Annotated in this window: 40 protein-coding genes, 4 tRNA genes and 2 pseudogenes; 39 read left to right on the top strand and 7 right to left on the bottom strand. The window is 54.3% G+C overall.

The window, feature by feature from the left end:
- The first annotated feature begins 735 nt into the window (after positions 1 to 735).
- From IDH45_RS05605 to IDH45_RS05585, 5 genes are all read left to right on the top strand, one after another.
- Positions 736 to 5,283, top strand: a complete 4,548-nt coding sequence (locus IDH45_RS05605) for an S-layer homology domain-containing protein (protein ID WP_190925518.1) — start codon at positions 736 to 738, stop codon at positions 5,281 to 5,283.
- Positions 5,284 to 5,638: 355 nt separating this feature from the next.
- Entirely contained in the window at positions 5,639 to 6,628 is a 990-nt protein-coding gene (locus tag IDH45_RS05600; protein ID WP_190925516.1) for a hydroxyacid dehydrogenase, read from the top strand.
- Between the two features lie 63 nt (positions 6,629 to 6,691).
- Complete coding sequence (locus IDH45_RS05595; RefSeq protein ID WP_190925514.1) at positions 6,692 to 7,480, top strand: creatininase family protein; 789 nt, start codon at positions 6,692 to 6,694, stop codon at positions 7,478 to 7,480.
- Between the two features lie 59 nt (positions 7,481 to 7,539).
- Complete coding sequence (locus tag IDH45_RS05590) at positions 7,540 to 8,325, top strand: arylamine N-acetyltransferase family protein (RefSeq protein WP_190925512.1); 786 nt, start codon at positions 7,540 to 7,542, stop codon at positions 8,323 to 8,325.
- A 33-nt stretch (positions 8,326 to 8,358) separates the two neighbouring features.
- Positions 8,359 to 9,252: a Gfo/Idh/MocA family protein gene (locus tag IDH45_RS05585; protein ID WP_190925510.1), complete on the top strand. Its 894-nt coding sequence runs from the start codon at positions 8,359 to 8,361 to the stop codon at positions 9,250 to 9,252.
- 7 nt (positions 9,253 to 9,259) lie between these two features.
- Here the strand turns inward: IDH45_RS05585 and IDH45_RS05580 are convergent, their stop codons facing one another.
- Complete coding sequence (locus tag IDH45_RS05580; protein WP_190925509.1) at positions 9,260 to 10,570, bottom strand: helix-turn-helix domain-containing protein; 1,311 nt, start codon at positions 10,568 to 10,570, stop codon at positions 9,260 to 9,262.
- Positions 10,571 to 10,786: 216 nt separating this feature from the next.
- On the opposite strand from IDH45_RS05580, the gene IDH45_RS05575 reads away from it, so the two are divergent.
- The 10 genes from IDH45_RS05575 to IDH45_RS05530 all read left to right on the top strand — a co-directional run bounded on the left by IDH45_RS05575 (position 10,787) and on the right by IDH45_RS05530 (position 21,667).
- Positions 10,787 to 12,118, top strand: coding sequence for an ABC transporter substrate-binding protein (locus IDH45_RS05575; RefSeq protein WP_190925507.1), 1,332 nt, complete (start codon positions 10,787 to 10,789; stop codon positions 12,116 to 12,118).
- 24 nt (positions 12,119 to 12,142) lie between these two features.
- Positions 12,143 to 13,666 carry a glycoside hydrolase family protein gene (locus IDH45_RS05570; protein ID WP_190925505.1) on the top strand — a complete coding sequence of 508 codons (1,524 nt, stop codon included), beginning with the start codon at positions 12,143 to 12,145 and terminating at the stop codon, positions 13,664 to 13,666.
- Positions 13,667 to 13,690: 24 nt separating this feature from the next.
- Positions 13,691 to 14,815: a mandelate racemase/muconate lactonizing enzyme family protein gene (locus IDH45_RS05565; RefSeq protein ID WP_190925503.1), complete on the top strand. Its 1,125-nt coding sequence runs from the start codon at positions 13,691 to 13,693 to the stop codon at positions 14,813 to 14,815.
- A 406-nt stretch (positions 14,816 to 15,221) separates the two neighbouring features.
- Positions 15,222 to 16,283: a Gfo/Idh/MocA family protein gene (locus tag IDH45_RS05560; protein ID WP_190925501.1), complete on the top strand. Its 1,062-nt coding sequence runs from the start codon at positions 15,222 to 15,224 to the stop codon at positions 16,281 to 16,283.
- A gap of 209 nt (positions 16,284 to 16,492) precedes the next feature.
- On the top strand, positions 16,493 to 18,379 hold the full coding sequence (gene asnB / locus IDH45_RS05555; protein WP_190925499.1) for an asparagine synthase (glutamine-hydrolyzing): 1,887 nt from the start codon (positions 16,493 to 16,495) through the stop codon (positions 18,377 to 18,379).
- A 46-nt stretch (positions 18,380 to 18,425) separates the two neighbouring features.
- The gene (locus IDH45_RS05550; RefSeq protein ID WP_223836412.1) at positions 18,426 to 19,172 is read left to right on the top strand and encodes a Cof-type HAD-IIB family hydrolase; all 747 of its coding nucleotides are present in this window, start codon (positions 18,426 to 18,428) and stop codon (positions 19,170 to 19,172) included.
- Positions 19,173 to 19,208: 36 nt separating this feature from the next.
- Positions 19,209 to 19,694 carry a DUF456 domain-containing protein gene (locus IDH45_RS05545; protein ID WP_190925497.1) on the top strand — a complete coding sequence of 162 codons (486 nt, stop codon included), beginning with the start codon at positions 19,209 to 19,211 and terminating at the stop codon, positions 19,692 to 19,694.
- 25 nt (positions 19,695 to 19,719) lie between these two features.
- On the top strand, positions 19,720 to 20,445 hold the full coding sequence (locus IDH45_RS05540; protein ID WP_190925495.1) for a ThuA domain-containing protein: 726 nt from the start codon (positions 19,720 to 19,722) through the stop codon (positions 20,443 to 20,445).
- An 80-nt stretch (positions 20,446 to 20,525) separates the two neighbouring features.
- Positions 20,526 to 21,362 (top strand): sugar phosphate isomerase/epimerase family protein, encoded by an 837-nt coding sequence (locus tag IDH45_RS05535; protein ID WP_190925493.1) that lies wholly within the window; start codon positions 20,526 to 20,528, stop codon positions 21,360 to 21,362.
- A gap of 41 nt (positions 21,363 to 21,403) precedes the next feature.
- Positions 21,404 to 21,667, top strand: coding sequence for a sialate O-acetylesterase (locus IDH45_RS05530; protein WP_190925951.1), 264 nt, complete (start codon positions 21,404 to 21,406; stop codon positions 21,665 to 21,667).
- A gap of 47 nt (positions 21,668 to 21,714) precedes the next feature.
- Here IDH45_RS05530 and IDH45_RS05525 read toward each other — a convergent pair whose 3' ends face one another.
- Complete coding sequence (locus IDH45_RS05525) at positions 21,715 to 22,704, bottom strand: RNA polymerase sigma factor (RefSeq protein ID WP_190925491.1); 990 nt, start codon at positions 22,702 to 22,704, stop codon at positions 21,715 to 21,717.
- A 204-nt stretch (positions 22,705 to 22,908) separates the two neighbouring features.
- Here IDH45_RS05525 and IDH45_RS05520 point away from each other — a divergent pair, with 204 nt between their 5' ends.
- A complete protein-coding gene (locus IDH45_RS05520; protein ID WP_190925489.1) occupies positions 22,909 to 24,297 on the top strand; it encodes a N,N-dimethylformamidase beta subunit family domain-containing protein in 1,389 nt (462 codons plus the stop codon).
- Positions 24,298 to 24,462: 165 nt separating this feature from the next.
- Here the strand turns inward: IDH45_RS05520 and IDH45_RS05515 are convergent, their stop codons facing one another.
- The gene (locus IDH45_RS05515; RefSeq protein WP_190925486.1) at positions 24,463 to 25,710 is read right to left on the bottom strand and encodes a DUF6183 family protein; all 1,248 of its coding nucleotides are present in this window, start codon (positions 25,708 to 25,710) and stop codon (positions 24,463 to 24,465) included.
- A gap of 197 nt (positions 25,711 to 25,907) precedes the next feature.
- On the opposite strand from IDH45_RS05515, the pseudogene IDH45_RS05510 reads away from it, so the two are divergent.
- The 14 genes and pseudogenes from IDH45_RS05510 to IDH45_RS05450 all read left to right on the top strand — a co-directional run bounded on the left by IDH45_RS05510 (position 25,908) and on the right by IDH45_RS05450 (position 41,102).
- A pseudogene (locus IDH45_RS05510) lies at positions 25,908 to 26,227 on the top strand (hypothetical protein).
- A 216-nt stretch (positions 26,228 to 26,443) separates the two neighbouring features.
- Positions 26,444 to 26,737, top strand: a pseudogene (locus IDH45_RS33845) (AraC family ligand binding domain-containing protein); the annotation flags it as partial.
- Complete coding sequence (locus tag IDH45_RS05505) at positions 26,732 to 27,211, top strand: helix-turn-helix transcriptional regulator (protein ID WP_317891157.1); 480 nt, start codon at positions 26,732 to 26,734, stop codon at positions 27,209 to 27,211. The pseudogene IDH45_RS33845 and the gene IDH45_RS05505, both read left to right, overlap by 6 nt.
- A gap of 155 nt (positions 27,212 to 27,366) precedes the next feature.
- Entirely contained in the window at positions 27,367 to 27,708 is a 342-nt protein-coding gene (locus IDH45_RS05500; RefSeq protein ID WP_190925483.1) for a hypothetical protein, read from the top strand.
- The gene (locus IDH45_RS05495; protein WP_190925988.1) at positions 27,603 to 28,739 is read left to right on the top strand and encodes a right-handed parallel beta-helix repeat-containing protein; all 1,137 of its coding nucleotides are present in this window, start codon (positions 27,603 to 27,605) and stop codon (positions 28,737 to 28,739) included. The genes IDH45_RS05500 and IDH45_RS05495 overlap by 106 nt, the downstream gene beginning before the upstream one ends.
- 32 nt (positions 28,740 to 28,771) lie before the next feature.
- Positions 28,772 to 30,085: an ABC transporter substrate-binding protein gene (locus tag IDH45_RS05490; protein WP_190925481.1), complete on the top strand. Its 1,314-nt coding sequence runs from the start codon at positions 28,772 to 28,774 to the stop codon at positions 30,083 to 30,085.
- A 658-nt stretch (positions 30,086 to 30,743) separates the two neighbouring features.
- Complete coding sequence (locus tag IDH45_RS05485; protein WP_190925479.1) at positions 30,744 to 34,664, top strand: heparinase II/III domain-containing protein; 3,921 nt, start codon at positions 30,744 to 30,746, stop codon at positions 34,662 to 34,664.
- A gap of 367 nt (positions 34,665 to 35,031) precedes the next feature.
- Positions 35,032 to 36,324, top strand: a complete 1,293-nt coding sequence (locus tag IDH45_RS05480) for an ABC transporter substrate-binding protein (RefSeq protein ID WP_190925477.1) — start codon at positions 35,032 to 35,034, stop codon at positions 36,322 to 36,324.
- 955 nt (positions 36,325 to 37,279) lie between these two features.
- Positions 37,280 to 38,236, top strand: a complete 957-nt coding sequence (locus IDH45_RS05475) for an AraC family transcriptional regulator (protein WP_190925476.1) — start codon at positions 37,280 to 37,282, stop codon at positions 38,234 to 38,236.
- 176 nt (positions 38,237 to 38,412) lie between these two features.
- A complete protein-coding gene (locus IDH45_RS05470) occupies positions 38,413 to 39,288 on the top strand; it encodes a sugar phosphate isomerase/epimerase family protein (RefSeq protein ID WP_317891149.1) in 876 nt (291 codons plus the stop codon).
- A gap of 202 nt (positions 39,289 to 39,490) precedes the next feature.
- Positions 39,491 to 39,565: transfer RNA gene (locus tag IDH45_RS05465), tRNA-Glu, on the top strand.
- A gap of 65 nt (positions 39,566 to 39,630) precedes the next feature.
- Positions 39,631 to 39,703, top strand: a tRNA-Val gene (locus IDH45_RS05460).
- Between the two features lie 1,233 nt (positions 39,704 to 40,936).
- Positions 40,937 to 41,010: transfer RNA gene (locus IDH45_RS05455), tRNA-Met, on the top strand.
- Between the two features lie 15 nt (positions 41,011 to 41,025).
- A tRNA-Asp gene (locus IDH45_RS05450) sits at positions 41,026 to 41,102 on the top strand.
- A 184-nt stretch (positions 41,103 to 41,286) separates the two neighbouring features.
- Here IDH45_RS05450 and IDH45_RS05445 read toward each other — a convergent pair.
- From IDH45_RS05445 to IDH45_RS05435, 3 genes are all read right to left on the bottom strand, one after another.
- Entirely contained in the window at positions 41,287 to 43,083 is a 1,797-nt protein-coding gene (locus IDH45_RS05445) for a glycoside hydrolase family 2 protein (RefSeq protein ID WP_190925472.1), read from the bottom strand.
- A gap of 157 nt (positions 43,084 to 43,240) precedes the next feature.
- On the bottom strand, positions 43,241 to 44,179 hold the full coding sequence (locus tag IDH45_RS05440; protein ID WP_190925470.1) for an ArsR/SmtB family transcription factor: 939 nt from the start codon (positions 44,177 to 44,179) through the stop codon (positions 43,241 to 43,243).
- A gap of 186 nt (positions 44,180 to 44,365) precedes the next feature.
- On the bottom strand, positions 44,366 to 45,025 hold the full coding sequence (locus IDH45_RS05435; protein ID WP_190925468.1) for a FadR/GntR family transcriptional regulator: 660 nt from the start codon (positions 45,023 to 45,025) through the stop codon (positions 44,366 to 44,368).
- Between the two features lie 344 nt (positions 45,026 to 45,369).
- On the opposite strand from IDH45_RS05435, the gene IDH45_RS05430 reads away from it, so the two are divergent.
- The 8 genes from IDH45_RS05430 to IDH45_RS05395 all read left to right on the top strand — a co-directional run bounded on the left by IDH45_RS05430 (position 45,370) and on the right by IDH45_RS05395 (position 54,060).
- Positions 45,370 to 46,578: a threonine synthase gene (locus IDH45_RS05430; protein ID WP_190925466.1), complete on the top strand. Its 1,209-nt coding sequence runs from the start codon at positions 45,370 to 45,372 to the stop codon at positions 46,576 to 46,578.
- A gap of 153 nt (positions 46,579 to 46,731) precedes the next feature.
- Complete coding sequence (locus IDH45_RS05425; protein WP_190925464.1) at positions 46,732 to 47,745, top strand: Gfo/Idh/MocA family protein; 1,014 nt, start codon at positions 46,732 to 46,734, stop codon at positions 47,743 to 47,745.
- Entirely contained in the window at positions 47,742 to 48,479 is a 738-nt protein-coding gene (locus tag IDH45_RS05420) for an MBL fold metallo-hydrolase (RefSeq protein WP_190925462.1), read from the top strand. Before IDH45_RS05425 ends, IDH45_RS05420 begins: the two co-directional genes overlap by 4 nt.
- Before the next feature lie 119 nt (positions 48,480 to 48,598).
- Entirely contained in the window at positions 48,599 to 49,702 is a 1,104-nt protein-coding gene (locus IDH45_RS05415) for a succinylglutamate desuccinylase/aspartoacylase family protein (RefSeq protein ID WP_190925460.1), read from the top strand.
- Between the two features lie 43 nt (positions 49,703 to 49,745).
- The gene (locus tag IDH45_RS05410) at positions 49,746 to 50,675 is read left to right on the top strand and encodes a dihydrodipicolinate synthase family protein (protein WP_190925459.1); all 930 of its coding nucleotides are present in this window, start codon (positions 49,746 to 49,748) and stop codon (positions 50,673 to 50,675) included.
- Between the two features lie 39 nt (positions 50,676 to 50,714).
- Positions 50,715 to 51,515: an SDR family NAD(P)-dependent oxidoreductase gene (locus tag IDH45_RS05405; RefSeq protein ID WP_223836411.1), complete on the top strand. Its 801-nt coding sequence runs from the start codon at positions 50,715 to 50,717 to the stop codon at positions 51,513 to 51,515.
- Between the two features lie 270 nt (positions 51,516 to 51,785).
- Entirely contained in the window at positions 51,786 to 52,577 is a 792-nt protein-coding gene (locus IDH45_RS05400) for a phytanoyl-CoA dioxygenase family protein (protein ID WP_190925457.1), read from the top strand.
- A 34-nt stretch (positions 52,578 to 52,611) separates the two neighbouring features.
- Positions 52,612 to 54,060: a Sapep family Mn(2+)-dependent dipeptidase gene (locus IDH45_RS05395; protein ID WP_190925455.1), complete on the top strand. Its 1,449-nt coding sequence runs from the start codon at positions 52,612 to 52,614 to the stop codon at positions 54,058 to 54,060.
- A gap of 539 nt (positions 54,061 to 54,599) precedes the next feature.
- On the opposite strand, the gene IDH45_RS05390 is transcribed toward IDH45_RS05395, so the two are convergent.
- Positions 54,600 to 55,673 carry a M42 family metallopeptidase gene (locus IDH45_RS05390; protein ID WP_190925453.1) on the bottom strand — a complete coding sequence of 358 codons (1,074 nt, stop codon included), beginning with the start codon at positions 55,671 to 55,673 and terminating at the stop codon, positions 54,600 to 54,602.
- A 180-nt stretch (positions 55,674 to 55,853) separates the two neighbouring features.
- On the opposite strand from IDH45_RS05390, the gene IDH45_RS05385 reads away from it, so the two are divergent.
- Entirely contained in the window at positions 55,854 to 57,575 is a 1,722-nt protein-coding gene (locus IDH45_RS05385; protein ID WP_190925452.1) for a putative polysaccharide biosynthesis protein, read from the top strand.
- The last annotated feature ends 96 nt before the right edge of the window (positions 57,576 to 57,671 follow it).

Below are 57,671 nucleotides of genomic sequence, written 5' to 3'. Positions count from 1 at the left end.
TAAGCTAGATATAACCATCGGTGGTTGTCGCCAGAGTGTTCGCTTGACAGGGATGGAAACTTCCTAATTTTATATGAAGGACCTCAAATTCCACAGGAGAGTGGAGGCTGAGGTTCTTTTAGTTGATTGCGGAAAACCGGTTCCTCAATGGGCCCAAAAATAGTAGCAAGATAACTTTTGAGAGCGCCCCTTTGCTTGGAGCTTTCTGGGGTGTTCGAGCGAATTGTGAGTTTTGACTGGCCGGTTGAGGGAAGGGAAGGGCGTCGAGTTTGGCGTTCGTTGTTAGCGGAAGAAACAGTTCCGCTATTCGTCTAACAGGGCGATGAAACGGTGTTTACCGGAAGTTTTACTGCCGTTATTCATGTAAAATGGGACTTTGGCAGAGGATTTTCTGGCAATAGCGGAAATAATGCTTCCGGTATCTTGCTCCGGGAGCGGGTGAGGCTGGATTAGAGGAAGTGAAACTTCCGGATAGAAAAAAGGGACGTAAGGAAATTCGGAATATAGAAGCCGTGGGTAGGTCAAGGGACTGATATTCGTCGGTTTTTATCCAATATTTGATACTTTTTTCTTAGGAACAGATATTAATCTACTAAATTCGACATTATTTGCGAAAAGCATGAGTTATACTAATTGAGGTAAATATATCCATAAATAAAGATAGGAGGACATAGTGTAAGTGCTATCACTTTAAATACACTTTATGCCATTACCTGATAAAGTTTGGAGGATAACATGAGAACACATTCGTACTTTGAACGATCCGTTAAGCGAAAATGCTCTGTGCTGCTTGTTATTTGCTATCTATTGTCTGTTTTTACAGTCCCACTGTGGAGTACGGCTGTATATGCCGACGGTTCTACGGGCGGATCGTCAACCGGGACAAGCCTTGATTTTCAGGATGAAATTACAGGATGGCTTCCCAGCGCGGACGGGAAATATATTTATGCGATTTCCAAGCCGAATAATCGTTTCTACTCCATCGACACGACTGTTTTATCCGTAGTGTACTCATTTGATATCGGCTTGGCGCCGAGCGATATAAGTTACGATAATGGAAAAGTATACGTGGCTCTGGAGGGCTCGAACATAATCGCAGCTGTCGATACGAACGCCGGAACGGTTACCGGAGAGGTATACGAATATAATCTGTCCCACTCTCCGGCTGCATTAGAAACCGTGAACGGCAAAATCTATTATGCGAGTCCGGACACGCCGGAGCTGCGAGTTGTCGACATGGTAACCGCTCATGACGAGGCATTTGCGATCAGCGGATGGACGGGGCCTGCCGTTGACCTGGCTTTAGATAAGACTGGTAAGACACTTTATATTGGGACGTCGAGTGATATTACGAAGGTGGACTTAGAGAGAAGTGAAACTACTGCTACTGGGGCTTGGAACCTCGGTAATTCAAATTCGAAACTGATTATTGATGATCTTTTGGTTTATTTTGGACAACTTAAATTTGCCGAATCCGATCTTCTTGTGTATGGCGGTTTTGATAGTAACGTTGTTCACGCGAATTCGGCACATGTATTTTCCAATAATTTTATCTATAATACCTTTAGTGGAAAGATAGCAGCTACATTCCCTTCAATAGCGGGGCAAGTTTGCATCATCCAAGGGAGCGTATTCATTTATTACACAGATGAGCAAAAATTGATAAAATACACATCTGTTGATTTCCTATTGCAGGAAGTAGTAGCCGACCAGGTTCCGCAACATCCAGTACCGAACTTGAAATTTTACGATGTTGACAGCCGGGAAGGATTTATCATGGGGTCGGTAAGCTGGGTATTTCCCGAAGATATTTATTATGTAACTAATTACGTCATTTATTATACGGATGATCAAGGTGTAAAAATCGGCAAGGCGCTGGCTGAACTAGACAAGTACACGGCGATGTATAATATTATCAATCGTACTGTTATTCCCGATGGGGCTACGAGAATCGCGGTATATACTAAAAATGCATTAGGTGAAAGCGCAGTTGCGGCGAGTGTACCGATTAACGATAGTGCGCTTTCCAGTCAACTTTATATTATGGGTATTTCACTCACTGACACAAATCCAATGAGAGGGAAAACAGACTTTGTATTGTCTTGGCATGAGAATGAACCGAACCCTGCACACTCGGTTATGGAGCTTTATCCCGCTGATATACACGGAATTGTAATTGGCAGCAAAATTGCAGATGTACCGCTCAATAAGTCGATGGAAGTGCAAAAATTTTCATTAGGTGAACTGCCAGAAGGTGCCGCACTTCTTCAAATTAAATATAAGAGGAAGAACGGCGCATATGACGAAGATGTGTCTTGGGGCAAGCCGAGATACCTTCTTGTCGCTGATAACATCCTATCAGAGAATGTGTCTGGTCAGATTGGAGGAAGTGGAACACCAGAGCGTATCCCCCTCAATGGACCAATTACTTTTGTGGATGAAGATTTGGATTCGTCCGAAATCGGGGGAAGGCTTCAATGGTTTGAACTTTGGGTAAATAGTAACGCCTCCAAATATGTCGTGTACTTCCTTAATGAAAATGATGAACGTATCAAACCGATTCTCGAAGTAAATCGAATATATCCGGGAGGACTTACTGACTTCACAGCCAGCATCAACTACGATACACCGGTGCCTGATGGAGCCATTAAGTTGGGAATATTTGCTAAAAACGATCAAGGGGAAAGCGCGACCGGGGAAGTCAAGCCGTTGTGGGATTCTCCTTTCGCAAAAGCAGATCGAATCTGGTTTACCGATACGAATCCGACAGGGGGGCTTATATCTCCAAAGCTTTCTTGGGTCCCGAGTTACGATGAAACGTCCATAGCCGGTTATGAAGTGTTGTTTCTCGATATGAATATGGAGAAGATCGAATCCACTAAGAAGTTCTATAAAAGCAAAGAATATAAGTACTTCTATGAGATGGCAATTCCATATGGGGACATTCCGTCATTAACACGATTTATGACTATCGTGTCTGTAAATTTGTATGAAGAGCAATCATGGATCGACATGAACGGTAATTTTATGGCTCCTATTTCGGATAATAATTCAGCTGATTCGATACGGAGCAACGACACCAACCGAAATATAACTACACCATATGTTACCTTTCTTGATTTAGACGGCGATCTTGGAGAAATCGGAGGACGTCTATACGTTAGTCCGGGAACAAATAATTATTCGCATAATGCTTACTTTTTAGATGAGAATTATAATAAGATACAGAATATAGTGACCGCAAAGTCGTTTGGACGGTATTATACGCCGGTCGCCCATATACCGATGGATACCCAAATCCCTGCAAATGCAAAGTATATTGGGGTTTATACATGGGACGGTACTTTTGAAAGCGAGCCATATACAATGCCCATAACGGGTACGGATCGAGCTTATTCAGCCATGCTGAACGATTCACAAATAACGGTAATCAACAATCCGCAAGGAACCGAGGATACGATAACGATTACAGGACTGATTCCAGGCGATGAGATTAAAGTATATTGCGACAGAACCGTTCCCTATCCGATAGCTTCGGTTTTAGCTTTCCAGAATGCAGTAACGATTCCTGTAAAACAGCTCGGAGTCACTGAAGGATCTATTTTCTTTACGGTGAGTAACCAGTTGTATGTCGAAAGCGACCGTTTGGAGAAAACGTACGCCGCCGAGCCGGTTAACCTAATCAGAACTCCGGCCCTGACGGCCGATCAAATCTCGGTGGTCAACAACCGGGCGGGTACGGATGACGAAGTAACGGTGACCGGAGTCGTTTACGATGACATCGTGAAAGTGTATCGGGATGGAACAGTCTCTGAACCGATCGCTTCCAAGTCTGCCGAAGGGACGAGCGTCGAGTTAACCATACCACAACTGGGAACCGGCTCCGGCAGCGTATTCGTTACCGTTACAAGATCCGGGCACCTCGAAAGCTTGCGCACCGAGAAAGCATATGCAGCCGAGCAAAGCGGCAGCAGTCCTGGAGGTGGTAGCCCCGGCGGTCCGATGGGCAGTCCAGCAACCGCTGACAATAGCAAAGTAGACAAAGGCAGCTACACGCCGCAAACGAAAACCGAAACCATTGGCGGAAAAGTGTATACGGTCGCCGAGTTGGATGGAGCCAAGCTTGCGGAGGTGTTCAAGCAAGCCCAAAGCGGCCATTCGAACAAGGCGGTTATCGACTTGAAACAGTCTGCCGATGCGAAGGTAGTTGTACCTGTCGATGCACTGGCGAGCGCTGCGAGTGGTGCGGAAAACGCCGTTTTATCGATTGCCTACAAAAATGTGAGCTATGATTTGCCGGTTCAATTGTTTGACGTACAGGCACTAGCCAAGCAGTTGGGCGTCGACCCGAAAGACGTCCGCTTGACGATTACCGTCGAGAATGTAGGCGAACTGCTGGCTAAAGAGCTGGAGACAAAAGCGAAGCAAGCGGGGGTAACGCTGCTTACGCCTCCCGTGGAATTCTCCATTGCCATCTCAACGAAGGACGGCAGTAAACAGCAGACGATCGACGATTTTGGCAGTACGTTCGTATCACGAACCTTCACTCTCGGGCAGCCGGTGAACGGTTCTGAAGCGACCGCGGTTCGGATCGATCCGGTGACGAATGAGTTTCACTTTGTTCCGGCGGTATTTACAGTGACCAACGGGCAAACCGAGGTGCGGATGATGCGGCAGGGCAACAGCCTGTACTCCGTCGTGCAGACGCCTAAGATGACGTTTGCCGATCTGGAAGGACACTGGGCTCAAACGGATATCGAGCTGCTCGCTTCCAAGCTGATCGTTAAAGGTGCGGCAGCGGGCCAGTATGTTCCGGATCAGCAAATTACACGTGCGGAATTCGCAGCCCTGCTCGTACGTTCGCTGGGCATCACGGAGCCGTTACGCGGGGAGTCGACCTTCGAGGACGTTCAGCGTAGCGATTGGTTCTCGGGAGCCGTGGCGGCAGCAGTAAATAAAGGACTGGTAACGGGTGTGGAACCTGATCGATTCGCTCCCAACGAGCCGGTTACACGCGAACAGATGGCGCTCATGATCTCCCGTGCCTTGAAGATGACGGGGCAACCGGAAAGCGTCAGCGCTAACACTGATCCGATATCGCCATTCTCGGACCGCGAGAAGGTATCCTCTTGGGCACAAGCGGCTGTCACCGACGTGCTTCGTGCGGGTCTCATGAACGGAGTAGGCGAAAATACATTCGCACCGGCCGATTCTGCCTCGCGGGCTCAGGTGGCGGTTATGGTTAAACGGATGCTGCAGTATGTTGGATTTATGAATAAGTAGGTTGAAGTAAGGAGCTGTCTTCTTCCGTCTGCTAGACAGGAGGGCAGCTTTATTTCATACCAACGGCTCATATAATGTTAAGAGAACTATGCTGAAATCTGTTGAAAGCTAATTCCCCCGGAATTCGGGGTTCCTTATTTCCGATAAACCGAAATTTTCGAGGCTGCCGGCCTGGACCGGCAGCCTTGCTGCGTCTGTTGTATGTTTTCATGCCCTATATCAGGGATCGCGAGCAAAAAGCAGGGATTGACAGTCAGTTGGAGGCATGTTAGTCTCTATTCAGGAAGTATTAAAGAATAATACCTTTATTGTTTTGGCGTTATCAACCAATCTTATTGCAGGGGGAAAACAGCAAATGAAAATCGTTCGTTTGGCAGGCAGTCCGCTCGATTTTAATCAGAATCATCTGGATGAACTCGAAAGACTAGGGACCGTAATCACGATACCGCAGGGGGCGGAAATGTCGCAAGTGCTCCAACAGATGAATGATGCAGACGTTTTGATGACGTATTGGGGACTGCGCTCGATAAAGCGGGAGATCGTGGAGCATGCGCCAAATCTGAAATATATTTTGCATGCGGGCGGCAGTATTAAATCGTTGGTTTCGGAAGTTCTGCCCGATTTGCTGAAGCGAGGAATTCGTGTCAGCGGATGCAACGATGCCGTTGCCCAAGGGGTGGCGGCTACGGCGCTCGGCTTGACGATTGTGTCTTTGAAAAACATTTGGGTACTGTCGCAGTATACGCGCCAAGGCCATTTTAAAGGAGGAGAGCATCGAATCCATATTAAAGACGTGCATGATATTACCGTTGGGGTTGTCGGAGCGGGCAAAGCGGGCAGGCATTATATGCGTCATATGAGAAATTTCGACGTACGGATTCTCGTGTACGATCCGGTGGCAACGGATGAGCAGGTAAGAGAGCTTGGGGCGGAGCGTGTCGGCTTGGAGCAGTTGATGAGCGAAGCGGATGTCGTATCGATCCATGCGCCATCGATCCCGGCTACGTACCGCATGATTAATGCCGAACGGTTGCAATTAATGAAAGATCGCGCCATCCTGATCAATACGGCCAGAGGGAGCATCATTGATGAGGCGGCATTGATTGCCGAATTGCAGAAAGGGAGGTTATGGGCTTGCATCGACGTGACAGACCCGGAACCGCCTGCACCGGATCATCCGTTCCGTACTCTGCCCAACGTAATTCTTACGCCGCATTTGGCCGGATTGTCGCAAAACGGGCGAACGCTGGTCGGAAAAGTGGCTGTTGGTGAACTGCGACGTTATGTGTCGGGTGAGGCTTTACAGGAGGAAGCCGACCTGCGCGCTTTGGATGTATTGGCATGACGGAGGCATAGGGCTGACAATCATTTCGAAATCCGGAACTGGAACGAGTAGAGCCGTATTTGTATGATCAAGTTTAAGAACAGCGAGGTTTTTGCGTTTATGTTGACGATTTTCAATAACAAATGCGATTTCCAGCGGGCGGATTGCCGCGTTGCGGTGCTGCCGATCGGCGCGGTGGAGCAGCACGGCAGTCATTTGCCGGTCGGGACGGATACTTTCATTTCGAGTGAGTTAGCCAGACGGATCGCAGGGGAGTTGGATGCTTATCTGCTTCCCGCCATCCCGATCGCGTGCTCCATCGAACATCGGCTAACGAAGGGAACGGTTTACATGAAGGCGGCAACATTGGCCGCGCTCATCAAGGATATCGCGGAGTCGCTGCAATTTTCCGGCTTCAGGAAGCTTTATTTGGTCAATGGACACGGAGGTAACTGGATCATCAAGCCGACCATAAGAGAGCTGAACCGTGAATTACAGGAGCTCGATGTTATTCTGGTCAGTACCCAGTTGGCGCGTTCGCGAATTCAGGAGGTGATGGAATATGGCGTTCCCCCGGATATTCATGCCGGAGAAACGGAAACTTCTCTGATGCTGCATCTGCACCGTGAATCTGTCGGCGCGATTCAAGTTCCGCCTGACCGGACTTTTTATCCGCAAGATTATATGGATTATTTCGATGCCGCACAACTGAGCGAGGATGGCTACTGGGGATACCCGGAACGGGCAACGGCCGAAAAAGGCAAGAAATGGCTTGACATACTGGTTGAAGTGGCCTTGGAGTACATCCGGCATATTGAGGAAACGAGACAAAAACTGAATCATTGTACAGATGCCGAACCGGAAGATCATTGAGAAAGGGAAGCATCGGGTCAACCGCGACGGTCTAGCGGACGGGAAGGAGCGATATGGTCATGCATGAATCTTGCGGCGTAATCAAGCTCGAGATTCGGACATATTTGGATCGCCTCGGTTACAGTGGGCCTTTGGACGGCAGCGCGAAAGCGCTGGCTGATTTGCAGGAATGTCATTTGTATGCGGTTCCATACGAGAATCTGGACATTTTACGCCGCATACCGATATCTTTGGAAGTGGAGAAACTGTATGACAAAATCGTTGTTCGACGACGCGGCGGATATTGCTTCGAACTTAACGCTTTATTCGGCTGGCTGCTGCGGGAGCTGGGATATACGGTAACCGATTATTTTTCACGGTTTTGGCGGGATGAGCCGAATTTGCCTCCGAAGCGCCGTCATCACGTCTTGAGAGTCGAGGCCGAGGAGGACAGCTTTTTGTGCGACGTTGGCGTCGGGGGAATTGTGCCGCGCCGGCCTCTCCAAATGGTGGCACATACGGAACAACGGCAGGCCCCTGAGTTGTACCGGCTCGAACGCCACGATGTATTCGGTTGGGTGCTATGCGAATGGAAGCGAAGTAAATGGAACTGGATTTATTCTTTCTCCGAAGAGCCGCAGTTGCCTCATGATTACGCGATGGCCAATTACTGGTGCGAGCATGCGCCGGATTCGATCTTTACTAAGGGGGCGATGGCGGCGATTCGGACAAAAGAAGGGCGCAAAACGCTCGCCGGCAACGAATTCCGCATATTTACACCTGAAGGTGTAAGCGCATTCACCCCGCAGACGAAAGAAGCGTATGCACTGGCGCTTAAGGATTGTTTCGGCATCGTGCTTGACTAATACCGGATGCGAGCCTGATTTGGAGGAGACAAATTGAAAATAGGTATAATCGGAACGGATACTTCGCATGCCTGCACGTTTACCAAATATTTAAACGATAGTAACGATCCGTTTCACGTGCCAGGGGGGAGGGTAGTTGCAGCCTACCCCGGCGGTTCAAGTGATTTCCCGTTGAGCATCTCCAGAGTGGCAGGATATGCAGAACAATTGCGAAACCAATACGGCGTGCGTCTTGCAGATCGTCTCGAATCGGTAGCGGCGGAATGCGACGCCATCATGATTCTTTCCGGGGACGGGCGTATCCACTTGGAGCAGTTTCGCAAAATTGTCCCTTACCGCAAACCGGTATTCATTGATAAGCCGCTTGCTACGACATCGGCGGATGCTGCGGAGATGTTTGGCTTGGCGCAACAGTATGACATTCCGCTTATGAGTTCTTCCGCAGGGCGTTTTGGAGAAGCACTCGCTTCTGCACTCCATAAACAGGAACACGGCGCCATTATCGGTGCGGATGTATTCGGTCCGATGCCGATCGAGCCGACACAGAAAGGTTTTTTCTGGTACGGCATACACGCCATTGAAATGCTGTACACGGTTATGGGCGGCGGATGCAGCGAAGTGAACACGCAAACGACGATGAATCACGATCTCATCGTCGGGCGCTGGAAAGATGGACGCATCGGATCAGCGAGAGGGAACCGGGCGGGCAACAATAAATTCGGCGTTGTTCTTCACCAGGCGAAGGGCAGCCAATTCGTCGATGTTTCCGCTCAATCGAAACCGAATCAAGCGGCCATCCTCACCGTCATCTTAGAAATGTTTCAATCCGGAATCGTTAAGCATGATCCGGAGATCACATTGGAGGTCATCCGGTTTATCGAGGCGGCCAATGAAAGCCGGGAAACGGGCCGGAGTGTGGAGTTATAACCGTCGATCAAGGCTGATTGCAAGTATTATCATGAGCTGTTATTCGATACAATTTACGGGGTCTTCCTACGGAAGTCGGAGCTTCTTGCCCGCTAACCTGTACGAGACCGCTTCGCTCCAATCCAAGCAAAATCCGATTTGCGTTCCGGTAGGTCATGTTCAACGATTCTGCAACATTGGATGCGCTAAGAGCTATGCCCAAAGTGTCCTGCATGGCAACCAATTTGTTATAGGTGGAGATAGTCACGCCTTCTTTTTTAAGCCGTTCAATCAATTCGGTATTTTCAGTCCGATAACTGAAAGCCCAATTTTCTTTATTGCGGGGAGAACTCGTAATAGTGCTTCTTTCATCGACTATAATAGCGCTGTTTCCTTGTGTTTTTGCAGCGTGATATAAGGCAAGAGAAGCATGCTGAACGGCATTACGTCCATTGGTCCCATACCCGATACCGCAGTGAACTTCGGAATCCGTCAACAGTTTGATCTGGTTCAACAACAAATGGGGGGGATGGTCTTCACTTTGTTCAACGGCACCGCGAGCCGTTGTAATCATAAATTTGTGGTTATCCACAGTGATCAACGTACCCGATACTTGCTGTGCATAATGTAGAATGTGCTCTTCGATCTTTAACTTGAGTTGATAGGATTCATAATAATGCGGATTTTCATCATGCATATTTTTCACCGTAATGATCACAACTGCAATTTGAGATTTGCGGAAAAAATTTGTCTCCCCTTGTTGACAAGCCAAATGAAGCGCTTGGCGGATCGACATTCGGGTCGGCAAAAGCCTGTAAGAGGGGATACCTTGTTTGCAGAGCTCGTTGAACACATGAATATGATGCGTGATACAGGCATCCACCTTTTTGTCTGTATAAAGTGAAAGATGGAAATTTACGCAATCTGGCATCGACATGGCCCCATTTGCCGGGAACGTATACAATTCGTCCGCAGAAAGTCCCATCTCGAGGAACGTTTCGCGGCAATCGTTATCCGGCAATGTGTCGATGCTGACCCTCTCCGGGTTCAGGTTATCACGGGAGATCTGGAACAACTGCTTCATTAATGATGAGCCGCCGGACTGGATCAGCAGCTTTCCTCTCGAAAAACTGCTATTGGTAGCCATATGAAAAGCCGTTATGCCCGTAAACACCCAAATGTCGGTCATATCGTTGTTCGCTTCAACAATATTGGAAAGTTCCTCAAAGTTATTGTATACAAAAGGATGAAGATGGATGCGATCTTGAAACTCCCGGGCAACCTCCTGAACGGATTGAAGCGCGTCATAAGGTCCGACTAATCCGATATGGGTTTTCATGATGAACCTCCGATTCACGAATAACGGTTTACTTACCATTATGCACAGGATGAAAAAGGTTGTAAACATGAAAGAAGGAGATGCTACGGGAGAGCTGCGAAAGGAATCCAGCACGACAGGTTTGATTTAGGTTGGAATAAAGAAAAATACTATTATTGTCGTGTAGTCGATCGCGAGGGCGCTTCGATAGTAGAAATTAAAACGGAGGACATGACAATGAGAAAAAAAAGCATGGTATTCGCGGCAATTACGACGTGTTTGGCCTTCAGTATGGCAGCTTGCGGAAAAGAGGAATCGTCGAGTGAAAATGCGGTGCGGCCCTTAGCGGAAAAGGCACCCGTCGAGCTTACGATTTACACGACGAACACGGTCTGGACCCCGGATGAATTTCGAGAACATTTTCTTGACCCGGTAGAGAAGAAATATCCTTATATCAAAACGAAGCTGATCCCGTATGAAAATAGCAAGCAGCTTGAAATGTTGATAACCGCCGGCACGACGCCGGACATTATTTTCACCTCGACTGGGGCAACTTCCAGATATATTATGGATTATAATTTGCAATTTGATATGTCCGAGCTGATTAAACGATTCAACTACAATCTCGATTTGATCGATCCCAACGTTGTGGATCTGATCCGGGAAATGTCCGATGGGGGCATCTATAGTTTGCCGTTATATTTATCGCCGAATACCATCTACTATAACAAGCTCATCTTTGACAAGTTTGGCGTGTCGTATCCGGATCGGGCGATGACCTGGGATGAACTCGATGCTTTATCTCGCAGACTTACCCGAAACGATGGTGGCGTGCAGTATCGCGGCTTTTTACTGTCTCACAACCATCTAATCCTGTTGAATCAGGTATCGCAGCGTATGCTGGACGATTCATTGGAAAAGGTCGCATTCGATACAGACAAGTTCAAAAATTACTTAAAAAATCTGGTGCAGATCTATACCCAGCCGGGGTATGAGATGTCCAGCGTGCCCATGGCGAACGGCAAACAAAATGACATGTTCATTAAAGAGCAAACCGTAGCTATGATCGAGCCCGGTGCCGCTTTATATGCGAAGGCAAGAATTGAGCCTTTGGGCCAGGATAACTGGGACTTTACTTATTTTCCCACGTTGAAGGGGCAGCCAGGAGTCGGGTATCAGCCTTATTCGTTCCTGACGATGGCGATTACAAGCACGAGCAAGCATAAAGATGCGGCATTTGAGATGATTTCGCATTTGACGTCAACGGAATATCAGGCGGAAAAGTCGAAGCAAGGCGTATTGCTTCCGATTATGAAAAACAAAGCTCATATTGCCTCATTCGGTCAACAGTCGGCCTTGTTTAAAGGAAAAAAGGTGGAGGCCATTTTTCCGAAACAATTTGCAGCAGTGCCGGAAGGGATCTACTCTACCTACTATGACATCGCGACTAAGCATGCCAGAATCGCTTTGGAAAACACGTTCAAAGGGAATACGGATATCAATACCGCATTTCGTATGGCTACAGAAGCGGCCAATAAAGAGATCGAAACAAAAAAATCCGGTAAATGATACCATGCAAAGGAGTTCAAGCCAATGCTTAAGCGAAAGGGTATTGACGAGACATCCGTCGAAAACGGCAAGACATTCAAAAGCAAGTCATTGACCCGAAGAGCGGTGCTGACTATGGCCGGAGCGGCAGGAACTGTGCTGATCTCGCAAGGGCTATTCAGGAAAGTTAACGGCGTGTCCGGCGTTTCATCAGATGTATACGGGAGGGAGAACGCGGTTGCCGACTCGTATCGGAACGAGATTGGTGCCCCTGGTCGAATGGTCAGCATGAAACTGTGCGAATCGATTCATGTGAAAGACTTCGGCGCAATCGGGGATGGCCTTACCGATGATACGGATGCGATTCTCAACGCGATTGCAGCTTGTCCTGCAGGCGGAACCATTATGATTCCTTCTGCTCATATATTCAGAGTTCGCGGTTTGGTTATCAACAAGCCGATAAAGATTTCAGGCGGCGGAACTTTAAAATTTGTCGATCATCCCGAATTGCCTGCCGTACTGCAAGCAATGGAAACCATAGAAGTGGAAAACATTATAATTGACGGAAATAGTCAAGCCTTATCTTCAAGTTATACCGGAACGGGTTTCGGGCTTCACAATAAAGGAAATCGTTCTTACTTTATGAACGTTCAATTCAATAATACGAAATTTCACGGGTTCTGGAATGATGGAGCCCATCACGTTACGCTCAATAAATGCTACTCGGAAAATGCCGGATATTCGGGGTTTAGAAATTCACATGGGGATTTCTTTCAACTTTTGAACAGTGAAGCGCTCCATTTCAAATTCAAAGGTTTTTCTCATAACGGCAATTCGAAGCTGATCACGGTTGAAAATTTTGTGGCCATAACCGATTCATTGGAAAATGGCGTAGATCCCGTACTGATCGATCCGAACAACTATTTTGTCGAGCATTTGCTGCTGCGCAATATTTATATCAAGGGTGCCAATCGCTCGAACTCGATCAAAATTATAGATGTTGGCACGGCCGTGTTCGATACTATAAAAGCGCTTTCACCCAATACCTTATACGCTATTCACTGCTACACAAGAGTCGATAGGTTGACGTTAAGAAATGTCGAGTGCGTAGGACGTACCAGCTTGAAAGATGTCAAGCAGCTCGTAATCGAGAACTGCACGTTCGATGCCGAACAACACGAGGAACAAGAAATCACCATCACACATCCGTTGTCGGTACAAGCGGAATATGTAACGGTAAGGGGCATGACGGTCATTGGAGGGACCGGGACAGGCATGTCCATTCATCTGGCGGCACTAAAAAAAGCGATGATAAGAGATATGATATATCGCGCAGTGAATCCCTCACTAAATATGATCGGTCTGACAAACCTTGCGGGAGCAAATCCGAATCATAAAAAAATTGTTGTGAAAGAGTATGTCATTGAAGAAGGAAACGATGTGGCCTCGGCCGGCTCCAAATATCATATCGAAGACAGCAGTACGGAGTATGTTTTGAAGTCTGCAAATGGAACGCGGCACAGCCTCAGGATCGGCGACGACGGGGAATGGGCGATCGTTCCGTTATAACATAAAACCGGGGGGATAGGAGCAATGACTCGAATTGCTAAAATTGATGTATGGTCCGTACGTGTGCCCGGCCGAAGAGTATTTGAGTTGGGCAACGGTTCCAAGGTGACGCCAGGCGGAGTCGGAAGACCAGTCATGTTTATTCGGATGGAAACGGATGACGGAATTGTCGGCTGGGGCGAGCAAAGAGCCAATCCGATGTGGCATTACGAAACGATCGAAACGATGGTCGCCGCCGTTCGGCATCACCTGGCTCCACTTGCACTCGGTCTCTCGCCCTATGAGATTGGAACTTTCCATAAAAGGGCCGAAGCGGCCATGAGCATTTCCGTCTCGAACGGGATGCCTTTTGCCAGAGCGGCGATGGATATCGCCTTCCACGATTTGGCGGGGAAAATGGCGGGATTGCCGCTGCATGCTCTGCTGGGGGGAGCGCTTGTTTCCGAAGTTCCGCTTTGTTCGGCCATCGGGATCGATCGTCCCGAGGTGATGGCGGCAAATGCCGCGGAATCTTCGGCCTACACGGCCTACAAGATCAAAATATCCGGAGATATCGCAGAAGATGCCCGGAGAATTCGCAAAATTGTGGAAACGACCGGTAGCAATCCGCTTTGGCTGGATGCGAACCAGTCATATACGCCCGGCACCATTTGGCGGATGCTCGAGTCGATCCGGGATATATCTACGGTTGCTTGTGTCGAACAGCCGGTGAAAAGCCATGATTGGAATGGAATGGCTTCCGTACGCATGCGCTGCGGGCTGCCCGTTGCCATTGACGAAGGTTCTTTCTCGGCTGCGGATTTGGCCAAAGCGGCGCGTATGGGTGCTGCAGATATGGTTGTGCTCAAAATATGCAAGGCAGGCGGAATCCGCAAGTGTCTGGAGTCGGCGGCCGTGGCCGAAGCGAACGGGATAGCGCTTCTTGGAAGCGGACTCACCGATTGCGGGATCGCTTTTGCGGCTGCGATTCATATGTTCAGCACGTTGCAGCTCGCCCTCCCGCCAGAATTAAATGGTCCCGAGCTGCTGGAAGATATGCTGGTCAAGGGCTTGGAGATCACGAACGCTACGGTCAAAGTGCCGACTGGGCCGGGACTCGGTGTAGAGCCTGATGTGGACAAATTAAAAGACTTGAAGTTTTACGTTTAGACATCCAAAGATAAAAACCTCGGAATAACCGAAAGGCTGTAAACAGTCGTGAAGCAAGAAGCTTTCGCGAACTTTCATTGCGATACCACGATCGGCAAACGCACGACGCCGGAGGTTGATCCGCCCTTCCTTCAGAAAGGCGATCACCTCCGGCGTCGTGCCGTGAATCAAGTGAAGGGAAGGGAGGTACTCTGCTGCTGTTCGAACACGTGCTGCTGAGGTTGCAGCGTTCCGAAAGTTCGGCACCATGTACCGCATATCGTAGTGAAGGGAGAGGGCGCGCCAAACCTTGACTGCAACCGGACTTGCCATCGATCATATCGACTAAATTTTTGTCTTGTCATCCAGGGTGCAACCGTTGATAATGGAAGGCGAGGAAATCTATGGACAAGGGAAGGTGCCCGAATTGTCGAAATTGCGGATAGGTGTGGTAGGGGTAGGCAATATATTTAAACATGCGCATTTGCCGTCATGGCTCTCTCATCCCGATGCGGAAATCGTCGCCGTCTGCGACGCGAATCAGCAGGCGGCTCAGAAGCTTGCCGACGAGCATGGAATTGCCAAAATCTATTCCGATTACAACGATTTGATCGCCAGCGACGAAGTCGATGTCGTCAACGTCTGTACGCCGAACTTGTACCACTCGGTCGTGTCGGTGGCAGCGCTTCAAGCGGGCAAGCACGTGTTCTGCGAAAAGCCGGATGCGATCAATCCCGATGAAGCGGTCAAGATGGCGGAAGCGGCCAAAGCGAGCGGGAAAGTGCTTATGGTGATGCGCAACAACCGTTTCCGCCCGGTGTCGGATTTCTTGCGCACGTATGTGGATAAAGGGCATATGGGCGAGATTTATACGGGCCGCTGCGGATGGGTGCGACGCAGAGGCATTCCCGGCAAAGGCGGCTGGTTCACGACGAAGGAACTGTCCGGCGGCGGTCCGCTGATCGATCTCGGCGTTCATATGATCGACCTGGCGATCTGGATTATGGGCAATCCGAAACCGGTTGCAGTTAGCGGCTCGGTGTATACGAAGTTTGCGGGCAACGATCTGAACGATTCCGAGCACGGCGCTTTCGGCGAGAAAAAGACGGGCGGCACGTTTGACGTCGAGGATCTGGCGACCGGGTTTATCCGCTTCGACAACGGAGCTACGCTGCAGCTCGAATGCAGCTGGGCGTCCAATGTCGAAAACGAGGGGCGTTTTATCGAGCTTCGCGGCACGAAGTCGGGCTTCAGCCTGTTTAACGACGACCTGAAGCTGTTCACGGAGATCGAGGGCACGCTGTGCAACGTCATTCCGCAGCTGCCAAAAGATTCCGGCGGCCATAAGTCGAACATTCACCATTTTATCGATGTCGTGCAAGGCAAAGCCGACCCTATTTTCCTGCCGGAGCAGGGCGTGGATATGATTAAAATTTTGTGCGCGATCTACGAATCGGCCAAGCTCGGCCGCGAAATCCGCCTGGACTAAAACTTGCTCTGAAGCAAGTCTATCTTTTTACGAAAACCGCCTAAGGTATGGTATACTCTATAGTTGTTGCGGAATACGCTTGTCCGGTCAAGCCGACGGAGGAGCGGGTCTGCAAAACGAGAAAGCGGGCAAAGCTGGAGAGGAGTAGCGCCTCCGGCCTAAGCTGCGTTCCGCTGGCTTGAATCGCGATAGAGAAAGGATTGTACCTAATGTGCGGCATAACCGGCATGATGTACTTCGATCATAGAGAAATAAAAGCTTCTTCCTTGCAGGCGATGATGGACGTCATCCACCATCGGGGACCCGACGATATGGGAACCTGGACCGACCCGGGCATCGGGCTCGGCTTCCGGCGGTTGTCGATCATCGACTTGAAGGAAGGGCACCAGCCGCTTTGCAATGAGGACGAGTCCGTATGGATCGTATTTAACGGCGAAATTTACAATTACCAGCCGCTGCGGGAGCAGCTTCTCGCCCGCGGGCATAGCTTCCGGACGCAGACCGACACGGAGGTAATCGTCCATCTGTACGAGGAGTACGGCGAAGATTGCGTCCAGCATCTGCGCGGCATGTTCGGCTTCGTCATCTGGGACCGCAGGCGCAAGAAGCTGTTCGGCGCACGGGATCATTTCGGGATCAAGCCGTTTTATTATATCCATGACAGCAAAAGGTTCCTGTTCGCGTCGGAGATCAAAAGTCTGCTCGAAGCGGAAGGCGTAGGCCGCCGTCTCCGGGACGAAAGCCTGCTGCAATATTTGACGTTTCAGTACGTGCCTGAGCCGAATACGATGTTTGAAGGCATCTTGAAGCTGCCTCCTGCGCATACGGTGACGGTGACGCCGGACGGGCGGATGGAGATGAAGCGGTACTGGGACCCGATGTTCGCGCCGGTCGAACGGCCGTTTGACGAGATGGTCGAAGAGCTGCGGGCGCGGCTGAAAGACTCGGTCATCCATCATATGCACAGCGATGTGGAGCGGGGCTGCTTCTTGTCCAGCGGCATTGACTCGACGGCCATCGCGACGCATATGCGGGCGATCGAACCGATTCGTACGTTTTCCGTAGGATTCGAGGGACCGAACAACGAGACGGTGATTGCCAAAGAAACGGCTGCGGCGCTCGGAACCCGTCACCATGCGAAAATTATTACGGAACGCGACTTCTTCGACTCCGTGCCGAGAGCGGTCTGGCATCAGGATGAGCCGGTTGCCGATCCTTCCGCGATCGCGCTGTACCATGTGGCGCAGCTGGCCCGTGAGCATGTGACCGTCGTCCTGTCGGGCGAAGGCGCCGACGAGCTGTTCGGCGGCTACCGCATCTACCGCGAGCCGCTCTCGCTTCGTCCGCTGGCCTGGCTGCCGCTGCCGCTTAAGCGGATGCTGCATGCCGCAGCCCGGCTGCTGCCGAACGGATTGACCGGGCGCAACTATTTGCTGCGCGCCACGACCCCGCTGGAGGAGCGGTTTCTCGGCAACGCCAAGCTGTACAACGAAGAAGCGAAGGCGAGGCTCGTCCGGTATGACCGGAGCCTGCTCAATTCGTACCAGAATCCTTGGCAGGTCGCCGGACAATATTACGACAAGACGAAACATCTCGATCCGGTTTCCCGGATGCAATATATCGATATGAATCTGTGGATGCCCGGCGATATTTTGATGAAAGCCGACAAAATGACGATGGCGCATTCGCTGGAGCTGCGGGTTCCGTTTCTCGACAAGGAGCTGTTCGAGTTCGCGCGGACGGTTCCGCAATCGTACCGGCTCGGCGGCGGAACGACGAAGTACATATTCCGCAAAGCGATGGAGGGGATTATCCCCGACTTCATCCTGAACCGTCCGAAGCTCGGTTTTCCGGTGCCGCTCCGCGACTGGCTGAAAGGCGCCCGCGGCTCGGAGCTGCTGGAGAGCATTCGCGGCTCGGGCATCGATCACGTGCTTCAGATGTCCGAAGTGGAGCGGATGATGAAGCTTCACCAGAGCGGTCAAGGGGATTACGCCCGCCTGCTGTGGGCCGTATACATTTTCGGCATGTGGCACTCGACATATTTGCAGGAAGGGACGAACTTCGGCCGCGAAAGAAGCGCAACGGTTTCGTAACCGGCTCGATCGCTATCGTTATAGAACAGAGGGAGTGGACGTACAGATGGGTATCGGTCGTTACAAATTGCTTGCGCTCGACATGGACGGCACGCTGCTGAACAGTCAGCACGAGGTGTCGGACGAGAATCGCGAATGGATGTTCAAGGCGCTTGAGGAAGGCGTTATGGTTATGCTGTCTACGGGCCGCGGCGTTCAGAACGTATATCCGTATTGCGATAAACTGAACCTGAACAGCCCGATCGTAGCCGTCAACGGCAGCGAAGTGTGGAAAGCGCCGCGGGAGCTGCTGAAGCGTACGCTGATGGACGTCGACCAGATCCGGGCGATGCACGCGCTGGCTCAGCGGTATGACAGCTGGTATTGGGCATACGCGGTGGAAGGGCTGTTCAACAAGGAAACGTGGACCGGGGAAAGCCTCGATTCGCTGCAGTGGCTGAAATTCGGCTTTTTTACCGAAAACGACGACAGCCGGGCACGCATCCTCGAATGGCTGCACGAGCAGGGGATCTACGAGATTACGAATTCGCATCCGCACAATCTGGAGATCAATCCGATCGGGGTCAGCAAGGCGAGCGGGCTTCGCCAAGTATGCGAGATGCTCGGTATCGACATGTCCGAAGTGGTGGCGATGGGCGACAGTATGAACGACATGTCCATGATCCGCGATGCGGGACTCGGCGTAGCGATGGGCAACGCCCAGGACGCGCTCAAAGCCGCCGCCAAGCTCGTTACGGTAACCAACAACGAGCACGCCGTAGCCAAAATCATTAAAGAGCACGTGCTCGTCTAATCTGGAGCGTTTACGGTAACGGGAGGCCTTGGATTCGTGGATATTTTGGGCTGGGTTTTGGTCGTTGTGCTGTTCGTTGTCGGGATGGCCGGAGCGATATTTCCGATATTGCCCGGCGTGCTTGCGGTATATGCGGCATTTTTCGTCTACGGCTTGTTTTTCGGCTTCACAGAATTCGGAGTATGGTTTTGGCTGCTGCAAACGTCCGTCGTCATCGCGATCCTGGTCGCAGATTATGTCGTAAGCGCCTGGGGAGTCAAAAAGTTCGGCGGAACCCGGGCGTCGGTGATCGGGAGCACGATCGGTATTATTGTCGGTCCGTTCGTCATACCAGGTATCGGCTTGCTCGCAGGCCCGTTTATCGGGGCATGGATCGGCGAACTGCTGACCGGGGCCGATATGAAGCAGGCGACGAAGGCCGGACTCGGCGCATTAGTCGGTTTTCTTTCAAGCACGATCGTCAAGCTGATTTTGCAGACGCTCATGATTGTGCTGTTTATTATATGGATCATATCCAATTAGATGAATTTCGGGGAGCTGAGTGAACATGATTCGAGTCACGATCTGGAATGAGAATGAGCACGAGAAAGTAAACGAGAAAATTGCCGGCATTTATCCGAAAGGCATCCACGGCGCCATCGCCGACGGAATCGCCGCGGAAGGCTTGCAAATCCGTACGGCGACGCTGGAAGAGCCGGAGCACGGGCTGACCGAAGAAGTGCTGAACGAAACCGACGTCCTGATCTGGTGGGGCCACCGCGCACACGGCAAAGTGTCCGACGAGATCGTCAACCGCGTACATAGCCGAGTCCTGCAAGGCATGGGCATTATCGTGCTTCACTCCGGCCACTTCTCGAAAATTTTCAAAAAGCTGATGGGCACGAGCTGCGACCTGAAATGGCGCGAGCAGGGCGACAAGGAGCGGATCTGGGTCGTCGACCCGGCGCATCCGATCGCGGAAGGGCTTGGCCAATATTTCGAGATCGAGCATGAGGAAATGTACGGCGAGCACTTCGACATCCCGGCGCCGGACGAGCTGGTCTTTATCAGCTGGTTCGAGGGCGGAGAAGTGTTCCGCAGCGGCTGCACGTACCACCGGGGCAACGGCAAAGTTTTTTACTTCCGCCCGGGCCACGAGACGTATCCGACCTATTACAACAAAGACGTCCTGAAAGTCATCTCCAATGCGGTGAATTGGGCCGCTCCGAGACACGGCGTGCGCCAGACGTACGGCAATGCCAAACCGCTTGAGCCGATCAAAGGCGCTAAGTAAGATCAAACACCCCGCCTGTTCCGGCTGATGGATCGGGCGGGTTTTTCTAAATTTATCAGTATATCGGGGGAGGAACTGGGATGAAGCTGTCATTTACGACGCTGGGCTGTCCGCAATGGGACTTGGAGACGATTATCGCCAGCGCGGTACGTTATGGATTCGACGGAGTCGATTTCCGCGGGCTGCAGGATCAGATGAATGTGTACGAGGCGCGTCCGTTTGCGGAAGATTGTGCGGAGACGATCAGCCGTTTTGAGGAGGCGGAACTCGCCGTCACCTGCTTCTCCAGCTCGATTACGCTGGTGTCCAAGGAACGCGAGGAGCAAAATTTCGAGGAGCTGGAACGGTATGCGGAGCTATGCAGGCGGTTCGGCACGCCGTACATCCGGGCATTTGGCGGCAAGCTTGGCGGGGCGGGCAGGCAGGAAGCTTTGGACACCGCCGCAGGCCAATTGTCGCGGATGGAGCCGGTGCTGCGTCAGGCGGGCGTGAAGCTGATCATCGAGACGCATGACGACTGGACGAGCTGCGAGGATATGCTGCTCTTGCTGGAAGGGACGTCGCCGGACGCGGTCGGCGTATTGTGGGATGTCCACCACCCTTACCGGATGCTGGGCGAACGGCTGGAGAAGACGTGGCAGGCGCTCGGTTCCCGCATCGCGTACACGCACTGGAAAGATTCGCTGCCGGACTTGAGCGAGCCGGGGAAATTCCGTTACCGGTTTATGGGCGAGGGGGACATTCCGTTCCGCGACATTTATTCGGTGCTTCAAGAAAGCGGTTACGACGGCTGGTATACGTTCGAATGGGAGAAAAGGTGGCACCGGGACCTGGAGGAGCCGGAGCTTGCTTTCCCGCAGTATGTGCAGTTTATGCGTGCTCTGCCATCCGCGGATCGGGAGTCGGGAGGCGTGTGAGATGAGTAGTCCCGGAGTAACATCCGCAGTGGTTTCATTCTCTGCTGGAGGCGTTTCGTACCGTCGCCGGCAAGTCTGGAGCGGAGCTCCCGGTATTCACGGCTCAGCTTGGCGCTTATACGGCGCCGGACGCTCCCGATCCGCAGTGGAGCCGGATGCGGGAGATTCAGCGGCGCATTGCCCATGAGGAGCAGGTGGAGCTGATCGTAACGGTTGATTGCCCGCTGTCGGACGAAATCCATATTTCCTCCTCCGGCAACGTCCTGGTGGGAGAAAGGTTTGCCGATGAGGCTTTCCTTGTTTGACGACAACGGAAGGTGTCTGACGCCGTTTTCATGGATAGTCGGTGCTGTCAGCGGGCAATCCGTGTAGCTCCATGTACATGGCGATGGTGCTGCTTTCGATAGAATCCGGGATGGAAATCCGTTTGTGTTTCAGGGCATAGCGCAAACCGGCCATGCGGAAATCGGATAGGTAGGTCGCTGAAACAAACTTCAGCTGATTGACGAGTCGGTCGGGCACATGCTGCCCGATCTTTTTCATAAATATAGTCGTAATGCTCCTCCATGATGGCGTATAGTTCGTTGTGTAACCGTTCGCTTTTGAGAATATTCACCCATTGATGAAGTTGTTCACGGGTCCACACGGGGAATGTCGGCGTGATCGGTCCGCTGCCCTTTTTCACAAATCCCCTCTTCATGAGATCGCGAATGACTTCTTTTTCTGCATCTCCGAGCTGTTCCGGAGGTTTGCCTGACTGAATCGCATTGGCCAATATGTAGACTTCATGGGAAAATAGTTCCCCGGCACGGCTCCAAAGGTTGCCCTCCCTAATATTTTTCCTGGATTCGTACAGCTTTCGTTTGATCGTACCTGCGGGCAACTGCAGATTAGAGGCGATGTCTTGAACTCGCTCTCCCCGAATGTAGTAGGCTACGGTGATCTCTCGATAGTAGAAGGACAGGAGAGAGAGTTCCCGTTTCAATAGAGAGATGTTTTCTTTTAGAATCAAACGATCTTCGACGGAGGGGCCGCCGTCTTCAAATTCAGCCAGTTGCTCGTCATCAATGATTGCTGTAACTAGACGACCGCGATGCTTGCGTTCCGCCCATCTCGCATACCGGTTTCTGGCAAGTTTCCACAGCCAATGTGCGAACTCGGACGGCTCACTTCCATTGGATAAGCTGATGACCGCCTGAACGGCAATATCTTGGGCAAGTTCTTCGGCTTCGTGTTTATTCCCTGTTTTCTTCAAGGCGTAGTAGACCAGCTTTTCTAAATATTCCTGCTGCAACAGTGCCAAATAATCTTCCTTGGCATCGGCATAACCGTTTGAATTCACAGCATCACCTGCCTTTCATTTCTATAGTGGCATTGTAGGAGAAACGGTTCAGATTTTTTAAGACTTTTTCGAAAGAATTGTGGAAGGAGTTTCCGCCCCGCAGTTGAACTAACTAGGTGAGAAGATTCCAGAGCTATTCGAATGAGTTGTATGCGGTTACATTTGTCGCCGGTCAATCCGGCTGAGATTAAAGGAGTGAGCGGCATGCCGAATCCGACACAGCGCGAAAATACGCAGCCAGGCACCCTGGACTGGCAAATCACGAAATTTAAGTTCGATTATACGCCTACGCAGCAAGGAACGCTAATCCGCGGCCTTCGCTCCTCGGCGATCGAAGGGTATGCTTCGCGTACGAGCGTATATCCGGGGGACAGCATCGAGCTGAAGGTGAGCGTATATCCGGAGTGTCCGTTTACGGTGGACATGTACCGGATGGGGTATTACGACGGCAAAGGTGGACGGCATCAATTGCACTTGGGGCCGTTTGACGGAGGGGAGCAGCCGATGCCGATGGAGACGGTGGAGCGGCTTCGGGAATGCGACTGGCCGTCGTGCACGACGATCGTCATTCCGGACGACTGGGCGAGCGGGGTGTATTTGGCCAAGCTGACCCGGCAAGCTCCTCCCTATGCGCAGAGCTATATCATTTTCGTCGTCAAGCAGCGGAGAGCGACGGAGGTTCTCCTTCAAGTAAGCGATCTTACGTGGCAGGCATACAACAAGTGGCCGGGAGTAAACTCGATCTACGACGACGGAACGCCGGAATTGTGGTACCAGGGGCCGAACGTGAGGGTCGGCTTCGACCGTCCGTATTCGAGATATTGCCAAATCGTCGATGCGCCGTTGTCGAGCGGCTCGGGCGAGTTTCTGCTATGGGAATTCCCGCTCGCTTATTGGTTGGAAGCGGAAGGATACGACGTCACGTATTGCTCGAATCTCGACCTTCATGCCGATCCTTCCCTGCTGGACAAGTGCCGGGTGTTCATCTCGGTCGGTCACGACGAGTATTGGACCAGAGACATGTACGACCATGCGACGGCCGCGCGGGACAAGGGAGTGAGCCTGTTATTTTTGTCCGGGAACGCGTTGTATCATGAGATTATTCCTTATTCGTCTCCAGGTTCGGCGGAATCGTTCCGGTCTTTCGCGCGCAAGAAACGGTTTACCGACGAGCACGAGCTGATGGGCGCCCGTTCCTACGGGCCGGGTTACGGGGACTGGACGGTGGCGAAGCCCGACCACTGGGTGTTCGAAGGGACGGGCATGAAAGCCGGTGACCGCATCCCGGGGCTGATCGGCTGGGAATATCACGGCATTCCGCTAAAAGAAATCGAGGGGATGGAGCTGCTCGCCCATAGCGAGCTGATCGGAACCGGCGCCGTCACCGAAGGGGACGGGAAGCACGCGGCCGTCATCTATCCGGGTCCGCACGGCAACTGGGTGTTCAACGCCGGCACGATTTGGTGGGCGGAAGGGCTCAGCAGCCCGCCAGGGCATATCCCGGCCGTAGGTACGTTCGGCCACGTCCAGGGCCCCGATCCACGGGTGCAGCGGATCACCCGGAACTTGCTCGATCGCTGCATCGGGCGATAGTAGCTGGAATAAAGACAGGCTGGCGATCCGAACAGGTCTCCAGCCTTTAGGTTTAATAACATGAACTCGTGTGCATTTGTAGTGGGCAAAACGTCACGGGTTGATTCGTTCCTTTCATTTGCCCCGCTTATACGTATTGGCCAGTTACAGGCGGGCTGCCGGGACTTAATCCGTATCGGTCGAGGCGAGCACGGCAAGCGAGCGGCCATCAGGCCGGAGGCAGACGATGCCCATATCCCATGCGACCTGCCGGAACCATGGAGTCGGGGCGGCGAAATACCACCATGAGCAATTTCCGGCGAGCTGAAGGACCGTATCGGCATCGGCGGTTACCGGAGCTCCGCACAAAGCGGCAAACGACTTCCATGCCTCCAGGCGACCGTAGGCGTTGCAGTTCCCGTCATTGTAAGCTCCGCCATTCGCCGCAGCGGAATACAGCAGATTAAACGCGCGTGGGGCAAAAACCGACCTCAGCATCACATGGGATGCGGATGAGCCGTGCAAGCATAACAGGCCGAGCGACACCAGCAGTTCCTCGGTAATATGAACGGGCGCGTGAAGCTTCTCCAGGTCAAAAACTGCCGCTTCCGATCTGCCATTTGAATGCTCGCGCCAATTCGTTACGGCGGTCTGAAGCCGCTCGACTTCCTCCGGTGTATGAACCGATCGGTAGGCTGCTGAGGCGGAAGGAGCCGACCGTTCTGCAGCTTGTTCTACCGCTCGCCGGATCTCTTTGTCCGCACGCCGCGACGGGCCGAAGGACGAGCCGTATCCTCCCCCGCCGCCTTTGTTGTAATGCCGGAGCATCAAGTCCTGCTCCAGCTCGGTTCGATGAAGCGGCAGCCACGCCAGAGGATGGCCGCGTTCCATTATCCGGCTGTGCACCTGCTGCACGACCGGATTCCGGCGATCCACGTTGTGCCTGATGACCGCTTCATACAACAGCAGAGCAAGCGGCTCCAGCGGAGCGTTCTCCTTCTGAGCGGCGTGCGCAAGGATCGTCATCAGCTCCTGCAGCGGCCGGGCCTCCGCCAGTACGGCTATGTAATAGCGGAGATGGTGATTCTTCGCATTTCTCGGAAATGCGGATTTCGCGCCGCGCCGTTCGGCCAGCAGATGCTGAAGCGAAGCGAGAAGGTTTGCAGACGGGGACAATTGGACCATCACCGTTTCCAAAACATCCAGCATCGTACCGATCAAGTTCCAGTTTTGCTCCTCAGCCCGAATCCGCAGTTCGGTAAGTTCGACCGCCCGAAGCAGCACATCGTCCGGTCCTTGCTCGGCCCACCGGTCGATTTGACCCTTTAGCCGTTCGGATACCGATTCCTCGTAACCGTATAGCGCATATTGCTCCATCCCTGTTATAAATTGCTCCAGCTCCGTCTCATGCTCATAAGTAGTTTCGTGAATCAACGATACACCGTCCCGATTGTTATATGAAAAAGGTAGCTCTTGTGTACATACGCTGAGTTTTAATGAAAAGTTGCAGTTATTAAATTGGCATTGCGCTTGAAACAGTTAAATGATGCCATCTGCCGCAACTTATAAACCCGGGTAGGCGTATGATTCCAAATACAGGCGGCACAAGCATTTTCTATATAGGAGGCATTATGGAACAAAGAGTGGTAATTGGCGCCGGACAGCAAAACAACAACCCCGGCTGGACGCATACTCAGGAGAATGAATTGAATCTGCTGGTGCGCGATCATTGGAGCAGGCTTTTCACGCCGGGCAGTTTGTCGGCGGTTTTAGCCGAGCATGTATGGGAGCATCTGCCTTATGAAGAAGGGATCGAAGCGGAGAGTTCCACTATGAAGAATGGGACGAGAGAAAAGGGTTCATCTACCGGTCCAAGCGGTTCGATCACCGGAACCGGGACGGGAAATTAGGCTTCGTATCGCTGATAGTCGACGCGATAAAACCTCTTTAAAGGACCGGATTCGTTGTGACGGACGAAGGAAGGTTACAAGCTGCAATTCGGCGCATCGTGAGCGATATAGCGGAAACTCCCCAAGCCAATATCAGTGTCAGAGCTGACCCATGACCGATCTTACACCAAAGGTGGAAAGCGAATGAGCCAAACCTACCCTTTAATCGATGTATTCAGTTACCGAAATGAAAGCTTTCTGTCTTCTTTTTTTCACACCATTCCGAATATGAAATTTTATATGTACACGCCGGTCAATGCCAATATTTATTAGGGACCACTGTTGTTGATCTGACACCCGGAGATATGGTCGTGTTGAACGGGATCAGCTCGCATGGACCTCTCATGGAAAGGCAAATTAAATGTACCCGCACGATGGTCCGCTTTGACGAAACGGTTTTGAAGCCGCATCTTAACCAGCCTGGACTTGTGGATGTATTAAAGCCGTTCCGGGATTTGCTTCATTACCGATGCCGCTTGTCGGAGCGGACCCAAAAGGAAGTGGAAATGGTCTTTTCGCAAATGCACCGTTATTACAACCAGCCAAGCTCAATCGAATTCAATCGGCTGAGAGCCTCGTTTATCGATTTGCTGCTCATTATTTATGAGCATAGCGAACAATTGCTGCGGGAAAGAGTCGCCATTCCGGTAGAGAAGGAACAAATTGTCCGGAAGCTGCTGAACTACATCGAGCTCCATTACGCCAATGACTTGACGCTTGACGAGCTGTCCGACTACGTGCATCTAAGCAAATACTACATGGTGAAGCTGTTTAAGGAATTGACCGGCACGACGGTTTTTGAACATTTGAATAAACGCAGAATCCATCAGGCGAAGCTGCTATTTCTGGTCGACTACAAAATGTCGGTGACGGATGCTTGCTACGAAGTCGGCTTCAAGCAGCCGACTCATTTCTCGCGGAATTTCAAGAAGATGGTCGGGATGACTCCCGAACATTTTAAAAAGTTGTGCCGAGAGCGCAATTAGAGATACATTCGGCGAAATTATCACCAAGCAATGATGAGAGAACAACAAACGGCTATGCTATCTTATATTCGTAAGCGCTTACCGACAATAAATTCCGTTAAACAGGCCCGGTGGTCATCGGAGTCTGCTGCGGGATCGGCAAAGGGGAAACGCGTATGAATGATGAAGAAAGCAAGCCGTTTTTACATGCCGGGGAACGGAAAGGGGAACGGGAAGCCGGGACAGAAAACAAAGTCAGCCGCAGGGAGATGCTGACGGCGATCGGTGCGGGCGGGATGGCTCTGATGGCGGGAGGACTATGGAACGGAAGCTTGGCGTCGGCCGCAAACGGCCATTCGGTACGGAATGCGGTTTATGGCGGCGGGAGTTGTCCGGACGGGATCGGCTCGGATTGCGTGACGACAAGTATGACGGCAATCAACCGGAGCGGACGGCGCGGGATAAGCTGCGGGAGCAAATCAGCGTCAAAGATTTCGGCGCCGCAGGAGACGGGGTGACGGACGACTCGATTACGTATTTCGGCAATCTGCCTACCGGAGACATTGTACTTGCCAACAACATCATGAAGGATAACGGAGGCTTTGGCATTTACGTGTATCCCGGCGTAACTAAAGTTACGATTGACGGCAACATCCTGTCCAACAACAGCCAGGGCAATACGTACAAAGCGGGCATAAACCTTGTCGGCAGCGCAGCGAGCCGCATCAGCGACATCGAAATCAGCAATAACCAGCTGCGGGACGATATCGGCAATACCACTTATTTTATTAACATCAGTTATACGTATCTGGTAAAAGTAACGAACAATCGCTGTGTGATGATGGGGAACAGTATGGCCTATGCCCAGGGGACGGCGTCGGACTGCGTGTTTTACGGCAACCGCTCGAATCGCCCGATTATCGTGTCTCCGAGTGCGGTGGACTGCTACCAGTACGACAATTTCGGAATTAACCCGAAGACGCTTGTCCAGTCAACGGTACCTTCAACCGGCACTTGGACTATCGGGGATCGTGTACAGAATACCGGACCGTCGGGTGCAAATGCATCAATCGGATGGGTATGCACGGCGGCAGGAACGTTTACGCCCAGCACAGCTTGGACCGCCAATCAATCTTACCCGGCAGGTGTTTATACAAATGCCAATGCCAAAGTATACCGGGCTGTCAAAAACGGTGTTTCGGGGACGGCATCGCCGGGTCACAGCAGCGGGATCGCCGCCGACGGAACGGTTTTATGGGAGTATGTATCCGTTCATAGCGCTCCCGTGTTCAAGCCATACGGGCTTCTGAGTGAAGTCCGAACCGGCAAAGCGGCTTACAGCGGGGATGGCGTGACGATGCTTTATCCGATTCCGCACGGACTTTCAGGGACCCCGTCGAGCTACCAGGTCACGCCAGCCTCCGCTGATTCCGGAACAGCGGGTATCGCTTATGTGGAGGCCGATGCAGCGTATTTGAACGTTCATTTCTTGTCCCCTCCCGCTGCAGTGGGAAATAATGTACTTCTGGTGTGGAGTGCGCAATGCTGAACCGGAAGATAGATAATGGGGGAATCGTTGCTATGAAGATACGTAAAAGGATCAGATCCGTTGTTTTGCTTGCAGCCTTGAGCACCGCCGCTGCCTGCGGCAATCCAAAAGAAGGAGGGACGGACGCAGGAACCGGAACGGAGACACCGGACAAAAAAGAGCCTGTGACATTAGCGTTTTACTGGCCTTACGGGAACGAAGAAACGTTTATGAAGGATTACGGGGATCAGATCCGCAAAAAATTTCCCCATGTCACGGCCAAGTTGATTCCGTACAAAGATACGAAACAAATCGATGAACTGGTCATGACCGGGGAGCAGCTGGATGTTATGGCCATCTCGATCGGCTCTGTCGACGCTTTTCTGCTGAGGCTTGGTCTGCAGAGCGATATCACATCTTATATTACAAAATACAAGACCGATCTGAATCAATACGAACCGGCGAGCATCGAAATATTGAAGCAAATCAGCAACGGGCAAATCTACGGTTTGCCGATATTCGACGTGCCTTCCGGCGTTTATTACAACAAGGATATTTTCGACAAGTTCGGCGTTCCTTACCCGAAAGACGGCATGACCTGGGACACGATGTACGAGACCGCCAAAAGGCTTACCGTTAAAGACGGAGGCACGCAGTATTACGGCGCAGTAATTTCCGCCTCCCACTTGGCGCTGCGTAATCCGCAGTCGATGAACATGATCGACCCGGTCACAAATAAAGCGGCATTGGCCACGGACGGATGGAAAAGCTTCCTGGACAATGTAACGCGGTTTTACCAGCTCCCCGGGATGGAATGGGATAAAACGAAGCTTCAGGTGGCCAATCAGGGGAATATGTTCATGAAAGACCGGACTGTCGCCATGTGGCTGCCGGTAAGCGCTTTGTATACGGAGAAGGAACTGGAGGGTATGAACTGGGATCTCGCGGCATTTCCGACAGATGCGAAAAACCCGGGGGGCGGTCCGCAGGCGTATCCGTTTTATATGTTTGTGTCGCAAACCAGCAAGCATAAGGAACCGGCGTATGAAGTAATTTCGTATTTGGCCTCTCCGGAATTCCAGCTCGAATTATCCAAAAAAGGCCAATATGTCAGCATGTTGAAAAATAAAGAAGTAAGAAGTGCGTTCGGTCAAAATTCTGCGCTTTATAAAGGTAAGAACGCAAAGGCGTTTCTGGCGGAGAAGAACGCTCCTCCGATGCAAATTTCGAAATATAATGCGAGTGCGGGAGGCCAGCTGTTCAATGCATTCATATCGGTCGTTACGGGTGTACAGGATGCGAATACGGCGCTCCGGATCGCTGAGGAGACGGTGAATAAAACGATTGAGGCCGACAGCAAAAAGTAGCCGCAGGCCGTTCGTCGCAGGATCTCGATCGGGTGTCCCCGCATATGGACAGGAGAACCAAATAAGGGTGGTTGGTAGCTTTTATTTGACCTGAAAATTCGCTTGGACACGGAATAAGAGCGGTTTGCGACCGCTAAAATCTGCGAAAAGGGTCCACACCCCGACAGTTGGTTGAAATAAGGGGGGCTAACCGCCTATATTCGACCCTGCCGTCCCCAGATGCCGAAAATAGAACATGCCAAAGACTCTTATCTCGTGATAGAGCTCGCTGTGCACTGACCGTCCGGACGCCTTGACCGGACGGTTTTTCATAGTAAGCGTATAAGCTCCTGTCTTCCGACGATCGAAGGGAGAACACTGATATGCGTCAAAATCCGCTAAAAGCAAGAGTTTCCCCAACTGCGCTCCTTCTTCGATTCTGCAAAAACTTTCAAAAAAGAAAGAAGAGCCTTTTTTCCCTGTTCAAATGATAGAGCACCGCTTATACTAAAAAAGAGACATGTATAATACAACTCACTATTTTATACATGCTCATTACAGTATCCCGGGAAGCGGGTGGTAGCAGAGAAGGAATGGAAGCGTTGTCATGGAGCTGTACGTCGACATCCAAGAACCGGCCTCATGAACCATTCGTGTATAGGAAACGGGAGGGACCCAGATGAGTGTATCGATTCGCCGGCCGATATCGGTCGTGCTTTGTTTGCTGATGTTAGTTTCTGCAGTATCATTTACAGCTTCCCAGCCGGCGCTGGCTGCGGGAAGCGGAGTAGCGGAGTTTATTATGCCGGATACGACGGTTTACCGATTTGGAAGCGCTGTCCCCGGACAGCCTACGGTCACGCTGGCGGGCGATCCGAACGCCGCACCCAAAGTGACGAACGCTACATATGGAGTGAAGATTGAATCGACGCTGACGGCGCCGTCCCGCACGTTCGAATTTCAGATCGCCCAGGCCGGAAATTACATTGTGAAGCTCGGCGGCATGACCGGACAAGACGGCGGCACGGCCGACGTCAGCATCGACGGAGTCAAGGCGTCGCAGTACGGCTTCTACAGCGTGACGGGCAAATATCCGCGGCCCGATCTGTATGTGCAGGAGCTGCCGCTGACCGCCGGGACGCATACGATTACGCTGACCGTAACCGGCAAGGGCAACGGAGTCGGCAACGGCACAGGAACGGTCATGTATCCGCATCGCCTCGTGCTGATCAACAGCGATCAGGTGACGAACAGCAAGACGCGAAGGACGTATATGACGGATGCGAAAATGGCAGCGGCGCGGCAAAACGTCCAGCAGTACGACTGGGCGGCGGCATTGCGCGATAGCGTGCTGGCCAAAGCGGACGCCTTCGTCGCGCTCGGGTACGAGGGACTGTGGAACCTGGTGCCGACCCAGGCCATCCCGCGCAGCTATAACACGAATCAGCTTACCGGCAACTTCAGCCCGGTATCCGGCGATCTGAAATCGTACGGCAACTATCCGTGGAAAGCGGACCCGCTGAACGATCCGTGGAAAATTACCGACCCGGCAAGCGGCTACAAGTTTCCGACGAACGACTTCGGGGCGTATTACCGGAGCGGGTTGGACGAGCACGGCAACTTTAATCCGGCATTAGCCGACCGTACGCTTCTGGTGAACACGCTGTATCCGGACAAAGGCCCGACATGGGGCGTCGACGACGGCTACGGCTGGGTAGACCCGCAGACGAACAAGCGGTATACGTTTATCGCTTATTACGCCCACTGGTTCGCCTGGTACGGCAGCCCCGCTAATGTGAACGGCGCGCTCAGCCATTTGCAAAGCGCGTACGTATACACCGGCGACGAGAAATACGCCAAAGCCGGCGCTGTCCTGCTCGATCGGGTGGCCGACGTGTATCCGTCGCTTGACGTAGCCGAATTCAGCAATGCGGTGTACGTCAATTCCCACGGGGGCACCGGGGACGGTAAAGCCGTAGGATCGATCTGGGAAACATCGCTCGTCAAAGTATTTATCGGCGCTTACGACGCCTTTTTCACCGCGTTTGATGCGCCGGATGTCGTCGCGTTTCTCCAGGCCAAAGGCCAGCAGTACAAGCTGCCTCTGAAATCGAGCGGCACGGAGATCCGCCGGAACATCGAGGACGGCATTCTGCGGCAAGTGCAGCCGGGCATGTACTGGGATCAGATCCGCGGCAATAACGGTTTCCATCAAAGCGCGGTAGCGCTGGCCGCGGTCGTTCACGATACGCTGCCGGAGACGAAAGACTGGCTCGATTTCGTCTTCCAGCCGGGGGCGTTCGTCAATCAGATCCCAAGACGTGTCACCGGAGGCAACGTGCTGTTCAGTATGGTGAACGACGTCGACCGCGACGGGCACGGCAACGAAGCGGGACCGGGGTACAACAAGCTGTGGCTGAATACGTACTTGACGGTTGCCGATGCGCTGGACGGGTATGACAAATATCCGGCGGCCGACTTGTATGAAAACGTGAAGTTCCGCAAAATGTTCCAGGCGATGTATCCGCTGACGATGCTGGGCCGGTATACGCCTTCGATCGGCGACAGCGGCACGACGGGGCAGCCCGGCATCCAGGTCGATAAAGCCCAGTCGATCAAAGCGTTCGAACGGTTCGGCGATCCGGTATACGCCCAGCTTGCTTATATGCTGAACGGCAATAAGACGGAAGGGATTCATTCCGACGTGTATACGGCCAATCCGAATCAGGTTGCGGCAGACATCGAAGCCGTCATTGCGCAGCACGGCCCGCTCGATCTCGACAGCACGAACTTGACCGGTTACGGCCTGGCGGCGCTTAGAGACGGGGCGGCCGGCACCGGAGCGGATACGAGACGCGCGATGTGGACGTACTACGGACGGACGAGCGGCCACGGGCACCGGGATATGCTGAATCTGGGCTTGTACGGCTTCGGTATCGATCTGCTCCCGGACCTCGGATACCCCGAACAGGCGAATGCGACCGACGTGAACCGGTTCGAATGGGTGAATAATACGATCAGCCATAATACGGTTATGGTCGATAAGAAAAAACAGGCGGCGGTTTGGGACGGCACTCCGACCTTGTACGACGACAGCTCGATGGTCAAACTGTTCGAGGCCGAAGCTCCAAAAGCGTATCCGCAAACCGAGCTGTACAAACGGACCTCGGCGATGGTGAAGGTGGACGAGGCGAACTCGTATGTCGTTGACTTTTTCCGGGTGAAGGGCGGCAGCGAGCATCATTTCAGCTTCCATGCCGCAGAAGGACCGGTAACGACCGAAGGGCTTTCGCTGACGGCGCAGCCGACGGGAACGTATGCCGGACCGGGCGTCGAATTCGGCGTCAGACCGGCAAACGACAGTGTAACCGGATCGGGATATGCCGGACCGGGCTTCCATTGGCTGAAAAACGTGGAGCGTGACAACGAGCCGTCCGCGGCGTTCAGCGTCGATTACGACGTGGAGGATACGTGGAACGTTCATCCGGTCGACCGGGATATTCACGTGCGGATGACGATGCTTGGCGAGCTGGACGACGTCGCTTTGGCCGACGGGGTTCCGCCGCGCAATAAGCCGGGCAACCCGGAAAGTCTCAAATACGTCGTCGCCCATCGCAGCGGCTTGAATCTGGACAGTACGTTCACGTCGGTGATCGAGCCTTATGAGAACTCCCGTTTCATCAGCGATATTTCGCAAGCATCCGTATCGGCGGCGCCAGGCTCGGTATCGGCCGACGTGTACGGCGTGAGGGCAGTCAAGGTGCAGCTGGCGAACGGCCGGACCGACTACGTCATCAGCTCGATGAACCCGGATGCGGCCTATGTGATCGACGGCAAAATCCGCTTCCAAGGCTCCTTCGGCGTTTACTCGGAAAACGGCGGCCAGCCGGTGTTCAGCTACGTAAACAACGGCGCCTCTATCGGCAGAACCGGTCCGGAGTACGCCGGATACGCGAACACAGGAGTTGCCCGTCTGGAAGGAACGGTCACCGACTTTACGAGGGAGCTGTCACTTCAGAACAAGCTTCAGGTACAGCTTGATCTGCAAGATCAGCAGCCGGGCAGTCTGATCGGCCGATCGGTCTACGTGCGCAACGACGGCCAGCGCAATGCGGTATATCTGATCAAGGACGTCGTGCCGCTTGGCGGGGGACTGTACGAGCTCGATCTCGGCGATATTACGCTCATCCGCTCTTATGCCAGTACGACCGATTTGTCGCAAGGGTTTAAGTACGACGTAGCGCCCGGTAACACGTTCGTCATCCCGCTCGCCCGTCAACTGATGTGGCCGGCTTCGATAACGATCGTATCGCCCAAGACGGAGCTGACCAAAAACGAAACCGTCCAGCTCCAGGTGAAAGGCTGGTACGCGGACGGCACCGAAGCCGACCTGTCGGGATATGAGCTCGACTGGGACAGCGAGCGCCCCAACATTGCCAATGTCAACGGGCAGAGCCGGCTGAAGGCGCACAACAAAGGGACGACGACGATTTCGGTGGAAGTCGAGCCTGCGGATGACGACGACGATGACGATGATAACGACGAAAGCGAAGGCTTCGAGTTCAAGCTCGGGGCGGATTTGCAGATTACCGTGAAATAAGGAAAGGGGGAGAAAGGCTCGTCGTCTGCGCGGATGCAGGCGGCGGGCTTTTTTCTCGTGTCTCGGGTAAGGGCTGTTGCTGCACAAGGGAGAGACGATTCGCCGCCGCAGCTGCGGCCAGGCTGGACCGGCTGTTTCCGGCTCAATCGCGGCGTCTGCACAATATTGCGGCGGATTAGGACCAATACAGCGGAACGGGCGATTTTCTATACTAGGCTTATAACGGAACAACGATCAAGGAGGGGGTGCCGTTGGAGGTGAAGAGGAACAACGTTTTCCGCGAAAGGAAGCGTTAATGGGGGGAGTCATTTTCTCAGCTTTATTTGCAAGCGGTTACATTTCATTCTTGTGAAACGGGGGCAGAAGTATGAAAAAGCTCGTATGGAGTATGGCTTTGCTGGCGGTATTCGCGAGCGGCTGCAGTTCCTCGGGGACGCCCAAGGCAGGCGACAGCGGCAAGCCGGAGGAAACACCGGTCAAAATGGAGCCGGTAACGCTGAAATTGTACAATTATGGCGCGCTTACTCCGGAGATCATCGAGCAGTTGTTCGTTCAGCCGCTGAAACAGAAATATCCGCACATCACGCTGCAAGTATTGGAACGCACGGCTATGCCAATCGAAAACCTCGCCATCGGCGGGAACGAAGTGGACATTATTACAGGGTGGGGCAGCCTGCTGGACCAATTCGCCAACTTCAAGCTGCTGGCCGATATGACGCCTTTGATCAAGAAGTACGAGGTGGATCTGAACCGGTTTGAGAAGTCGAATCTCGACGGTGTCAGGCTGCAATCCGATACGATCGCCAAAGGCGGCTTGTTCGCCCTCCCGTTCGGCTACAACTACTATGCGACGTTTTATAACAAAAACATCTTCGATAAGTTCGGCGTTCCTTATCCGTCCGACGGCATGACCTGGGAGCAGGCGATCGAGCTCGGCAAAAAGCTGACACGTATGGAAGACGGGGTTCAGTACAAAGGTCTCGATCCGGAAGGCATCGAGAAGGTCGGGAACTCGCTGTCGATCCCCTACGTCGACCCGGTTACCCTCAAGGCTGCGGTAAATACAGACGGATGGCGGAAAGTGTTCGAGCTGACCAAGCGGATCAACGATATCCCCGGCAACGAATTTCAGATCACGAGCCACGGCAATACGGTCAACCGGTTCGTGAAGGACAAAAACGTGGCGATGCTGGCCGCCCCCGAAGTGTTAAACGGGATGGCCAACGCCGATTTCGAGTGGGACGTCGCGGAATATCCGAGCTTCCCGGAGCGGCCGCACACGTCGGGGATGGTTCAGACGTTCGTGCTGCAGATCGCCTCGAACAGCAAGCATCCCGAGCAGGCGATGCAGGTGATCAAGCTCGCGACCTCCGACGAGGTGCAGACGGCGCTGAGCCGGTCGGGCATCATGCTGAGCGCTCTGCAGAACGAAGCGATCAACAAAAACTTCGGCGCCGACCATCCGCTGCTTAAAAACAAACATATCGAAGCGATTCTGAAAACGAAGCCGGCCACGTATGTCGTGCAAACCCGGTTTACGAAGGCGCGGGGCATACTGGAAGCGAAATACAAAGATTACGCGGCAGGCAAAAAAGATGTGAACACCGCGCTGCGGGAAGCCAGCGAAGAGATCGACGCGTATATTGCCGCCGAGAAATAACGGGGTCGAATATCGGATATCGGGCAACCGGATTTTAAATACCAGCTTGGCAGTTGCTGCGGGTTCGACCTCTGATTACTGCGGGGCCGGGCAGAGCCGGAGCCTGATCACAATAGACACAGTCCGCCTACGGAGTGGGGGCGGACTGTTTTTGTTTTTTGTACGAAACTCATACCTTGGAGCCCCAAGCGGCGCAAAAAAGGTCAGGGGCAACCCGCTTATGTTTAAGACTAACGAATCGTATCGTGCTTATTGCCGGGAGAATGGCTTCTTTTTGATTTAACGAACCCCAGCGACCTTATGAAGTCGTAAACAGACGAAAGTGTGATCGGATGAGTGAAATAACGCTTATGAAGTTCGCAATAATGTCATATCGTTGCAATTTGTCCCATTAAGGGTTACTCGGTTCGTTAGACTATCAAGCAGTCTGCCGCTCTCTACCCTCTGCATCTGTTGGACTGTGTGGGAGCCGGGAGTCTGCTATTATACCGCGCCGGAACTTGTTTATAAAACGTCCATTGATAATGCTACTTTTCATGCATCACATGAAGGAACGGCTGTTCCGTGCGGATGTCCGGCCTGAAATCGGGTCTGTTGGGGGAGTGGGTCTATTGCTGGACCGGAACCTGATCTTGGCAGTTTACGCCTCCATCCGACATTCCTCCTTGATCGGTTAAGTTTCATAAGAGACAGGCGGCTTCCGGTTTCGGCCGGATTAGCGGCAGTCTTCGGACAATAGCGGACTGTGCACCAGTAGTCGGTTACTTGGGCCCGCTGGAGAATACAGCTTCTCCATTGCTCTTACGCTGTCGCCCGGCTTCGCGCCTATTTCCGTAGGAGGGTGCCGCAACGTTTCAACGGGTGGACCGTGATCTTCCTATTGCGGTACTTTAGGGAAAGTGGGTATGATGGAGAGGAGCAGGGCGATGGAGACGGAACGAGAGGAGCGGTCGTAATGTCGGTACCCCAGGGGGCCAAGATGACGAGCATACCGGGCAAGCGGCGATTTCAATTCGATTGTTTGCACCTTCCCGAGCCTATGCGTTACGGACCCTTATTGCTGCAGCAGATCGGCGATCTGAGCTGTGATGCGAATTTTGTCCTTTCCAATCACCAGCAAGTCTGTTATGAAATCTCGTACGTCGTTTCGGGAAAAGGCTGGTTCGCCACCGACGATCACCGGTTCGATCTGGAACAGGGCGACATCTATATCGGCAACCCGGGAGAGTACCATCAAGGCGGGAGCGATCCGGACGAACCGTTCCGGTACTTGTACCTCGGCTTTCATTTCAACCCGGCGCTGCCTGCGGATCATCCGTTCCTCGATATCAAGAAGAGGATGGACAACAAGGCGACGCCCCGCTGCCGGGACCGGCTGGACATCCGCACGCCGTTTGTCAATGTGCTCAAAGAAATGTGCGGCACCAACCGGTTTTCCGAGTCGATGATTCAAATGTACCTTGAGCAGATCTTGATCTTGACCTACCGCAACTTTTTCTCTGACTGGGATGCCAAGTATCCCGGGGAAGGCGGAGAGAATGCTGCGAAGAGAGCCGTATATGCGGCCATCCATTACATCGACGACCGTTTGCTGCAAATCGAGGATTTGAAAGAAATTTCTGACGCGTTCGGTTACAGCCTATCGTATTTGTCCCATTTGTTTTCCAGGGAAACGGGCGACTGCCTCCGCGATTATGTGGTCAAGAAAAAGTGGCGCAAGGCGGTCGAGCTGATGAAAACCGGAGAATATTCGATTACGGAAATCGCCGCCATCATGCGTTACGACTCGATCCACACGTTCAGCCGCGCGTTTCGCAAGGCGTTCGGTTATTCCCCGACGCAATATATCCGCGAACATTTAAAGCCGCCCTCCGGGGCTGGCGCCGCACGGAGCAATAACGCCGTTTTTTAAACCGGCTTGCCTGATCTGGAAGCGGGACCTGTCCATGGCGGCAGGTCTTTTTTCGGTTTGTGGAGGAGGGGACAATTTCCGGGCGGATGCACAATAATACGGCGGCGCCGGAACAATACAGCGGAGACGTCCTTCCTTATACTAAGCGTGAGACGAGGAAGGGGAGAGTGCATACCGTGAAAATCACAAACAAAATAGGCGTTATCGCCGACGGGTTTCGGGTGGGGGTCAGGCAAGGCATCGCGAAGGCGAAAGAAGTCGGAGCGGAAGGACTGCAGTTGTATGCCGTCCGGGGAGAGATGGAGCCGCAGTCTTTATCGGCATCGGCGCGGCGGGAACTGAAAGATTATATCGCATCGCTCGGACTGGATATAGCCGCCTTGTGCGGCGACTTGGGGGCGTTCGGTTTTGAGGACGAGGCCGCCAATCCGGAGAAAGTCGAGAAGTCGAAACGAATCATGGAGCTCGCCAAGGAGCTCGGGACCGATATCGTGACGACGCATATCGGGGTTATCCCTTATGACTCCGAGAGTAGGGAATACGCGGCGATGCAGGCGGCTTGCCGGGAGCTGTGCGAGTATGCGGAGAGCATGGGCTCCTTTTTTGCCATCGAGACAGGGCCGACTACCGTTTATCATTTGAAGCAATTTCTCGATACGCTCGGAGGTAAAGGTGTGTCCGTCAATTACGACCCGGCCAATCTGGTCATGGTTACCGGTGACGATCCGGTTCGCGGCGTATATACGCTGAAAGACTATATCGTGCATACGCATGTGAAGGACGGAGTCCGCTTCGTAGCCGTCGATCCGCGCGAAGTGTACGGGGCGCTTCATTATACGCCTCAGGAGAACGGCAAGATCCGGGAGCTGGTTCGGGCCAGGAAGGTGTACACCGAAACGCCGCTGGGAGAAGGGCATGTTTCGTTTGACGCTTATTTCCAGGCGCTGCTGGATATCGGCTATACGGGCTATTTGACGATCGAGCGGGAGACTGGTGAACATCCGGAGGCGAATATCCGCCAAGCCGTCGATTTTGTGAAAACATACCGGTAAGTTGGTGGCGGCTGGCGGGGCTGTTTAGGTGCCGGGCGGGCGTCGGCAGGGCTGTGGCGGTTTTACATAGGCCGCGGCCCCGGACGTTTTCGCGGAGGGAAATAAAAAATGTAGAAGACTAGTTGCCAAGTCGGTAGATTTATGCTAAGATTAATTTCGCTGTCACTCCTAGTGAGGACAAAGCAAGTGCAACAACTAGCATGGCCCGTTGGTCAAGGGGTTAAGACACCTCCCTTTCACGGAGGTAACAGGGGTTCGAATCCCCTACGGGTCACCATCTATGTAATAACTCCGCTTGGGATGAGAACCTATTAGGTTCGTCGGAGCTTGCCAATACTTCATGAACGCTTAGCTCAGCTGGGAGAGCACTACCTTGACAGGGTAGGGGTCAGCGGTTCGATCCCGTTAGCGTTCATTCATAGCAATACCCGGAAAGCCTTGCTTAGCAAGGCTTTTTTGATTTTTTTGGCGCGCCCGGCCTGGGCGCCATCTATATGGCGAAATTCCGGAACGGGGGCTGGCGAGGGCCTGCCCCTAGCCAAGAGTAAGGGCGTCTGTTGCGAGGGGGAGTCTGGAGGAAGCTGGAGGGCAATGCTTGGCCCGAGGTACACGAACCTGATTTGAGGCTGTGTGGGCCGGATGAGTCTGCCACACAAGACGAGGTCCGAAGCCGCCAAGGGCTTATGCAGGTAAACTTGGGCAGGCACAGGAGCGGAAAGATGACATCCTTCCCCGGAGACAAATCAGCCGGAACGCCTTCTGAGGATAGTAACCGGAGCCGTGAGGCTCCGCTGAACGGCAGAAGCAGCAGAGGCGGTCGTGCCGAAGTAAGGGACACCTGAATCGCCGGGAAAGGTCCAGCTTTCGGATCGGTCCACCATGGTTTTGCGGATAAGGGTCTTTAGTACTTTAGTATAGCTTATTTTGGCGCAGGCAGCGGTTTGTGGAGGAATAAGAGCGGTTTCCAGCTCTTATAATCGAACATTTACCCGGAATCGTAGTTCTCCAGCGATATAAGATCCTCTATCGTCACCTATTCCGGTGCGTGCGGCCATTGGAGGCGAAATAAGAGCGATTTTAGCTCTTATTTTGCTTGCCCGGTAGAAAAGAGCAAGACTGGCAGACCCTATCCTCCTCGAGTTGGGCGACTCGATGGGGCTTTTACAAGAATTACTTCTTCACTAGCAAAATAATAACAAGGGCGGCGACGAGGAGGAGGAACAAACCTCCGGCGATCAGCAGCATAAACGATATACTCACATGGTCAGCTCCCTTCCACGCTCCGATTGGGATTCGGCTGCCGGGAAACGGTCAGGCGGAGAATCGGCGTCTGGTTAGACGGTAAGCGAGTTACTCTATTGTATCGCTCATTATAGCATACGAGGACAACGAGAGGGCGGCGACGGTCGAGACAGCTCCCAACAGATTACTGTGACTACGCCGCATGAATGCGATCGGTCGACCGCAAACTGCCACATTTGGTTGTTATGCAGGGGTTTCTAATCGGTGTCGGACAATTCAGAGCATTCTGTGTTTGCGAGATTACGGGAAAAGGCCTTGCATTACGCGTGCAATCATAGTATAGTATGAAAAGTGATCAAACGGAACGCAGCTGTTGCTGCGGCGGACGAGATCCGAATCATAACGACGCGGGGTGGAGCAGCCCGGTAGCTCGTCGGGCTCATAACCCGAAGGCCGCAGGTTCAAATCCTGCCCCCGCAATTTGATTTACATAGTGGAGCTGTGGTGTAGTGGCCTAACATGCCTGCCTGTCACGCAGGAGACCGCGGGTTCGAATCCCGTCAGCTCCGCCATTTTTTAAAATAGTAGACTACAATCGCGAATGTGCGATTTTTTTTCATTTATGGAGCTTTTTTGTTGAGGCGTGCTTTTCTTTAACATGTTGTTCCGATGAAAAGGCAGTCCCCCTTCGATCGAAGGGCAGGGACTGCCTTTGGCGTTTGTACCGGTTCTACTTGTACGGAATCTAGTCCGTTATTACAGCTCCGGCAGCTTCCCTTGATTAATCTGCCGGATGACGTCCAGCGGGAGCTTCGGTTTGCGGTCGTAGGTGAGCAGGCCGTTTTTCTCCTGTTCGACGTCCGTCAGCTGCGTGTAACAGTAGCCTTGTACGACCGGGCTTTGCAGCAGCGGATGAACGACGTCGGCCAGCCTGCGGGCGAAGTCGGCTTCGTCTTTGGCGCCGGAATATCCCCAGCCGTCCTCGTTCGCCTGCTTAAAGGCGATCCCGCCGAATTCGGTGACCAGAATCGGCTCGCCTCCGTAGGCGAAACCGCCGGCAAAAATCGCCCGCCCGGCCGGAACGGCCGAGACCGCTTGGTCCGCCGAGCTGTAACGTTCGGCAAGCACCTCGCGTCTCCATTCATAGTCATGGATGGTGCACAGGTCGGTGGTGGCGTGCTCCCAACCGTCATTGGATACGACAGGCCGGGTGACATCCAGCGATTTGGTCAAATAATACATCGCCTTGGCATGCATCTGCTGCTGGTTGTCGTGGGCGATGTTCGGGACGCCCCAGCTTTCGTTGAGAGGCACCCAGGCGACGACGCAAGGATGGTTGTAATCCCGCTCCACGGCTTCCGTCCATTCAGCGGTCATGCGCCGAACATACGTTTCCGAATACATGTACGAATTGGCCATCTCGCCCCAAACGAGCAGACCGAGCTTGTCGCACCAATACAAGTAGCGGGGATCTTCCACCTTCTGATGCTTGCGCGCGCCGTTAAAGCCCATTGCTTTGGTCGCCTCCACATCGTAACGGAGCGCCTCGTCCGTCGGCGCGGTCAGCAGACCGTCCGGGAAGTACCCTTGGTCGAGCACCAGCTTCATGAAGCAGGGGCGGTTGTTGAGCAGCAGCTTCCCGTTATCGATCGAGATTTTGCGCATGCCGAAATAACTTTTGACCACGTCTACCGGCTGACCGTCCTGGATCAGCTCGAAGGTGACGTCGTACAGCTGCGGATTTTGCGGACTCCACCAGCGACCGGAATCGTGTCCGTATTTATCGGTCAGAACGATGCTGCGGGACTCCGCTTCGCGGCGCATGCTGAACAGATCTTCTGCGACAAGCTCCCCTTTAAACGAAATCGTCGTCCGTACCGCAAGCGAACTCAACACCGGATCTCCGGCCGTATAAGGATGAGAGAGATCGAACTGCAGATGAATGCGGTTATGGTCGATATCCGGTGTCATACGGACCCGTCTCAGGTGGGCGGGAGCGACCGCCTCCAGCCATACCGTCTGCCAGATGCCCGTCGTGCGTGTATAAAAGATGCCTTCCGAGCGGTCCTTCCAATACTGCTTGCCCCGGGGAAGCGAAACGTCGCGGCTGTAGTCCTGCGCGCGAACGACGACTGTGTTGCTCCCCGAGCTTGTAACGTAATCGGTAATATCCGCTTGAAACGGCGTATGGCCCCCGCTGTGTACAGCTGCGAGCTGACCGTTCACCCATACCTGGGCCTCATAGTCGACAGCGCCGAAATGAAGGTTCACCCGCTTGCCGGCAAAGGAATCCGGCAGCTTGAATGTACGCCGGTACCATACGATATCGTGGATATCGGGATCGCCGATGCCGCTAAGCTTGCTCTGGAAGCAGTAAGGAACAGTGATCGTTCGGGTCAGCGGCTTGCCCACACCGGCGTACCACTTCTCCCGCACACCTTCGTCACGGTCGTCGTAGTCAAATTCCCATTGGCCGTTTAAATTCAGCCAGTCGCTGCGTTCAAATTGAGGGCGGGGATATTCCGGACGGGGAATGGCCGGGTGCTGGTTCATCGTTCATCTCTCCTTAATATTAATAATATATGTAGTAAAACAATTAAAATTGAGGTAAATGGTGCAGAAGGGAGCACGCTCCAGTCTGCAATCGATCTGTTGCGGCACAGCGGACGGGCGGAGTGTGCCGGAGGAAATGTTGTTGCGAACCTTTTCCTTACGAGTGTCCGGATTTGTGCGGTTTGTAATCGAACCGGACGAGCAGATCCTGTTCGTAGTTGCCGAATTTGCTGCCGAACAGGTTCAATCCGCCGATGTTGGCGGCATCCGGCAGGACGCCGATCCGCAGCGCAAAGGCGGGGCTGTCGTGAATGCCGAGCTGGTCTACGGTTACGTCGGATAAACGCCGGCCGTCGATATAGCTTCCGTTCTCATCGACCTTCCACTTTTTTAGCAAACCGTACTGCGTATTTCTCAAATCCCACCAGGGCGGGTTCAGAAGCCCGGGCTCGCCGCCGAAGTCACCCGGACTTAAATAAGTGCCGAGTTCGACGCCGTTGATCGATACGGTGATGTCGGAAGGCCAGTTCGCATTGTACAAGGGAGCTTCCGAGCACAGCTCCATGGAAATCTCGAGGCCGGTCAGCCGGGCGTCATAGGGCACTTTATTCGGAATCTGGTATTGAACATATCCTTGCCGGAACCAGAGCAGCTGAGCTCCGGCTTTGTCCGGCTCATAAAAGCTGCGGGGATCGTCCAGATAGCCGATAATGCTTTTGTCGCTGACGAGTCCGCACGTCGGGCGCACCTCGCATTCGGAGTACAGGCCGATCGGCATGTGGACGTATCGGGCCGCCTCCTCGGCGGGCGAGCCTCCCGGCTTCAGCTCTACGACGAGCTGATCGAACTGCGACGAGCAAACTTTCTGAAAGCCGCGAACGCCGGGCATCAGTTCGGTTTTGATCAGATTCGCCTCTTCCAGCTTCTTGATGTTTACGGTTGCCGTGGAGGAAGGGAGACCGAACATGTCGGCGATTTCATTGACGTTCATGTCGGCCTTCTGAATTTGCTTAAAGATGTCCAGCCGGGATTCGTTCGATAACGCTTTGGCGATCTCGATAAATTCGTCAACCGATACTTTCAGAACACGGGACATGGGGGATAAGTCCTTTCGATGCGATTGGTTCAATAAAAGTTGTTAATGTTCAATAAAAATATAACTCGCTCTACATACAGAGTCAATAGAAAAACGTCCGCCTGAACCGGCAAATTACCGCGTGCCCGGGATGTGGGTGGGAGCGTCGTCTATCAGAGCCCGGGATGTGCGTAGGAACGTTGTCTATCAGAGCCCGAGATGCTCGCGCAATAGCGCTTTCGCTTCGAGTGCCTTGCCTTCCCGCAGGAGACGGATATACCGCGAATGCTGCTCATAGATGGCGGCAGCGTGCGACCGGTCAGTCCCCGTGGAGGCGGCCGCTTGCCGGATGAACAGCTCGGCTAACGAAGTGAAGGAGCTGTTGAGCAGAGGTTGAACGACGGCAAGATGAAGATTCACGTCCGCCTCGGTTTGCCGGGATTCGGAGCCGGCGCTTGAAGCCCACTCTTCGTTTAGACGTTCCAGCTCTGCAAACGGAATGTTTCTGCCCTGCTCCAGCACGGCATCAACCGCGGATGCTTCCAGCAGGTAGCGGATTTCGAGCAGCTCCCGGCCGCCTTTCCGGTTCAGCTGTGCGGCGAACGACAGCTGTTCCAGAAGCGGACTAAGGCTGTTGGCCGAGATGAACGCGCCTTCGCCATGGCGAATTTCGAGAATTCCCGCGCTTTCCAGCGAACGCAGCGCTTCTCTGAGGATGGCGCGGCTTACTTTCATCGTCTGCGACAGCTCCCGTTCGGCGGGCAGCTTGTCTCCGGGGGCGATGTTATGCTCGACGATATATTGTTTTAGTTTGTGGACCACTAGTTTACTGAGCGTATAGCGCTCTGCTGTTTCGATCGGTTTCATCCGGTTAACTCCTTTTCTATGATTAGGTTAGGGAATCTGGTCAGACCACGATTTTATAGACATCGTATTCGTTTTCGATTAACTTGTCAATGAAGCGGCTTCAGCGGAATCCGTCATTCATTTGCGATAAAATTGGTTGACACCGGTAAAGCGAACCCCCTATAGTAGTAAGTGAATATAAGATGGTCCAACCATCGATTATTAGTAGTTTCGGATGGTTAAAGTTGCTGTGTAGGGGAAGTTGTTCGGTCGCGATTATGCGTACGAGCGGGCTTATCGTTTGAAAGGTTGCAAAGAATTATATATGGTCTAACCATAATATATTTATGCAAGGGGAGAAACCGATGATGAAGACAGCTCGCTGCTGGGAATGCGGCCGTACGACAACGGATATGCGGCTGTATGCATGCCCTGATTGCGGCGGTATTTTGATGCTGCAATATGAGGGGGTTACAGAATCTTGGAAAGACGACGGACAGCCCGGGTTGTGGAAATACCATCGGCTGCTGCCGGATGTTCCGGAGGCTTGCCGGCTTTACTTGGGCGAAGGAGCGACTCCGCTCATACCCAGCCGCAGACTGGCGAAACGGCTGAAGGTGGGCGAGCTTTATTTCAAGCTGGAGGGAGGCAATCCTACCGGATCGTACAAAGACCGCATAGCGGCTATAGGCGTATCGCGGGCGCTGGCGGGAGGGCGTTCGGCCTGCATCGGCACGACGTCGGGCAATGCGGGGGCGGCCGTTGCCGCTTATGCGGCGGGGGCGGGCATCCCGTACCACTTGTTCGTGCTGGAGCATATGGCGGAAGCGAAGCTGGCGCAAGTGCTCGCGTATGGAGCGAACGTTCGCAAAGTCAAACGGTTCGGAACGGACCCGGAAGTCGGCGACAAAGTGTTCGGCCGTATTTTCGAAGCGGCGCGGCTGAACGATTGGGAAGTGATGATTACGGCGTTCCGCTACAATACTTACGCGATGGAAGGAGTAAAGACGATATCCTTCGAGCTGGCCGAGCAGCTCCAAGCACCGCCTACCCGCGTATACGCCCCTGCAGGAGGAGCCGGTCTGTACGTCGGAATCTGGAAAGGGTTTGAGGAACTGCACGCCCTCGGAGCGATTCCGGTCAAACCTCATATGACCGCCGTCCAATCGGCGGGCTGCTCGAATATCGTCAGAGCGTATGAGGCAGGCGGGCGCACACCGGCCCCGGGACCTTCGACGTCGCTCATATCCGGTCTGCAGGTGCCGAATCCGCCCGACGGTACGATCGCCCTAGACATTATGGCGCGCGGAGACGGCTCCGCTCTGGCGGTGGAGGATGAGGAGATCTGGGAAGCTCAACGGCTGCTGGCCGAGGAAGAGGGGATTTTCGGCGAACCGGCCGCAGCGGTTTCGCTGGCCGGACTGATCCGCCGGTGCCGCGAACAGGGCGGACTTCCGGACGAACGGGCCGTCTGCGTTATTACCGGCGTCGGGTTCAAGGATGGCAACCGGCTGCTCGACATGGTCGCGCACAAGCATGTACCGTTGCTTGAGGTGGAGCGCTTGGACATATGACCTGCCGGACGAGTCGGAGTAACCTGGCGTATGCCTGAACTTATATGGTGAGTTGATCGTGAGTTTTGGCGGTTGCTCCAACCGGGTTCCAGACAAGGGAGCAGCTCTGACTTTGTTAGGATCATGAGCGAATTAAAGAAGGATGGGATCTAAATGGGAGCCATACGGTTAGCGATCGTCGGGCTGGGCCGGTTCGCCCTGGCGCATGCCCGGATCTGGTCGCAAATGGAACACATTGAAGTCGTTGCGGTATGCGACCGCAATCCGGAGACGTTCGGCCCGTTTAGGGCGATGTTCCCCGAAGCCCGCTGTTATACGGATTGGAAAGAGCTGATCGACCGGGAATCCCCGGATGCGGTCGATGTGCTGACGCCCGAACATTTGCACGCCGAGCCGGTTTTGCATGCGATCCGGTCCGGGGCGCACGTCTTTGTAGAGAAGCCGCTCGCTTCCGCGCCGGAGGAGGCGGAGACGATGATTCGGGCCGCCGGGCAGCATGGCCGGATTTTAATGACGGGACACGTGCTCCGCTTCGACGCCAGATATACCGAGGCCAAATCCCGCATCCTGCGGGGCGAGACAGGACCGATCCGCTCGATTTACGCCAAGCGGAACAATGGTAAAAAATTCTTTTCCATCTATAACCGGATTTCTCCCGTATTCATACTCGGTATACACGATATCGATCTGATGCACTGGCTGTTTGAGGATGACGTTATCGAGGTAACGGCCATCCGTTCGGCATCCGGTCATCCTACGGAAGATCTGATCTGGGCGATGCTGAAGTTCGCGCGAGGCGGGATCGGCATATTGGAGAACAACTGGCTGCTGCCGGACGGGGCGGCTTCCCCTGCGGACGTGCGGACCGAGATTACGGGAGAGCTCGGCAGTCTCATTATCCGCGATCCGGAACGCGGGATCGATTACATCGGCAGCTCGTCGGCCGAACAGCCGGCGCTGCTGACCGGATGCGAGGTGCACGGCCGGGTGGAAGGGCCGCTTGTCCGGGAACTGGAGCATTTTGCGCACTGCGTGCGTCTGGGACGCCCGTCCGACATTCTCCGCCCGTCCGACGCCTGGAAGGCGGTTCGCGTAGCGGACGCTGTCCGACAGTCCGCCCGGGAAGGCTGTCCGGTACGGCTGACTCCGGCAGCGAATCCCTTATGAAGCTGACCGGACGTGTGCGGGTGGTAGGAGGAGGCGGACTCGGATACGGACTAAGCAGCTATTACGACTGTAACGTTTATGCGCTCGACTGCGGCAACGGCGAATACACCTTGATCGACGCCGGCTCGGGGATCGAGCCGGAGCTGCTGCTGCGCAGGCTGGAGGAGGACGGGATTGCTCCGGAGCGCGTCACGCGCCTGCTGCTGACGCACGGTCACGCGGATCATGCAGGCGGCGCGGGGGCGATCCGCGAACGGCTTGGCGTTGAGGTCGTCGCCGCGGAGGAGACGGCCCGCATGGTGGAGCTCGGCGACGAGGTCCGCACGTCGCTTGCGGAGGCGAGAGCCAGCGGGACGTATCCGCCGTGGTACCGGCTCCGGCCTTGCCGGATCGACCGGACTGTGGCGGCTGGCGACAAGATAACCGCAGGCGATCTGTCTTTGCAGGTCATAGCGGCGCCCGGGCACAGCTTCGATATGGTTTGTTATTATTGCCCGGAGCTGAAGGCGCTGTTCTCGGCGGATGCCGTCTTTGCCGGAGGCAAGCTGGCGGTGATCCGGACGCCGGATTTCTCGCTGGACGCGTACAGGCAGACGATAACCGGGCTGAGCAAGCTCGAGGTCGAGCAGCTGTTTCCGGGCCACGGCTATGCCGTCACCGAGCGCGGGGGTGAGGATGTCGCGGCTGCGCACAGGCGGTTCCGGGAAGGGGTGGCGCCGCAAAGCATCGTATGAGGCGGCGTGTGAAGCGTCGGCCGGAGTCCCTCGGTACGGTGCGCCGCATAAGGAAGTTACGTTGCCTTGGCAGCTGTGCCTCAAAATTACGAATGAACGCAGAAGAGGGGATAAGACCGATGACGATTCGGATGGAGCTTCAGCACTATGAAGCGAAGGCGGTTTGCCGGGGGGCGAAGCGTTACCTGGAATGTATGGTAGACATCGGCTTGGACGAGCCGCTGGCGCTCCCGGTGCTGCAAGTGGACGGAGCGGAGGCGGGGCCGGTTCTGCTCGTGCTGGCTGCCGTTCACGGAGACGAATACGAGGGCGTGGAGACGGTGCTGCGGTTATACCGCAGCTTACGACCGGGACACCTTGCCGGGTCAGTCATTATGATTCCTGCCGCCAATCTGCTTGCGTACCGGGGAGGCACGCGGATCACGCCGGAGGACGGCGTCAATATGGCGCGGGCTTTTCCCGGCAATCCGCACGGCACTCCGACGGAGCGGCTTGCTTATCAATTGCATCACCGTTTTATTGCTCAAGCTGACTTCCTGCTCGATCTGCACAGCGGAGGAGTGCATTACGCCGTATCCACGCTCGTCGGCTATTACGAGAACGAAGCGTCCGAGACCGGCAGGCGCAGCCGGGCGGCGGCCGAGGCGTTCGGCGCGGAGCTGCTGTGGGCGCATACGGACATCGCTCCCGGAAGGAGCGTGTCGTCGGCGCTGTCGCTGGGCGTGCCTTGGCTGTATACGGAAGCTTACGGCGGACGGCGAATCCGGCGCGAGGATGCGGAACTGTTTTACGCCGGCGCGTACCGGCTGATGCGGCATCTGGGGATGCTTGGAGAGTCGGCTGACGAAACGGACGAAGCGGACAAAACCGGATATCAAGCCGGGGCTCACACGGAACAGGCGGTTCAAATTCAAGTGCCGGCTCCTACCGGAGCGAGGCAGGCCGGACGGCGCCCGCCTACGCGGATTTACGGGGACGGCAATTTCGACGGCTCCGAGACGGCCGGAGCGGACGGTTTTTTTATACCTGCCATTTCATTAAATACAATCGTTCGCGCCGGGGACAAAATCGGGGCCGTATGCCGGCTCGACGGCCTGGAGCTGCAGGAGGTCCGGGCATCGCGCGGCGGGATGGTCGTGATGCTGGCGGGAAGTCCGCCGGTACGGGCGGGCGATCCTCTATATATGCTTGCCGGGACGGAACCGTCGGTGTCGCCGGAGTAAACGATGGAGGGCGGGCAGCCCGTTCCTATTAGGAGGTTAATCCATGTCCACCTATGATTTGACGAAATATGAAGGCGTATTTGTAGCGATGAATTCCTGCTACGACGAGTTCGGCGAAGTGAACCCATCGGCGGCGAAAAAGCTGACCCGCTTTCTGCTCGACAAAGGGGTAAGCGGTCTATACGTAGGCGGCAGTACGGGAGAAGGGCTGATCCAAAGCGTGGAGGAGCGCAAACGGATGCTCGAGGCGGTGATGGAGGAGGCGCGCGGCCAGGCGGTCGTTATCGCCCATATCGGAGCGGCGAATACGAGGGACAGCGTGGAGCTGGCACGTCATGCCGAGCGGACCGGAGCGGACGCTTTGTCGTCGGTCGCCCCGTTTTATTACCGGGTGAGCGACAAGGCCGTCAAGCAGCATTGGAACGCGATGATCGACAGCACGGAGCTGCCGTTTATCATATACCATATTCCGTCGACGACCGGATTCCACTTAAGCGCTTCTGTACTGCAAGAAATGAAGCAAAACCCGAAAGTAATCGGCGTGAAAATTACGACGTCCTCCACCTACGAGCTTCAGCAATTTAAAGCAGTCGGCGGCGATCGGTTCGTCGTATTCAACGGTCCGGACGAACAATATCTCGCCGGCAGAATGATGGGCGCAAACGCCGGAATCGGCGGCACCTACGGGGTGATGCCCGAGCTGTTCGTCGCGCTGGAGCGTCAGATCCGGGTCGGGAAGCTGGAGGAAGCCTTGTCGCTGCAGGTCCGGATCAACGAGATCATTACCCGGATGCTGGAGCTGCCGATTTACGGAGCGCTTAAGGAGCTTATCAAGCGGCGCGGCATCGATTGCGGCGGGGTGAGAGCTCCGCTCGAACAGGTGACCGGCGAGCACGAACGGCAGCTCGACGAGCTGTACAACCGGATTATGCAAGCTGTGGGCGAGTGTGGGAAGCTCCAGCTCCAGGGATAATCGAAACGGCGAAAACAGCCATTTAAGGGGCGATGGGAAATGGACGTAATGAACATGTTCGGATTAAGCGGCAAAGTAGCGGTCGTAACCGGGGGAGCCGGTCTGTACGGCGCCTCCATCTCGGAAGCGCTCTGCGAGGCGGGGGCGACTGTGCTGATCGCTTCCCGAAGCAGGGAGCGGTGCGAGGAGGAAGCGGCCAAGCTTCGCGGGCGGGGGTATCGCGCCGAGGGAATGCGGCTTGATATGGCCGACGAGATCAGCATCGGCTCCTTCACGGCGGAGACGGCGGACCGGCACGGGAGGATCGACGTTCTGATCAACAATTCGGTGTCCCGGACCGGGCTCGCCGATATCGAGCAGACGACCTCCGAAGGCTGGACGGAAGCGCAGCGCGTGAACGGGCTCGGGCTGATGCTGCTGACCCAAGCGGTCGTTGCCCGGATGCGGGAGCAGGGCGGCGGAACGATCATTAACATCGCGTCCATCCAGGGCGTTCTGGGACCCCATTTTCCAGTATACGGCGAAACCGGCATGACGAGCGGGATCGAGTATACGTATGCGAAGTGGGGGATGGTCGGGATGACGAAGTGGCTGGCCAACTATTACGGAAAATACGGTATCCGCGTCAATTGCATCAGTCCGGGCGGCTACAATCCGGTAGGCACGGATCGCGAGATTCGGGTGGAGGAATTCGTGCGAAATTATGTCGAACGCACGCCGCTCGGAAGGATGGCGAACGAGACGGACATTAAAGGGGCTATCGTTTATCTCGCTTCTGATGCATCCCGCTATGTGACCGGCCACAATTTGATTGTAGACGGAGGCTGGAGCAACTGGTAGGGAGCCAGCCAAAGCTTCTATAGTGGAGCTGAATCGGAATGGACGTTTTTTTCATTCGTGAAACATATATAATTGGTACCGGAACACGGCGGAAATCATTTTTCGTCCAAAGGGATGTTTTCCGCGCGTTGCAGCTTATACCCAGGGTGACCGATGCGAATCGGATACACCCTATTTTGCGTGAAATCGACCAAGTCCGTATGCCGGCTCTCCCCTTACAATAAAGTCGTAACCGAACAGAATCCATTCCTTTCGAAGGGGAGACGTCATATGAGTACAACGATGGAACAGACGATACTGACGGACGAACAGATCCGTTTCTACAGGGAGAACGGCTTTGTCCAGGTGGACGGCGTGCTGAACGCAGAGGAGCTTGAGGAATTGCGCGAGTATTTGGGTGAAGCGATGCAGGCCGATCAAGACAATTCGTTTTCTACGGACAAAGAGGGCGGAGCATATTACCGCGTCTTGAACCAGAAGGTGAACACGTGGCGCGATCACGGCGGTATGGCCAAATACGTGCTCCATCCGCGCTTTGCCGGGCTGGCCAAGCAACTGACGGGGGCGTCCGCGATCCGGCTGTTCCATGACCATGCGCTGTACAAAATGCCGGGCGATTCCAAGCCGACGCCGTGGCATCAGGATATGCCGTATTGGCCGATGAACGAGAAAGGCTCGCTGTCGATCTGGATTACTTTGGACGATGTGGATGAGCGCAACGGCTGCATGATGTTCGTTCCCGGCTCGCAAAAAGCCGGCAAGCTGAAAGGAATCGATTTCATCAATCCGCAGGATATCAAGGAATATGTGGAAGATCCCGAGATTGCCGCGAAACAGCCGGTCATCGTCCGGATGAAGGCCGGAAGCTGCACGTTCCATGACGGCCTGACGTTTCATTACGCGCATTCGAACCAGACCGACGCACCCCGCCGCGTTTTGGCGATTATTTATATGCCGGACGGCACGACCTATAGCGGTAAAGGCCATCCGGTCACGAACGGCGAGGCGTTGACGGCGGATCAGCCGATTCGCGGCCGTTTGTTCCCGGTGCTGGCCAAATAGGAACGGCAACCGACTACTTTCACGGAGGATACCGATGATGAATGATACGAACGGGAGTGTGCCCGTCCCCGTTTATACCGGCCCCATGAGCCGGTATAAGGATGACATTGTGCGGCATACGTGCGAGCTGATCCGAATCCGCAGCGTCAAGGAGCCGGAGCTGCCGGGCAAGCCGTTCGGTGAGGGGAACTGGCGCGCGCTCGACTATATGCTGAAGCTGGCCGAATCGATGGGATTTGCGGTCAGCCATACCGACGGCTACGCCGGTCACGCGGAATACGGCGCGGGGGAAGAGATTGCGGCCGTCCTGGTTCACCTGGATACGGTCCACGAGGGGGACGGATGGAACTACGACCCGTTCGGAGGCACGGTCGCGGACGGGCGCATATACGGGCGCGGGGCCGCGGACGATAAAGGGCCTGCTGTGGTCGCGCTGTACGCGCTGAAGGCGCTGAAGGATTCCGGATATGTGCCCCGTAAACGGGTCCGGGTTATTTTCGGAACGAACGAGGAGAGCGGGATGAAGGACTTGGATTATTATTTTGCCAAGGAGCCGCTGCCAAGCCTTGCCTTCGCCCCGGACGCCGGGTATCCGATCTACAACGTGGAGCTGGGCAACATGCTCGTCGCTTTCCGGTGGATGCGTACCGAGGTCGATCTGGCTGCGGGAAGCCGGGTGGCCGTGCTCTCTTTTAGCGGTGGCATTCCCATCGCGCTTATTCCGAAGGAAAGCGGTATTGTGCTTGGCGCTGAGGACGAGGAAGGCCGGAAGGAGCTTGGCCGGATTCGGGAAGCCGTCTCCGGCATGCCGAACATAACGGCGGCATGGGATGGGGAAGGGGGCGACCGGCTTCGTATTCAATCCGGAAGTCAGCCGGTTCAGGAAGCCGAAACCGGGACGGCGAATGCCGTCGTGAACCTGATGGCGGCCATGCGCACGGCGAATTGCAGGACGAATATGGACGGCCTGCTGCGCTTTTTACAGGAACGGATCGGACTGGAATCCAACGGTGCGTCGCTGGGCATCTCCTGCGAGGACGACGTGTCGGGCAAGCTCGTCGTATATGTGAAGCAGGTGACGACCGAGGAGGACCGGATTGTGACGGTAGTGAGCATCCGTTACCCGGTAACCCACAGCGGCGAGCGTGTGATCGAGACGGTTACGGAGCTGGCCGGTTCTTACGGACTGGAGACCGATGTCATCCGCCATCTGCATCCGGTCTATGTGAACCCGGATCATGAGGTGATCCGCCGCTTGAGCCGCGCCTACGAACGGGTAACCGGCGAAAAGGCGGAGCTGCTGCGTATGGGTGCCGGCACATACGCCCGCAAGCTTCGCAATAACGGAGTGGCGTTCGGCGCCGGACTGCGCGGCGGGGTGAATAACAATATCCATGCGGCCGACGAGTTCGTCGTCATCGAGGACCTGATGCGTCACGCCGATATTTGTTACCAGGGGCTGTACGAGATCGCTCAGGAGTAAGTGGAAGCGTGGCATGTAGAGCCAGCTGTAAAAACGATAAGACCGCAAGGCATCCGGAAAGTAGATTCCGGAACGCCTGCGGTCTTTTGACGGTTCTTTTTAAAGAAGCCAACTCCAGCGGCATAGCAAACCGTTGGCAGCAGCCGGTATTCGAGCCGTCGCGCCAACTGCGGCCGACAGAAGGAGATTAAGAGCGATTTGCACCCCTTATTTCGTTAGAAATCGGAGTTGTTGCGGAAATAAGAGCGGTTTGCAGCTCTTAAACTGGCCCTAATGAAGAATTTCCGCCAAAACGACCCGAATAGGAGGTACAAATCGCTCTTATCTCCCGGCAGCAGGATGCAGACTGACAAATAAGAGGTACAAACCGCTTCTATGGTGCCGACGCGGTAGAGATGTTGGACATGACTGGGCGTGCCGGGAGATCTAGACATGCCGGACACGACTGAGCGAGCTCGATATGCTAGACGCAATAGACATAGTAGATGCTTGAACCACCAGATCCGCCGCCTTGTACTCCTGGACAGGCGGGGCCGTTGCTAGGCAAAAGCGGTAATCGTATCGACCGTAGTGCGGTCCGTCGCCTGCACCAGCTTGACGATCAGCTCCTTGGCCGCGTCGTAATCGTCCGTATGAATCATCGTGGCCGCCGTATGGATATAACGCGCGGCGACACCGACTACGGCGGCGGGCACCCCGGTACCGCTCAGGTGGATTTTGCCCGCATCGGTCGCTCCTGGCGAGATGTAGTACTGGTAAGGAATCCGGTTCGTCTCGGCCGTATCGATAATAAACTCGACGAGCGTCCGGTTCGTGACGATCGCGCTGTCCAGAATGCGTACCGCCGCTCCGCGTCCAAGCTGTCCAAACGCCAGCTTATCCCCGCTGACGTCGCTGGCCGGTCCGGCCTCCAGCACGTAGCTGATATCCGGCTTGATGAGATTCACCGCGGTTTGGGCTCCCCGCATGCCCACTTCTTCCTGCACGGTAGCACCCGTATACAGCACGTTCGGATGCCGCTTGCCTTGCAGCTCCCGGGCCAGCTCGATGGCCAGTCCTACGCCGAAACGGTTGTCCCACGCTTTGGCGAGCAGCTTCTTCCCGTCGCCGAGCGGAGTGAACGGGCAGATCGGGACGATCGGCAGTCCCGGCCGAATGCCCATCGCGAGCACTTGTTCCCGGTTATCCGCGCCGACGTCGATAAACATCGCCGGGAAATCGACCGGCCGGCTTCGGTCGGCTTCGCTGAGAAAGTGGCGGGGGATCGACCCGACTACGCCGGTAACCGGCCCATTTTTCGCACAAATATGTACGCGCTGCGCCAGAATGACCTGATTCCACCAGCCTCCGAGCGGCTGAAAGCGGATCATGCCGTTATCCTGGATCGCCGTTACAATAAAGCCGACCTCGTCCATATGGCCGCTCACCATAACGACCGGTCCGTCCGGATCGCCGCGCATAACGCCGAACAAACTGCCGAGGCCGTCGGTCACAATTTCGTTCGTGATCGGTTCCAGCTGAGAACGAAGAAACCGGCGCACCTCGTCTTCGAAGCCGGGAGCTCCCGGCAGCTCAGTTAGCGTCTTAAACAGTTCCAATGTATCCCGTTCCATGGAATCCCACCTGCTTCTTTTCGTATGGTCATGCTAAGGCGGCCGGCTATTGGCTGTTGCCGATTCGTATGACCGGCATCGTGTCCGCCGCCCATCATCTCGTCTGCGCATCCTGTCTACCCCCAACCATAAACGTTGCCGATGCCGGTGTCAACACCAGCCAAACACCGGAGCGAAGCGATGTTTTCCGCAGCGACGGGTGAGATTGCATCCGAATCGGTGTATAATGATTCCGTTGTCTCTATTCATTACGATACGGAAGAAGGTAAGAGTTCTTTGTCCAAAGATTCGCTCATTAAAGGTACGATTATTTTGGCGGTCGCGGCATTGGTCGCCCGGGTGCTTGGAGCCGTGCAGCGCATTCCGCTCGTTTATTTGCTGGACGATGCCGGGATGGCGACGTATTCGATCGCCTTCAACATTTACATGATGCTGCTTGTCGTTGCGACGGCCGGCATCCCGAGCGCGCTCAGCAAGCTGGTGTCCGAGCGGACCGCGCTGGGGCAATACGAAGAGGCCGGGCGCATATACCGCGCCGCTATCTTATTCGCGCTCATCGCGGGAGCTGTCATGACGGTGCTGCTGTTCGCCGCCGCTCCTTATTATGCGCAGCATATGGCCAAAGACCCCGACGCCTCGCTGGCGATCCGCGCGCTGGCGCCGGCGCTGCTGCTGTTTCCGCTGATTGCGATTATGCGCGGGTACTTCCAGGGACGGCAGCGGATGGCGCCGAACGGCTTATCGCAAATCGTCGAGCAGATCGTCCGGCTTGCTGCAGCGATCGGTCTTGCCTTCCTGCTGCTCCAGATCGGCTGGGGCCACGTATGGGCCGTTGCCGGCGCTTCGTTCGGCGGCGTAGCCGGAAGCGTCGGAGCCGTACTGGTCATGCTGTATTATGCGATGAAGCTGAGAGGCGAAGACCGCAAGAGCGGGGAAGTGGGCAACCGCACCCCGTCGGCCGCTCCGCTCGGCTACGGCGACATTTATGCGCGAATATTCAAGCTGTCAGTGCCGATCGTGCTGTTCTCTCTGGCCGTTCCGCTCATTAACGCAATCGATTCGACGATCACGATCGGGCTGCTGCAGCCGGATCTGGCCTACGAAGCGGCGAAAGACGCGCTCGGCGTACTGGGCGGACGAGCCCAGTCTTTAGCGGGCATCCCGATCATTCTCGCGATCGCGCTCAGCCAGTCGACCGTCCCGGTCATCTCGGCGGCTTTCGCCAAAAAAGAGCAAACGACCGTGAACGCCCAGGCGTCCAAAGCGCTGTACATTTCCGTGCTGACCGGGCTTCCGCTCGTGCTGGCGATCTGTGCGGCGGCGCGTCCGATCAACATCTTCATGTTCGGAAACGATGAAGGAACCGGGATTATTATCCTGCTGACCGCGAGCGCGATCTTCCAGATCGTCATGCAGACATCCGGCGCCGTGCTGATGGGCATTGGGCAGATGCGGCCGCTTATCGTCCATGTCGGGATCGGCATCGTCGTCAAGCTGGCGTGCAGCTACCTGCTCGCCCCGGTATTCGGCATATACGGAATCATCACGGCTACGGCCTTATGTTTCATCGTGATGACCCAGTTGAACCTCGTCGTATTGCGCAGACATGTCGATTATACGATTCTCGGACGGAAATGGTACGGTCTGCTGCTGACGACCCTGATCGTAGTGGCAGCTGGCTTCGGGCTGGAGCAACTGGTCCACGCTTATGTCCAGCCTTTCGGATACCGGATGAGCGCGATGATAGGCGGAGCGATCGTAGGCATCGTCGTTCTGGCGGCCTACGCGGCGCTGTTGGCGCTAACCAAAGTGGTAACCGCTGAGGATGCCGCCCGATTCCCCGGACCGCTGCAAAAAGTATTGCGCAAATTCGTGAAAAACCGCAAACCGTCCAACGGATGATATTTGTAACTATAAATGAGCAAAAACGGATACAAAAAAAGACAGTTTGCTAAGCCAGTTTGAACTGCTCACAAACGACATGAAAAGGGATGCCGC

Origin of the sequence: Paenibacillus oceani, assembly GCF_014705615.1 — a bacterium.
GTDB lineage: Bacteria > Bacillota > Bacilli > Paenibacillales > NBRC-103111 > Paenibacillus_AB > Paenibacillus_AB oceani.
Note: the sequence above shows the minus strand (reverse complement) of the source record. Positions and strands in the feature narration are given on the sequence as shown.

What these genes read in the sequence shown, in the direction of transcription:
- IDH45_RS05605 (WP_190925518.1), top strand. Translation starts at nt 736, where the DNA reads ATGAGAACACATTCGTACTTTGAACGATCCGTTAAGCGAAAATGCTCT.
- IDH45_RS05600 (WP_190925516.1), top strand. Translation starts at nt 5,639, where the DNA reads ATGAAAATCGTTCGTTTGGCAGGCAGTCCGCTCGATTTTAATCAGAAT.
- IDH45_RS05595 (WP_190925514.1), top strand. Translation starts at nt 6,692, where the DNA reads ATGATCAAGTTTAAGAACAGCGAGGTTTTTGCGTTTATGTTGACGATT.
- IDH45_RS05590 (WP_190925512.1), top strand. Translation starts at nt 7,540, where the DNA reads ATGCATGAATCTTGCGGCGTAATCAAGCTCGAGATTCGGACATATTTG.
- IDH45_RS05580 (WP_190925509.1), bottom strand. Translation starts at nt 10,570, where the DNA reads ATGAAAACCCATATCGGATTAGTCGGACCTTATGACGCGCTTCAATCC.
- IDH45_RS05575 (WP_190925507.1), top strand. Translation starts at nt 10,787, where the DNA reads ATGAGAAAAAAAAGCATGGTATTCGCGGCAATTACGACGTGTTTGGCC.
- IDH45_RS05570 (WP_190925505.1), top strand. Translation starts at nt 12,143, where the DNA reads ATGCTTAAGCGAAAGGGTATTGACGAGACATCCGTCGAAAACGGCAAG.
- IDH45_RS05565 (WP_190925503.1), top strand. Translation starts at nt 13,691, where the DNA reads ATGACTCGAATTGCTAAAATTGATGTATGGTCCGTACGTGTGCCCGGC.
- asnB (WP_190925499.1), top strand. Translation starts at nt 16,493, where the DNA reads ATGTGCGGCATAACCGGCATGATGTACTTCGATCATAGAGAAATAAAA.
- IDH45_RS05550 (WP_223836412.1), top strand. Translation starts at nt 18,426, where the DNA reads ATGGGTATCGGTCGTTACAAATTGCTTGCGCTCGACATGGACGGCACG.
- IDH45_RS05540 (WP_190925495.1), top strand. Translation starts at nt 19,720, where the DNA reads ATGATTCGAGTCACGATCTGGAATGAGAATGAGCACGAGAAAGTAAAC.
- IDH45_RS05535 (WP_190925493.1), top strand. Translation starts at nt 20,526, where the DNA reads ATGAAGCTGTCATTTACGACGCTGGGCTGTCCGCAATGGGACTTGGAG.
- IDH45_RS05520 (WP_190925489.1), top strand. Translation starts at nt 22,909, where the DNA reads ATGCCGAATCCGACACAGCGCGAAAATACGCAGCCAGGCACCCTGGAC.
- IDH45_RS05505 (WP_317891157.1), top strand. Translation starts at nt 26,732, where the DNA reads ATGGTCTTTTCGCAAATGCACCGTTATTACAACCAGCCAAGCTCAATC.
- IDH45_RS05500 (WP_190925483.1), top strand. Translation starts at nt 27,367, where the DNA reads ATGAATGATGAAGAAAGCAAGCCGTTTTTACATGCCGGGGAACGGAAA.
- IDH45_RS05490 (WP_190925481.1), top strand. Translation starts at nt 28,772, where the DNA reads ATGAAGATACGTAAAAGGATCAGATCCGTTGTTTTGCTTGCAGCCTTG.
- IDH45_RS05485 (WP_190925479.1), top strand. Translation starts at nt 30,744, where the DNA reads ATGAGTGTATCGATTCGCCGGCCGATATCGGTCGTGCTTTGTTTGCTG.
- IDH45_RS05480 (WP_190925477.1), top strand. Translation starts at nt 35,032, where the DNA reads ATGAAAAAGCTCGTATGGAGTATGGCTTTGCTGGCGGTATTCGCGAGC.
- IDH45_RS05475 (WP_190925476.1), top strand. Translation starts at nt 37,280, where the DNA reads ATGTCGGTACCCCAGGGGGCCAAGATGACGAGCATACCGGGCAAGCGG.
- IDH45_RS05445 (WP_190925472.1), bottom strand. Translation starts at nt 43,083, where the DNA reads ATGAACCAGCACCCGGCCATTCCCCGTCCGGAATATCCCCGCCCTCAA.
- IDH45_RS05440 (WP_190925470.1), bottom strand. Translation starts at nt 44,179, where the DNA reads ATGTCCCGTGTTCTGAAAGTATCGGTTGACGAATTTATCGAGATCGCC.
- IDH45_RS05435 (WP_190925468.1), bottom strand. Translation starts at nt 45,025, where the DNA reads ATGAAACCGATCGAAACAGCAGAGCGCTATACGCTCAGTAAACTAGTG.
- IDH45_RS05430 (WP_190925466.1), top strand. Translation starts at nt 45,370, where the DNA reads ATGATGAAGACAGCTCGCTGCTGGGAATGCGGCCGTACGACAACGGAT.
- IDH45_RS05425 (WP_190925464.1), top strand. Translation starts at nt 46,732, where the DNA reads ATGGGAGCCATACGGTTAGCGATCGTCGGGCTGGGCCGGTTCGCCCTG.
- IDH45_RS05420 (WP_190925462.1), top strand. Translation starts at nt 47,742, where the DNA reads ATGAAGCTGACCGGACGTGTGCGGGTGGTAGGAGGAGGCGGACTCGGA.
- IDH45_RS05415 (WP_190925460.1), top strand. Translation starts at nt 48,599, where the DNA reads ATGACGATTCGGATGGAGCTTCAGCACTATGAAGCGAAGGCGGTTTGC.
- IDH45_RS05410 (WP_190925459.1), top strand. Translation starts at nt 49,746, where the DNA reads ATGTCCACCTATGATTTGACGAAATATGAAGGCGTATTTGTAGCGATG.
- IDH45_RS05405 (WP_223836411.1), top strand. Translation starts at nt 50,715, where the DNA reads ATGGACGTAATGAACATGTTCGGATTAAGCGGCAAAGTAGCGGTCGTA.
- IDH45_RS05400 (WP_190925457.1), top strand. Translation starts at nt 51,786, where the DNA reads ATGAGTACAACGATGGAACAGACGATACTGACGGACGAACAGATCCGT.
- IDH45_RS05395 (WP_190925455.1), top strand. Translation starts at nt 52,612, where the DNA reads ATGATGAATGATACGAACGGGAGTGTGCCCGTCCCCGTTTATACCGGC.
- IDH45_RS05390 (WP_190925453.1), bottom strand. Translation starts at nt 55,673, where the DNA reads ATGGAACGGGATACATTGGAACTGTTTAAGACGCTAACTGAGCTGCCG.
- IDH45_RS05385 (WP_190925452.1), top strand. Translation starts at nt 55,854, where the DNA reads ATGTTTTCCGCAGCGACGGGTGAGATTGCATCCGAATCGGTGTATAAT.